This is a genomic window from Streptomyces sp. UC4497 (assembly GCF_054871485.1).
In genome coordinates, this window is sequence record NZ_JBTYHB010000014.1 from 1 (window position 1) to 57,671 (window position 57,671).

Below are 57,671 nucleotides of genomic sequence, written 5' to 3' on the forward strand. Positions count from 1 at the left end.
CTCGCGAGCCCGGCCTGATCCAAACGACAGACCCTAGGCAGCCGCCTGCGGGTGGGTGAGGCGGGCCAGCAGGTCGTCGAGGGCGACGAGGCCGGTCAGCCGGCCGGCGTCGTCGCGGACGACGGCGAGCGAGGCGCGGCGGTGGCGGAGTTGCTCGATGGCCTGGCCGACCGTGTCGGTCGCCAGCAACTCCGGTACCGGGCGGGCCAGTTCGCCCGCGGTGGTGGCACGCCCCCGGCTGCGGGCGATCAGCGCGTCGCGGGCGTGCACGGAGCCGACGACGCGGTCCCCGGCGCGTACGAGGAGGCGGCTGCGGTCGCGCTCCGCCGCCGTGGCGAGGATCGCGTCGAGGTCCGCGTCCGCGGGGACGGAGGTGATCCGCGCGGCGGGGGTCTGGAGTTCGCCGACGGGGGTGAGCGGTTCGACCAGGGAGCTGGTGATCAGCTCCGAGTCGTCCTTACTGATCAGGCCGAGCCGCTCGGACTCCACGACGAGGTGCGTGAGTTGCTCCCGGTTGTGGACCTCGGCGAGTTCGTCGCGCGGGGTGACACGGCACATGCGTACCAGCGCGTTGCTGACCATGTTGAGGACGCTGATCAGCGGGCGGACCACCTTGACCACGGCGCGGAACGGCGGGGCCAGCAGCATCGCCGAGCGCTCGGGGTGGGCGATCGCCCAGGACTTGGGCGCCATCTCGCCGACGACCATGTGCAGGAACACCACGACGATCATCGCGAAGGCGAAGGAGACACCGTAGCTGAGGCCGCTGGGCAGGCCCCAGCCGTGCAGCAGCGGGTCCAGCTCGTGCGAGATGGCGGGCTTGGAGATCGAGCCGAGGCCCAACGTGCAGATGGTGATGCCGAGTTGGGCGCCCGCGAGCATCAGCGACAGTTCCCGCATGCCGGCGAGCGCCGCCTTGGCGCCGCGGGCGCCGGACGCGACCGCCTGTTCCATGCGATGCCGTTTGGCGGCGACCAGCGCGAACTCGGCGGCCACGAAGAATCCGCTGCCGATCAGCAGCAGGAGCGTGATGAAGAGGGCCATGGGGAAGCTCATGAGCGCGGCTCCTCCTCGGTGTCGGTGGCGGCGGACCCGCTGGCCAGATGGACGAGTTCGGGTACGTGGCGGTCGAGGGTGCGGACGTCGATGACGGCGTGCTCGCCGTCGTCGGCCAGGTCGATCGTGATCCGGTCGCCGATGGCGGGGAAGCGGCCGAGGCGGTCGACGATCAGGCCCGCCACGGTGTCGTAGCTCTCCTCCTCGGGCAGCTCGACGCCCGTGGCCTCGGCGATCTCGTCGATGCGGCGGCCCGCGTCGATCACCCAGCCCGTGCCGTCCGGATCCTGGACCGCCAGTTGTGTCTCGCGGTCGGTCTCGTCCGCGATGTCGCCGACCAGTTCCTCGGCGATGTCCTCGTACGTGACGACGCCCGCGACGCCGCCGTGCTCGTCGAGGACGACCGCGAACTCGTCGTCGGCCTCCCGCATCCGGTCAACGGCCGCGGGGAGCTGAAGTGTGTCCGGCAGCAGGAGGGGTCGGCGGGCCAGGGCCCCGGCCGGGGTGCTCGCGTACGCGGACTGCTGGAGCCGCATCAGTTCGCGTACGCCGAGGACGCCGGTGACGTCGTCGGGGTGGTCGCCCATGACCGGGTAGTTCGAGTGGCCGTGCTTGGCGATCAGCTCGATCGCGTCGTCGGCCGTGGCCTCCTTGCGGACGAAGACCGCGTCGGCGCGCGGCACCATCACCTGGTCCAGGGTCCGCTCGTTGAACTCCAGGGCGTGGTCGAGGAGGGTGGCGGTCTCGCGGGGCAGCTCGCCCTGCTGATGGGACTCGCCGATGAGATGGCTGAGTTCCTCCAGGGTGGCGCCGTGGTGCAGTTCCTCGACGGGTTCGATGCCGACCTTGCGCAGCAGCTTGTTGGCGGCGCTGTCGAAGAGGTGCACGACGGGGCCGACGACCTTCAGGTAGCCGAGCGTGGACCCGGCGAGGGACTTGGCCAGGCGTTCGGGGACGGCGAGGGCGAGGTTCTTCGGGGCCAGCTCACCCAGCACCATCTGGACGACCGTGGCCAGGACAAAGGCCAGCACCACCGAGATGCCTGTCACCGCGGCGGCCGGAATGCCGATGCCGTCCAGGGCCGGGCGCAGCAGGGCCGAGACGGACGGCTCGGCGAGGAAGCCGACGACCAGGCCGGTGACCGTGATGCCGAGCTGGGCACCGGACAGCATGAAGGACAGCCGCTCGAGGACCTTGAGGGCCTTGGCCGCTCTCTTGTCCCCCGCCTCGGCGTCGCGGGCGAGCGCGAGACGGTCCGCCGCGACGTAGGCGAATTCCTGGGCCACGAAGTAGCCGGTCCCGGCGGTCAGGACGAGGACCGCGAGGAGGCCGAGCACGGCACTCAGCACCTGCCACCACCTCGCCGCGTACCGCGCTCATCGATCAAGGGGCGGGGTGGTCGGGGACTGTGCCCCGCTGGGTCCGTCGGTCTGGCGGACAACCGGCTACTCCTTCGAACTTTACTTGCTCTTTGCCTTGCTGTGACAACGCCCGGCCCGGCGCCGTCGTTCCCGACCACTCTCCGTCGGGCCCGTACGCGCCGCCACCGCACCTCCCGCCGGGCTCTCGGGGGCGAACAGGGATGATGGACCGACCCGTACACCCAGCCACCAGGAGGAGCCGGTGACGACGTCCCGCCACAGGACCCCACGACGCGCCCAGGGCGAGCTGGAGGCACAGGTCCTGGCCGCGCTGCGCACGGCCGAGGCCCCGGTGAGCGCCGGGTGGGTGCGCGACCGGATGGACGGCGACCTCGCGTACACCACCGTGGTGACGATCCTGGCGCGGCTCCAGGCCAAGGACGCGGTCACCCGCCGGCGCGAGGGACGCTCGTTCGTGTGGACACCCGTGGCCGACGAGGCCGGGCTCGCCGCATTCAAGATGCGCAAGGTGCTGGACGCCGAGGCGGACCGGGAGGCCGTCCTGGCCAGCTTCGTCACCTCGCTGCCCGAGGGCGACGAGCAACTGCTGCGGGACCTGCTGCGGCGCGCGGAAGCGGACACGGACGCACGCTCGAGAGCAGCCCCGGGCGCGGACTCGGCGGCCGGCGACGAGGAAGGCACGGGCTGAGCCGTGGGCATCTTCGTCTTTCTGCCGCTGGTGCTGCCGCTGACGGCCTGGCCGGTGGCCCGGCTCGCCGCGCACCGGCTGCATCCGCGCACCGCGACCCGGCTCCTGACCTGCGTGGCCGCCGTGATGGCCGTCTGCAGCACGGTGTGCCTCGCCCTGTTGATGGTGGTCGGCACCGCGCAGCTGCCGGGCAATCCACTGCCGGACGGCTGGTCGGATCCCGAGGTGCGGGCCGCCGTGCCGCAGGACGAGATCGCGGGCAAGGCGGCCATTCCGGCGCTGCTCGCCGTCGTCGCGGGCTGCGCCCGCACGCTCTGGCGCCACTTCACGCTGCGCCGCCGCGCGCATGCCGCGCTCGCAGGACTGCCCGCCACCCAGGTCGCGGTGCTGCCCGACCCAGAGGCGTACGCCTACGCGCTGCCCGGTGGCGGTCGCGGTGGTCGCGGTGGTCGCGGCCGGATCGTCGTCAGCACCTCGCTGCTCGACCGGCTCGCGCCCGCGGAGCGGCGGGCCCTGTTCGCCCATGAGCGGGCCCATCTGACGGCCCGGCACCACCGTCAGCTCCTGACCGTGCGGCTGGCCGCCCGCGCCAACCCCTTTCTGCGCCCGCTGAGTTCGGCCGTCGCGTACACGGCCGAGCGGTGGGCCGACGAGGAGGCGGCCGCGCTGGTGGGTGACCGCAAGGTGGTGGCCCGCGCCATCGGCAAGGCGGCCCTGTCCGCGGGCGGGCCGCGCGAGCCGCTCTTCGCGGCGTTCGCCGCTCCCGGCCCATTGCCCCGCCGCGTCGCCGCACTGCTCGCGCCGCCGCCCACCGCGCAGGGCCGGGCCACGGCGTTCACGTCCGTGGGGCTCGCCACGTGGACGGCGGGATTCGGCGCGGCGGCGTCCGCCATGTCGTCCGCCAACTCCGCGCTCACCCTGGCGGCCACGCTCCACGCGGCCACACCGCTCTGACATCGAAGGACCCGGCGCCGTCGCCTACAGGTCGAACTCGGTCGGCGCCAGGCCGAGCATCTGGCACGCCTCGCGCACGACGCCCCGCTCGGTCCGGTCGAAGTCGCCGTCCGCGCCGCCGATGACGATGCCGATCTGGATCACGGCGCGCGCCTCAGCCTCCTTCTTCTTCGCCTTGGCGACCTCCTGCAACACGCTGACCTTGCCGAAGTCGAAGTCGGCCGTCAGCTTGTCGAGGTTCGCCTCGAAGCGCTTCTGAAGGTCCGTGGCGTCGAAGTTCTGCAGCACCTCGTTGCTCATGATGAGCTGCGCGACGCGGCGGCGCTCCGAGGCGTCGATGGTGCCGTCGGCCGCGGCCACCAGCGCGCACATCGCCATGGAGGCGTCCCGGAAGGCCCCGGACTTCAGGTCGTTCTTCTTCGCCACCAACTGCGTCTGCATCGTCGACGCGGATTCCTTGATGCGGTCCCACAGGGCCACGGGTACTCCTCGGATTGAGATCTCGTACGTGCGCTGTTCTCGCGCTCATACTTCTACAGCACTGTAGAAACTGGCGAAGTTCCGGGAAAGTTCCGCCCCACCCCTATACTTCTACACGTCTGTAGAACATCTCCTACGCTCACAAGGGAGTTCACGCCTCGATGGTGTTCAAACGACTGCTCGGCTCGCTCGGCGTGGGCGGGCCCACCGTCGACACGGTCCTCCCCGACTGGACCACCGCCCCCGGCGGCACCGTCTCCGGACGGGTCCACCTCAAGGGCGGCAGCGGCGACTTCGAGATCGAGCACATCACCCTGGAGCTCGTCGCGGGGGTCGAGGCGGAGCACGACGACGGCGAGAGCCAAGGCACCGTGGCGTTCGACCGGTTCGTGGTCGGCGGCGGCTTCCGGCTCGTCGCGGGGGCCGAGCACAGCGTGCCGTTCACGGTGACGCTGCCGTGGGAGACACCGATCACCGAGCTGTATGGGCAGCCGCTCGGCATCGCCCTCGGCGTACGCACCGAGCTCTCGGTGGCCGGCGCCAGGGACAAGGGCGACCTCGACCAGCTCTCGGTCGGACCGCTCCCCGTGCAGGAGGCGATCCTCGAAGCGTTCGGGCAGCTCGGTTTCGGCTTCACGTCCGCGGACCTGGAGTACGGGCACATCGGCGGCACCGGGCAGGAGCTCCCCTTCTATCAGGAGATCGAGCTGGCGCCTTCCCCGCGGTACGCGCACGCCGTCAAGGAGATCGAGCTGACCTTCCTCGCGACGCCGGACGGCACGGAGGTGGTCCTGGAGGCCGACAAGCGCGGCGGCCCCTTCTCCGGCGGCCACGACGCGCTCACCCGCTTCACCGTGGCGCACGCCGACGCGGGACGCCAGGACTGGAACGCGGTCGTCGACGGCTGGGTACGGGAGTTGGTCGAGCACCACGCCGGCCACCACACCGACCACCACTCGGCCTACGACACCCACGCCTCGTACGACACCTCGTACGGGCATGATGGTGGGCACCGCTCCGGGCCCGGCGTGGGCACGGCCGTGGCGGTCGGCGCCGCCGGGCTCGCGGTCGGTGTGGTCGGCGGCATGGTCGCCGCCGAAGTCGTCGACGAGGTCGGGGACTTCTTCGAGGACGAGGACGAGAGCGACGACGAGGGCGGCGAGGACTGACCATGTTCGGACTCAGCGAGATTGCCATCGTCCTGATCGTGATCGCCGTGGTGGTCGGCGTGAAGAAGCTGCCCGAACTGACCCGCAGCGCGGGCAAGTCGGCCCGCATCCTCAAGGCCGAGGCGCGAGCCCTGAAGGAGCAGGACGACCCGGCGGGCGACCGGCCCCGGAATCCGCCACAGGTCATCCGCGGCGAGACGGTGACTCCTCCCCCGCGCGAACCGGGACAGGAGTCACCCCACTCGTAGCCGGGCTCAGGGAGTCGGCTGCAGCTTCTCGAAGAAGAACTCGTGCTTCAGGTACGACGTGTCGTACTCGTGGCCCGGATACGGCGGGAGCAGCTGCGCGGCCTGGAAGAGGCGCCAGCCGTCGAGGAGGGCTTCGAGGCCCGTATCGTACGGCGGGTCGTCGCTGTCGCCCGTGGTGTGGTCGGTGGTCCCGGTGCCGTCGTAGCGGGCCCAGCCGACCACCTTCGCGTCGAGCGCCGAGTTGGCGAGGTAGAGGACGAGTACCTGCTGTCTCATGCGTGGCTCCCGAGGGTGGGACGGTTGGAGACCCGGGTCACCCAGTGGTCGAGGTCGAAGGTGTCGTCGCCGGTCAGTGCGCGCCACAGCCGGATCCGGTTGTGGATCTCCAGGCGGCCGGTGGCGGGCTCGTACCAGGGGAAGACGTGGCGGAGTTCGTCGCCGACCGCCGGGTCGTCGAGGTCGGAGGTGTCCCAGAGGCGCACCTGCGGCACGGTCGGATTGAACCGGATCTTGAACATGTAGCGCCGGATGTCACTGTCGTTGCGGCGTCCGCCGTGCCAGATGCCGTGGTGCATCAGCAGGACGGTGCCGGCCGGGCAGGTGAGCCGGTTCTGGCCGCGCAGGTTCTGGTAGCGGCCGGTGTCGGTCTCGTTGGTGTGCCGCAGATGGCTGCCCGGCACGCTGAGGGTGCCGCCCATGTCGAGCGTCACGTCCTGCGGGTAGTACATGAGTTGGACGTCGAAGGCGTCCGGCCGCACATCGATGATGGCGTCCCCGTGCAGCGGCTGCGCGGTGCCCTCACGGGCCTCGCGCACATGCACGGCGTGATGGTCGACGGTCGGATCCGGGCCGACCAGACTCTCCAACGCACCCGCCACAGCGGGCAGTTCGAGGAGTCGGCGGGCGAAGGAGCCGTCCGGGTAGGCCTTCGGGACGGGGGTGCCGTACGGCGCGGCCGGGATCCCGGCCTCGAACACGTCGACGGCCTGGTCGTTCAGCTCCGGTGGGACGACCGCGTCGAGGCGGAGCGAACCGTGGGCGACGAAGCGCGCCATCTGTACGGAGCTCAGCAGCTGCTCACTGGTTGGCATGAGGCAAACGTAGGCAGCCAAGGTCTGTTCGTCGTGGGCCCTATCGGGCCTCTGCTGGTAATTTTCCGGCATGGCCGAGAGCGTCGCGTTGCAGCTGGACCAGCCGCCCGAGGTGGTCAGCGCGGGCGTCGGCGTCCATGGCGGGCAGGGGCTGCGCGAGTCCTTCCGGCTGCCCGACCTGTGGCAGCTGCATCTCTACAGCTACGCGGGCGAGTTGACGGTCGACGGCCTGCGGCATCCGATCCGGCCGGGGCACATCAGCCTGATCCGGCCGGACACCGAGGCCCATTTCCGTTACGCGTCGCGGCGCAGCGAGCATCTGTACGCGCACTTCCGGCTGCCGGGCCGCGATCCGCAGGGGCTGCGCCGGGTGCCGGTCATGCGGGACGCGGGCGCGCAGGCGGCGCTGCTCGGCACGCTGCTCGGGAGCGCGGTGGCGGCCATGCCGCTGTCGCGAGCCCGGGCCTCCGCCGAGCTGTGGACGGTGCTGTGGCACACCACCCAATTGGGCCCGCCCGAACGGACCGGCAGCCCCCATCCGGCGCTCGCGGCGGCGACGGAGTACATCGAGCGGTCCCTCGCGACGCCGCTGACGGTGCCGGGGATCGCCGCCGCGGCGGGCGTCTCCCCCGGCCATCTGACGCGTCTCTTCCGCGCCGACACGGGAGACACCGTGGTGGCCTGGATCCGCAGACGCCGGATGGAGCGCGCCCGGCACCTGCTGCAGTCCTCCACACTCGCGATCACCGCGGTCGCCGCCACGGTGGGCATCCCGGACCTCCAGGCGTTCAACAAAGCCTGCCGCAGGGAGCTCGGTGCGTCGCCGCGGGAGGTGCGGGGGCGGCGGGTGGTGTGAGCGGTGGCCTCATCGCACCCGCATGTGCGCCGCTGCGAACCGGTGCTTGGTCATGCCGAGGCGTTCATACGTGGCGATGGCCGGCGCGTTGCCGGTGAGCACCATGAGCGCGGCACGGCCGTAACGGCGGACGAGGTCGTCCAAGACGTAGCCGGACACGGCGCGGGCCAGCCCACGCCCGCGGGCGGAGGGGTGGGTGATGACACCGCCCATGAACCCGCACCCGGCCGCGGACCACGCGTCCGCCGCGACCGCCAGCGGCTCCGCCCCGACGCTGCCGACCTCCGCCCCGACGCTGCCGTCCACTTCGCCGACGACGCCGGCCCAGCGGTGCACGCCCGCGCGCCCCGGCTGCGCGTAGGAGTCGGGGAAGAAGCGGTCGAAGAGGGATGCCGCCTCCTTCTCCTCGCGCGCGTCCAGCCACCGGACGCCCGCGGTGGCGGCGCCGGAAGTAGTCGTGGTCTCCATCCAGAAGAACTCGTGGACGGGCACCAGTCCGGGCAGCCGCCGCACCAACTCATCGATCAGGGCCGCCTCCCCGAGGACTCGGTAGGTCGGGCCGACCTCCTCCAGGACCCGCCGCACCAGGACGGCGGCGTCGGCGCTGTCGCCCTGGACCATGAGCCGGTCCTGCTGCTGGTTCGGACTGGCCACTGCCCACGCCTCGCCGTGCCGCCAGGCCCGCACCCCCGGCCCCGGGCGCCCGCCGCCCTGCCCCTGGGCGGCCCAGATCAACTGCCCGTGACCGGCCGCGGCTTGCTCAATTTCGCCGAGTCTCTCAAGTTCCTCCATACGACGTGTCTACCAGTGGCCCCTGGAACCGCACGCCTGGACCCTCGCGGCGGACCTGCTACCTGCTATCCGGCCGCCTCAAGACGCTCGCGGGTGGGGCGCAGGATGGTCACCACGGGTCGTCCGGTGACGAGTCGGCCATCCTCGACGAAGCCCTCCTCCCGCCCGGTCAGCGCCTGGATCAGGTGCCCGCGCCAGGTGTGCAGCAGGTCCTCCGCGGCCGGGTCGTCCGCCAGGTTGTGCTGTTCGTGCGGGTCGGCGGCGAGGTCGAAGAGCTGCTCGTGCCCGTCGCCCGACATCCACAGGTACTTGGTGCGCCCGTCGGTCACCCATTGCAAGGACTGGCCGAGCAGCACGTGCTCGCCGTGCAGCAACGGCCGCCAGTCGTCCGGCTGTTCGCCGCGCAGGAGCGGTACGAGGCTGCGTCCGTCGCACGTGTCAGGGACCGGCAGCCCGGCCAGGTCGAGGAGGGTCGGCATGATGTCGCGCAGCTCGACCACGTCGTCCGCGACGTTCCCGGCCGCGTACCCGTCGGGCAGTCCGCCGAAGAGCAGGGGGACGCGGGCCGAGCCCTCGTAGCCGAATCCCTTGCGGAACAGGTGGTGTTCGCCGAGCATCTCGCCGTGGTCCGAGGTGAAGGCGATGACCGTGTTGTCGCGCAGGCCGAAGTCCTCGAGGGCCATGCGGATCCGGCTGATCTGGAGGTCGATGTGGGCCATGTGCCCGTAGTAGCCGGCCCGCGCGCGGTGCATGGTCCGGGCGTCCATGCGGCCGGCGAACGCCTCGTGGTCGCCGTCCTTGCGGTGCGCCGCGAAGTCGTCCGTCCAGTCGCCCACCACGGTCTCGTACGGAGGGAGTTGGAGGTATTCGTCGAAGGCCCACTGCGGCGGATCGTACGGCGGGTGCGGCCGGTGGAAGGAGAGGTAGAGGAAGAACGGGCGTGAGGGGTCGCGCCGGTACAGCCACTCCGTGGTCTGCGTGGCGACCCAGTTCGTCGGATGGAGGTGTTCCGGCCTGTCCCAGGGGCGCGCGACGACGGAGTTGCAGCCCGCCCCGTGGTCGCTGTACTCGGCGTCGGGACCGACGCCGGGCTGGCGACGCAGCCACGGCACGTAGTCGTCGAAGAAGGCGAAGTTGCGGCGCTCCTCGCGGCGGGCGTAGTGCAGGAAGCCGTCGTGCAGGACGACGTCGTCGAACCCGGCGCGGGCCCGCTCGGGCCACACGTGCATCTTGCCGATGGCCTGCGTCTGGTACCCGCCGCGCCGCAACTCGCCCGCCAGGGTGGTGGGGTGCGCGGTCTCGAACGGCACCCCTTCGACGTATCCGACGCGGCCGTGGCGCTCCTGGGACTGGCCGGTGAACAAGGCGGCGCGGGCCGGGATGCAGGTGGGGGTGGCGGAGTAGGCCGACGTGAAATGCGTTCCGGAGGCGGCGAGTTGGTCGAGGTGCGGGGTGCGTACGTGGGGGTGGCCCGCGGCGGAGAGGCAGTCGCCGCGCCACTGGTCGACACAGATGAGGACGATGTTCGGTGCGGACACGGACGTCACCTTTCTCGGACTTCTCTCAGAGGGGCGGCCGCGGTCACGACCGCCCGCCGAACTCCCAGTTGTGCACCTCGATGTCGGCGTACGGGCCCGGGGTGAGGACTACGCGGGCCGCGTCCGCGTCGGGCGCCCGGAGCAGCGCCGCCGTTCCCAGCCAGGCGGCGCCGTCGTCGGACAACAGCGGCCCGTAGGCGACCAGTTCGTCCCGATCGACGGAAAGGCCTGGGTCAGCGGGTACATCTCGCTCGGCGGCCGGACCCGCGCCGAGTCCGAGCACGAGGTACCGATTGCCCCCGTCCCGGCCGCCGGGGAAGTCCCACATGGTGCGCCCCAACTCGTTGCGCCAGCGCCGCAGCAGCACGTCCCGGTAGGCGCCCGCCTGGTAACCCGGCTCGTCGAAGGCGAACGCGCGGGCCGCCGCGGCGTCGGGCAGGTCGACGATGTGCACGCTCCCCGTGAGCGTCTCCCCGTCGTCGGCGAACGTCGGTCCGCGGGCGATCATCTCCTTCGCGTACCGGTCCATGTAGGACCAGTGCTTCTCCGCGAGTTCATGACGCAACGTCAGAGAGCCCTTGCGGTCCCGGTGGTAGCAGAGGAATTCCATGCGCACAGGATCTCTCCCCGCACGATGCCGGCGCGAGAGGGGGCGCACGAGGGGCTCACGACGGGGTGGCGGCCGGGGCACGCGACGGGACGATGCCGCCGTACGCCCGCGGACCGCGCTTCCACACGGGCCGGTGCCCGAGACAATCTGGACGCCGGTCGTGTCGTTCGCCATCGTCGATCGTGTGGGTTGACGACACCGAAGCGGGGACATTCATGATCACAGGAAAAGCCGGAGGCAGGAGGCACCGCTCCATACCGGTGACGTATGTCGCGGCAGGCGTACAGACCGCGGGAGTGCTGCTGGCGGCCTGCCGCGTCCATGTCGCCCTGCGCCGGCTCGAAGCCGTGGCCGCGCAGGAGCAACGGCGGAAGGCGCTCACCGATTACCGGCGGGACCATCAACAGCTCATCGCCCGGGCCACGGCGGACCCCACCCTGCTCCCCGTGCTCGACGCGTACGAGGAAGCGGAGCTACCCGACGACCTCAAGCGAAGGCACCTGTACGCGAACGAGCTGTACCAGCACGCCCTGCACGGGTACCACGTCGGGATCCTGAGCCTCACCGAGCTGCACGGCCACCTGCGTTACATATTCCGGAGCCGCTCCATGCGCGATTACTGGGAGGCGACCCGGCATCACCGGGCGAGCCTGCCGGAGGCCTCGGACGAGGCCCGCCTCGGCCGGGTGGTCGACGCTCTCGTTGCGGATCTCGACGCCAACGAAGCGGAGCGCGAGGGCGAGTCCTGGTGGGTGGTCGGGCAGCCGCCCGAGGACGTGTAGGCCGCCCGCCGGGCATCACTTCGCCGCCCTTTCGACCTACGGCGTCAACACGGTGAAGCAGCAAGCCCTTACGTCCACTTCGGCCGGCCCAGGTTTGCGCTAGGTTGGTGCGCCGTGGCTAATTCCCTTCACGGTGACGACCGTTCCGACCTGCACATTGTGCGCCGTATCGGCGTAGCCCCCGTCGAGCGCGGAAGCGTCGGCGGCCAGGCGTGCCCCGACATCTTCGAACTGGGAGACGGCAGCTTCGCGGTCATCGGGACGGACAGGACCGACCTGCTCGGTGACAGACTGCCCGCCGACGCCGCGTGCGCCGACCACGAGAAGATCGTCGTCATCACCCGCGAAACACTTCTGCGCGCCCGGACGGACATCCTCGCCCTCAAGGGCTGACAGCAGACTCCCCCGCATCTTCCCGGCCTCCGGCCGGCCGAACGCCTGTTGCGGCAGGCCGTGAGGCCGACCGGAGGCCGCCTTCTGCGTCCGCAGCAGTGACCGGGACTACTCCGTGAGCGAAGGCCCCATGTACTGCTCCGCGAAGGACCGTACGTACGCGGGGTCGTCGCGCAGCCGCTGCCACCGGGCGCGACGCAGCCGTTCGCGGTAGGCGGCGGCCGGGGTGCCGGGCTCGTCGGCGTGCAGGAGTTCCAGCATGGTGTGGCTGAACTCCTGCACCTGCCATACGTCGGCCAGGCGCCGCCGGGAGTACGCGGCCAGCACCGTTTCAAGGGGCTCCTCGCCGTCGAAGTGGTCCGGAAGGGATGCCGCGAGATCGGCGGCGTCGGCCACCGCGAGGTTCATGCCCTTGCCTCCGGAGGGCGGCACGATGTGCGCGGCGTCGCCGAGCAGCACGACGCGCCCGTGGTGCATGGGTTCCACGACCTTGGTGTGCATGTCGACGATGGCACGGTCCAGGACGGGGCCCTCGTTGAGCGTCCAGTCCGGCAGGTCGAGCCGCGTGTGCAGCTCCTTCCAGATCCGTTCGTCCGGCCACTGCTCGATGGTGTCTCCGGCGGGTATCTGGAGGTACATGCGTGTGACATCGCGGGAGCGCAGCATGTGTCCCGCGAAGCCGTCGGGGTGCTGCGCGTACACGGTGTGCCCTGCGGACGGCGGTGCCTCGACGAGCGCGCCAAGGAGTCGGGCGTCGTGCGGGACGTCGTACCGGGTGAAGGCCAGGTCCGGCAGTGCGGCCCGGGTCGGCCCGTGCCACCCGTCCGCGCCGGCGACGAGGTCCGCGCGAATCACGGTGCCGTCTCCGCACACGACCCGCGGCGCCTCGTCCGCCACGACGTCGGTGACCGGGCTGCCGAGCAGCAGAGTGCCGCCCTCACCGACGTACGCGTCCAACAGGTCGGCCACGACGTCCTGTTGGGGGTACACATAGCTGGGCGCGTCGCCGCACCACGCCTCGTAGTCCACGGTGACCCGCTCGCCCTCGGCGTGTATCTCGCAGCGCGTGTGCGCGAGGCCCTCCGCGCGCAGCCGGTCGGACAGGCCGTGCCGGTCGAGCAGTTGCACGGTCCGCCGTTCCAGGAACCCGGCCCGCGAACGCGCCAGCAACTGCTCCCGCGTGAACTTGTCGACCACCACGCAGTCGACCCCGCGCCGCCGCAACAACACACCGAGCGTCAGCCCGGCAGGACCGGCTCCGACAATCACCACACTCGTGTCGAGAGTACGCACCAGCTCTCACTCCTTCTGTGAGGCCGGGAGGGGGAGGTCGGCCCCGTCGGCGCACGTTACGGGAGTGGTCTGGTCGGCTGTACGGCAGGTCGCCCCACCTTCCGTGGCCGGGATCACACCGCAGTGTGGCCCGCTCACGGAATGCGCGCGGGAGGTGCCGCGGTTGCCACCGAAGATCGCCGTTTGTGCAGCGCCGCACAGCCGACCGGTTCCGATACCCCGTATGCCCATACTCCTGAGGAGCCCCCGTGGCCGACCCCACGTCCCGCGCCGCCGAGATACTCTCCCGCCCCGTCGCGCTGAACGGCCTGACCGTGCCGAACCGCATCGCGATGGCCCCGATGACCCGCATGTTCTCGCCGGACGGTATTCCCGGTGAGGATGTGCGCTCGTACTACGCGCGGCGGGCCGCCGCGGGTGTCGGCCTGATCATCACCGAGGGCACCTACGTGGGTCACGACTCGGCCGGTGACAGCGACCGGGTGCCACGGTTCCACGGCGAGGAGCAGCTGGCCGGGTGGGCGAAGGTCGCCGAGGACGTGCACGCGGCGGGCGGCACGATCGTTCCGCAGCTGTGGCACATCGGCATGGTGCGCAAGGCGGGCCAGCCGCCCTTCGCCGAGGCTCCGGCCGTCGGCCCCTCCGGCATCCGCGTGGACGGCACCGAGGGCGAGGGCAAGGAGATGACGCAGTCCGACCTGGACGACGTCATCGGTGCCTTCGCGCAGGCCGCCGCGGACGCGGAGCGGATCGGTCTCGACGGTGTCGAGGTGCACGGCGCGCACGGCTATCTGCTGGACCAGTTCCTGTGGGCGGGCACCAACCGCCGTGGCGACGCCTACGGCGGTGACGCCGTGGCCCGTACGAAGTTCGCCGCCGAGGTCGTCGCCGCGATCCGCGAGCGTGTCTCCGCCGAGTTCCCGATCATCTTCCGCTACTCGCAGTGGAAGCAGGAGGCGTACAGCGCGCGGCTCGCCGAGACCCCGGAGGAGCTGGAGGCGATTCTCGCCCCGCTCTCGGCGGCCGGTGTCGATGTCTTCCACGCCTCCACCCGCCGTTACTGGCGTCCGGAGTTCGACGGCTCGGACCTGAACCTCGCGGGCTGGACCAAGAAGCTCACCGGGAAGCCGACCATCACCGTCGGCTCCGTCGGTCTCGACGGCGACTTCATCCGCGGCTTCGCGGGCGAGGGCTCCCCCGTCAAGGGCATCGACGACCTTCTCGACAGCCTGGAGCGCGACGAGTTCGACATGGTCGCGGTCGGCCGTGCCCTGCTCCAGGACCCGGACTGGGCGGCGAAGGTCCTCGCGGGCCGCTTCGACGAGCTGAAGCCGTACGACGCGGCGGCGCTGAAGACGCTGAGCTAGTAGACCGAAACCCGACGAAGGGGCGTTCGCCCTCCCGCCACACGGCCGGAGGGCGGACGCCCCTTCGTCATGCACGGAGCCATGCACAGAGCCGTGCACCGAGCCACGCACCGAGTCATGCGCATCGTCATGCACACAGCCGGCGCCCGCGCAAAGGTGAGCAACTTCTTGCAACTGCCTGGCCGGAAGTGCATGGTATCGATCATCGTTGCGCTTAATCGGCCGACGTTCGCGAACAGGGAGGATACGACGGTGAGTCCGAGCAGGGCGGTGTGCGACTGCATCGATCCGCTGGCGGGGGTGCGTGCCGCCGGCGATCCCGAACACGACGTGTTCCTCACGGGAACCGTCTTCATGGACCTGGTCTTCACCGGGCTCGCCGGCGCCCCGCGCATCGGCACCGAGAACTGGGCCAGCGGCATGGGCTCCAGCCCCGGTGGCATCGCCAACATGGCCACCGCGCTCGCCCGCCTGGGCCTGCGCACCACGCTGGCGGCCACGTTCGGCACCGATCTGTACGGCGACTACTGCTGGGAGTCGCTCGCCGACGTCGAGCACGTCGACCTCACCCACTCGCAGCGCCTCCCCGGCTGGCACTCGCCGCTGACGGTCTCCATGGCGTACGACGGCGAGCGCACCATGGTGACGCACGAGCACCCGGCGCCCCCGCTGGAGCACACCGTGCCGCGCGCCCGCGCCGGCGTGGCCTCGTTCGAACCCGACCGTGAGGACGCCTGGCTGCGGCAGGCGCACGAGCAGGGCGCCCGGATCTTCGCCGATGTCGGCTGGGACGAGTCGGGCCGCTGGGACACCGCGACGCTGACCGGGCTCCCGTACGCCCACGCCTTCCTGCCCAACGCCACCGAGGCGCTGCACTACACGCGCACCGACTCCCCGCAGGACGCGGTGGCCAGGCTGGCCGAGCTCGTGCCCATCGCCGTGGTCACCAAGGGCCCGGAGGGCGCCGTCGCCGTCGACTCGCTCACCGGGGAGCACGCCGACGTGCCGGGCCTGAGCGTGGAGGCACTCGACCCGACAGGCGCCGGCGATGTGTTCATGGCCGGATTCGTGACCGGCACCCTCGCCGGGTGGCCGCTCGCCGACCGCCTCGCCTTCGCCAACCTCACGGCCGCCCTGTCCGTGCAGCACTTCGGCGGTTCGCTGTCCGCGCCGGGCTGGGTCGAAGTGGCCGCCTGGTGGGGCGAGTTGACCGCGCGGGCCGCCAAGGCGGGTGACGCCGCCACCACGGAGCTCGTGCGGCGCTACGGCTTCCTTGCCGATGTCGTGCCCGCCCGCCTGCACGAGGTGGCCCGCCACCGGGCGACACCGACCCTCGGCTTCCGGGCCGCGTAGGAGACACGGAGACACCACCATGAGCTCAAGATTCACGCGGCGGTCGGTGCTCGCGGCCGCCCTCGCCGTCGGCGCCGCGAGCTGCACACCGGGCACCGACGGTTCGGGCGCGGTGACCGGTGACACCGCGCCGGGCGGCGGGGGCGGCATACCCGATCCCAAAAAGGCCGGGAACGTGACGCTGCACGTGTGGGACCAGGAGGTCCGCGGCGGCACCAACGCCGAGATCGAGCAGCTCAACAAGGAGTTCCAGCACACGTACCCGAACGTCACGATCAAGCGGGTCTCGCGGAGCTTCGACGACCTCAAGACGACGCTCAAGCTGGCCCTTTCCGGCAACAACCCGCCCGATGTCGTCCAGGCCAACCAGGGCTACCCGGACATGGTGGCGTTCGTCGAGGCGGGCCTGCTCACACCGCTCGACAACTACGCGGGCATCTACGAGTGGAACACCCGCTACCCGGCGACGCTCCTCAACCTCAACCGGGTCTCCGTGGCGGAGCCGGGCGCGTCCCGCCGCTTCGGCACAGGACGCCTGTACGGGATCTCGCAGACCGGCGAGTTCGTGGGCCTCTACTACAACAAGAAGATCCTGAAGCAGGCGGGCGTCCAACCACCGCGCACCTGGGCCGAGTTCACGGACAGCCTGGCGAAGCTGAAGAAGGCGGGTGAGCTCCCGATCCAGTTCGGCAACCTCGACAAGTGGCCCGCGATCCACACCTTCGGCATGCTCCAGGACCAGCAGGGCGCCGAGCAGGCCCGCGACACCGTCCTCGGCCGCGGCGACGGCTTCGCCACGTCCCGTACGACGAAGGCGGCCACCACGCTGACCGACTGGCTGGACCGCGGCTACCTCCCCAAGGACGCCAACGGGCTCGGCTACGACGACGCCAACAAGAAGTTCATGGCCGGGCAGGGCGCGTACACCATCACCGGTACGTGGATGCTGGCCGACCTGAAGAAGCGACTCGGCGACGACCTCGGCATCATGCCCCCGCCACCCGCCACCGAGGGCGGCAAGCCGGCCACCACCGGCGGCCAGGGCCTGGCGTGGTCGGTCACCTCGCGCTCCGCACACCCCGAAGTCGCGGCCGCGTACCTGGACTTCATCACCAGCGAGCACGCGGCGGACGTGATGACGCGGAACGGCGTGCTGCCCGCGGTCCCCGGGAAGGCGGCGGACGCCCTCGACCCGAAGTCCCCCGACGGCCAAATGGTCGACGGCTGGCGGAAGTTGACGTCGGCGGACGGTCTGGTCCCGTACCTGGACTACGCGACGCCCACGTTCTACGACACGAGCTCGGCGGCCCTGCAGGACCTCATCGCGGGCAAGACGTCACCGCGGAACTTCGCCCGCAAGCTCCAGTCCGACTACGCCCCCTTCATCAAGAAGCAGCAGGGCAAAGCCAGTTCGGGAGCGTCGGACTCATGACCGGAAAGCCCACATCCACGAGCCGGGCCCCCGGCGAACCCCGCTCCATCGGCTACCTCTACGTCCTGCCCGCGCTGGCGGTCTACGGCCTGTTCCTCCTCTACCCCTTCGGCCAGGCGGTGGGCCTGTCCTTCCTCCACTGGGACGGCCTGACCCGGGCCACGTCCGCCGGCCTGGACAACTACACGGCGCTCTTCACGGACCCGAGCTTGCGCGCCCCCTTCGGCCACGCACTGCTCCTGCTGGTGTTCTACGCGGCGCTGCCGGTGGCCATCGGCCTGCTGCTCGCCGCGACGATGTCCCGCATCCGGGTCCGCGGCCTGACCTTCTTCCGTACGGTGCTGTTCCTGCCTCAGGTGCTTGCCATGGTCGTCGTCGGTGTGGCCTGGCGCTCGATCCTGGCCCCCGACGGCCTGCTCAACGACGTGCTGCGGGGCGTCGGCCTCGACGGCCTGGCCCGCCCGTGGCTGGGCGACGACACATGGGCGCTGCCCGCCGTGGGCGTCGTCGGCACCTGGGTCATGACCGGCCTGTGCATGGTCCTCTTCCTCGCCGGAGCGCAACGCATCCCGCGCGAGCTGTACGAGGCGGCGCGACTCGACGGAGCGGGCGCGGTACGGGAGTTCTTCGCGGTGACACTGCCCGGGCTACGGGGCGAGATCTCCGTCGCTCTGACCCTCACGATCATCGCGGGCCTCCGCAACTTCGACCTCATCTACATCACCACCGGCGGCGGCCCCGGCAACGCCACGTCCGTCCCGGCCTACGAGGTCTACCACCGCGCCTTCGAACTCAACGAGGTCGGCTCGGCAGCCGCGATCGGCGTGGCACTCACCGTCCTCATCTTCGCCCTGACCGTCACGGTCTCCCGTCTCGTCGAAGGGCGCCGCGCATGACCTCGCGCATCGAACGCACGGCTACGTACGCGATCCTGGCGCTCTTCGCGGTCCTGGCGCTGACCCCGGTCATCGGCATCCTCTCCACGGCCCTCTCCTCCCCGGACTCCGTGGGCGGCGGCTTCGCCCTCCCGGACACCCTCCACTGGTCCAACTTCCAACAGGCTTGGCAGCGCGGCCACTTCGGCACGTACCTCGGCAACTCGGTCCTGGTGACGGTGGTCGTGGTGACAGCCTCGACGGTGCTGTCCATCCTCGCCGCGTACGCCTTCGGCACGATGCGCTTCCGCGGCTCGACGCTGCTCTTCTACCTGTTCGTCCTGGGCCTCACGCTCCCCCAGGAGGCGCTGGTCGTCCCGCTCTACTTCGACCTCCGCCACTTCCACCTCACGGACACCTACTGGGCGCTGATCCTCCCGCAGACCGCGCAGTCCCTGGCCTTCGGCGTGTTCTGGATGCGCACGTACTTCATGAACAGCACCCGCTCGGTCATTGAGGCCGCACGCGTCGACGGCGCGAACACTTGGACCACGCTCTGGCGCATCCTCGTCCCGATGGGCCGCCCGGCCATCACCACGCTCATCGTGATCACGTTCATGTGGACGTGGAACGAGTTCCTGATGGCCCTGGTCATGATCAGCGACGAGACCCTCAGAACGGTCCCCCTCGGCCTCGCCTTCTTCCAGGGCCAGCAGAGCGCGGACACGACGCTGCTGGCGGCGGCGTCCGTGCTGATCGCGTTGCCGGTGGTGGTCGTGTATGTGGCGTTGCAGCGGAAGTTCATCGAGGGGATGTTGAGTGGGGCGGTGAAGGAGTAGGAGGGCGCCGTGTCACACACGTTCGATCCCTTCGACCTCTTCGACCTCGAAGCGGTCCTGCGGCTCGTCGACGAGCTGGCCGAGTCCGACGCGGACCTGGGCGTTCTTCTGGACCGCACCGCCGACGCCCTCGGACGCGCCGTCGGAATCCGGACCGTGCAGGGCGAGGTCCGGACGGCGGTTCCCGGTCGCCCGGCCGGCGGTGCGGAGGAGGCCGCTCCCCGTCGGGTGGTGACGCGCGAGCTGCCCGGCACCGGACACGTCTGGATCGACACCGACGGCCTCCCGGTGACCGAAGCCGAGACCGCGTTGCTGCTGCGCCGCCTCGGAATCGCCGCGAAGGTCGCTCTCCTGGCGCAGGGCTCCCCGGCCCAGGAGGGTGACACCGCGCTGCGGTCGGTCGTCGACCCCACCGTCGACGCGGAGACCCGGGCCCGGACGTGGCTGCGTCTCGGGCTCAGCGAGGCGTCGACGATCACGGTGTTCGCGCTGGCGGGGCCGCCCGGCGCGGCCGGGGCGTTCGTCGACGGGCTGCGGGGGCTTACGCCCGTCGTGCTCCACGCCCCCGTCGGCACCGTCCACTTGGTGGTCGCGAAGGAGCTCGACCCCTGCGACGTACCTGGTGTGCCGGTCGGGGCGCGTGCCGCGTTCGCCGGGCCCTGTCCCGCCGCGGAGGCGCCACAGGCATGGCAACTGGCCCGGACTGCGCTGCGGTTCGCCCGGCCCAGCACGCGGGCGCGTGGACCGTACGCCGTCGAGGAGGCGATGCTCGTGGACGCGGCCGGGCTCGGCGGGTACGCGCTGCTCGCCGAGACGTTGAGCGCCGAGCAGATCGCCCCCGTGCCCGATGTACGGCAGCTCGGCCGGCTGGTCGACGACCACGGGGACGACATGCTGGTCTGCCTCGAAGCGGTCGCCGCCACCGACTCCGTCCGCAAGGCCGCCCGCCTGCTGCACCGGCACCACAACTCGGTCGCGTACCGGGTGGAGCGCGCCCAGCGCTACCTCGGGTTCAGCTTCACCGAACCGTACGGGCGCACCCGGCTCTTCCTCGCCCTGGTGCTGCGGCGGTTGCAGGAGTCCGGCGACCTGTATCGGGCGGATCCCACGGCGGGCGGGACAGATGGCTCGTCAACCGAGCCACCTGCCCAATGACGTGCGTCACAGGTTCTGCCGATCCTGCTGGTGATCGGCCCAACCGAGCCCGGCCGTGTCGCCGGGGAGGGAGTGGTGACGCCCATGCAGCAGAGGCCCACGCAGCAGACGCCCGACATCGATCGGACCCCTCGGACCACTCAGTACGACGCCGTCGTCATCGGTGCCGGGTTCGCCGGCATGTATCTCCTGCACCGGCTCCGCGACGATCTCGGCCTGCGGGTGCGGGTCTACGAGCGCGGTGGCGGCGTGGGCGGCACCTGGTACTGGAACCGGTATCCCGGCGCCCGGTGCGACGTCGAGTCGATGTACTACTCGTACTCCTTCTCCGAGGAACTGGAGCAGGAGTGGGAGTGGACCGAGCGCTACCCGTCCCAGCCCGAGATCCTCCGCTACGCCGACCATGTGGCCGACCGTTTCGATCTGCGCGGGGACATCGAGTTCAACACCTCGGTGCGGGGCGCCGATTACGACGCGGAGGCCGATGCCTGGACCGTGACGCTGGAGGACGGGCGCCGGGTGACCGCGTCGTACCTCGTCACCGCCGTCGGCTGTCTGTCCGCCTCCCGTGTGCCGGACTTCGCGGGCCTCGACTCCTTCACCGGACCCACGTTCCACACCGGCCGCTGGCCGCACGAGGGCGTCGACTTCAGCGGACGGCACGTCGCCGTCATCGGCACGGGGTCCTCCGGCATCCAGGCCATCCCGGTGATCGCCGAGCAGGCCGCGCACGTCACCGTCTTCCAGCGCACCCCGAACTTCTCCGTCCCGGCGAACAACAGGCCGCTCGATCCCGACGAGCAGCGGCGCGTGAAGGCCGGCTACCGCGAGCTGCGCGCCGAGGCCCGCGCCTCGGCCTCCGGGGTCGTCGTGCCGCCGCCGCTGGGCAACGCGCTCGACCTCGACGAGGCCCGCCGTACCGCCGAACTCGACCAGCGCTGGGCCTTCGGCGGCACGACCTTCATGGGCGCCTTCGAGGACACCGCGATCGACGAGGCGGCCAACCAGGTCTCCGCCGACTACGTGCGCGACCGCATCCGCGCCATCGTCGACGACCCGGCCGTCGCCGAACTCCTCTGCCCGACGAACCACCCCATCGGCACCAAGCGCATCTGCGTCGACACCCGCTACTTCGAGACGTACAACCGCGACAACGTGACCCTGATCGGCCTGGGCGACAAGGCCATCGAGCGCATCACACCCCACGGCCTCCGGGTCGGCGGCGTCGATCACACCGTGGACGCCATCGTCTTCGCCACCGGGTACGACGCCATGACCGGGCCGCTCGACACGATCGACATCCGCGGCCTCGACGGCGTCCCATTGCGCGAGGAGTGGGCCGCCGGGCCGCGCACGTATCTCGGGGTCGCCTCGGCCGGGTTCCCGAACCTGTTCATGATCACCGCGCCGGGCAGTCCTTCCGTCCTCAGCAACATGATCGTCTCCATCGAGCAGCACGTGGACTGGATCACCGACGCGATCGACCACGCGCGCCGCACCGGCGTCGTCCGCATCGAGGCCGAGCGCGACGCCCAGGACAAGTGGGTCGACCACGTCAACGAGGCGGCGCAGGCGACCCTCTACCCCCGGGCCGCGTCCTGGTACATGGGCGCCAATGTCCCCGGAAAGCCCCGGATCTTCATGCCGTACGTCGGCGGGGTCGGCCCCTACCGGGACATCTGCGACGCCGTCGCCGAGGACGGCTACCGGGGCTTCACCCTCACCCGCCGCGCACCCACCCGTCCGCCCGGCACCCGCCACCTGGTCGACCCCGAGATCGCGCCGATCCTGGACGTCTTTCCGCCGCTGCAACTGAGCCCGGAGACACTGCCGTTGGTCCGTGAGGCTCCCCGGGCGCCGGACGCCCCCGACCCGCAGGCCCTCTTCCCGGACATCACCACAACCGAGCGGCGGGTACCGGGCTTCGAGGACGGCGACCCCGAGGTCCGCGTCCTCCACTACGAACCCGAGTCCCGTACCACGTCGGCCACTTCCGCACTCGTATGGATCCATGGCGGTGGCTACGTACTCGGCTCCGCCGACGCCGACGAGATCCTGTGCCGCCGGATCGCCACCGAGACCGGCGTCCAGATCGTCTCGGTCGACTACCGGCTCGCCCCCGAGACCCGGGCGCCCGGGCAGGTGCACGACTGCTACGCCGCCCTGCGCTGGGTGCACGAGCAGGCCGCCGACCTCGGTGTCGACCGCGAACGGATCGTGATCGGGGGTGCGAGCGCCGGCGGCGGGCTCGCCGCGGCCCTCACGGTCCTGGCCCGCGACCGGGGCGAGATACCCGTCTCGTTCCAGCTCCTCATCTACCCGATGCTCGACGACCGCACCTCCAGCACGGTCGACGCCCACCCGCACGCGGGCGAGTTCATCTGGACCCCGGCCGACAACCGCTTCGGCTGGACATCCCTCCTTGGCCGCGAGCCCGGCGGGCCCGACGTCTCCCCCTACGCCGCCGCGGCCCGCGCCGAATCGGTCGCGGGCCTGCCACCCACCTACCTCAGCGTCGGCGCGCTCGACCTCTTCCTGGAGGAGGACGTCGCGTACGCCACGCGCCTTGTCCGCGCCGGGGTACCGACCGAACTGCACGTGTATCCAGGGGCGTTCCACGCGTACGACATGGTGCCGGACGCGCGGGTGACGCAGGCGTACTTCCGGGACTTCATCGGGGCGCTCGGGCGGCATGTGAACGGGTGAGGGTGCCGGTGGCACACCAGTGGGGCAGTCGGTGGAGTTCGCCGGCTGCCCCCGCTCGTGTGCGGTCCCCGCCCGCGTCGGGGCGGCAACTCGATTGGCCGAACCACGTCAACAGCGACCGCCGTCAACTACCTCTTCCGACAAGGTGTCTTCCTCGGCCCCGGACCGGGCCGATTCCTCCACTCCCGCCGCTGACCTGCGCATTCATCACGAACAGCCGCGCTCAACAAGGTGGCCTCCACACGCAGGACACCCTTCGCGCAACGGCCTCTGCGACGATCACGCAATAGCGGATGTTCACCTTCCGCTTACCGCATGCACACACCGTCACCATTGCTCCTCTCGGAGGACCCACACCGATGAACGCCGACCTTCTCGGCCGACGCTCCACCGCGCCCTCCCGCCCCTGGCACCTCACCGCCTTCCGGGTGCCCACCGACGGCGCCCGTCGCCCCAGCGGCGCCGCACTCGTGGACCGGGTGCGCGAACTGCGGGCCCGGATCCTGTACGACAACGGCCGCCGTCCGGACTTCCGCACCGCCTCCGGCGACCATGTGGACGACCAGCACCTGGACTTCGGCGCCTGGCACTTCGTCGGGCGGCGCACCGCCGACGGCCCGCCGCTCGGGTACGTCCGGCTGTCCACACCCGACACCGGGGAGCACTTCCAGTCCCGCGAGTACCTGGGCGCGGAGGCGTACACGCAGCTGCTCCTGGACAGCGGTCTCGGCACGGGCGAGACGTACGAGCACAGCCGGCTCGTCGTCGAGCACCACGCCCGCAAGCTGGGCCTGGGCGTCCAGCTCAACGCGCTCGCGCTGGCCGCCGCGCGGCACCTGGGCGCGAAGGCGATGGTGGGCACGTCCGGGACGAAGGACGGGCAGGACGCCTTCCATGCCCGGTTCGGTTTCCGTCCGGTGGCCGGAACGCGGCGGTACGTCGAGCACTACACCGAGGACGTGGTGCTGCTCATGTGCCGGATCGGGGATGCGGCCGGTGACTACTCCGACCTGGTCGCCGAGTACACCGACCTCTTCCCGCAGCTGGTCGTGGACGCCGAAACGGTACGTCTGGACCTGCCGGCGATGCGCGAGGAGGCGCCCGCGACCCTGGCGGCCGCCCTCGCCTCGGCCCGCACGGAACACGCGCCCGACCGCCGGTCCTGGCGGCCCGAACCGGTCGAAGGGCCCGGGGAGTTGCGTGCCCTGCTCGCCTCCGGCCGGGTCCGTGAGGTGCACGACACCATCGAGCAGCAGATCGCCGAGCTGGTGCGCAGCCGTGAGCCCGGCCCCCGCTACGACGACCCGGCCGAGCTGGCCGCCGCCCGCGAGCGGCAGCTGGACGGTGCAGAGCCGTGGGAGTACGGGAGCTGGTTCTTCCATCCGTGGTCCGGACGCCTGGTGCATGTGCTGCCCGCGCCCGAGTTCCGCATGGTGCGCACCGACCGCAACAGGGGCAAGATCGACCGGCCCGAGCAGCGGCGCCTCCTCGACCGCCGGATCGGCGTGATCGGCCTCTCGGTCGGCTCGGCGAGCGCGCTGACGCTCGCCATGGAGGGCATCGGCGGCGCGTACCGCCTCGCCGACTTCGACACACTCAGCCTCTCCAACCTCAATCGGCTGCGGGCCGCCGCGCACGACGTCGGCGTCAACAAGTGTGTGCTCGCGGCCCGTCAGATGTACGAGATCGATCCCTACCTCGACATCGAGATCTTCCCGGGCGGACTCACCGACGAGGTGATGGAGGAGTTCTTCACCGCGGACGGCGGCATCGACCTGCTGGTGGAGGAGTGCGACACCCCGTACGTGAAACTCGCCGCGCGCGAGCGGGCGCGGGCGCTCGGCGTCCCCGTCCTGATGGACGCCAACGACCGTGGCCTGCTCGACGTCGAGCGCTTCGACCATGAGCCCGAACGGCCGCTGCTGCACGGCCGGTTGGGCCGGACGTGCGCCGCCGACGTGGCCGGAGAGCTCTCCTTCGAGGAGACCGTCGACCTCATTCTCGCGATGGTCGACGCCGACCGGATCAGCCCCGAACTCGCCGCGGCCATCCCGCTGATCGGCACCGCGTACAGCTCCTGGCCCCAGCTGGCCAGCGGGGTCGCGCTCGGCGGAGCGCTCACCGCCGACGCCGCCCGGCGCATCCTCCTCGACCGGCCGCTCGCCTCCGGCCGCTACTACACCGACTTCGACGCCCTGCTCGCTCCGGATCGGAACACCGCCTGATGACCACTCTCGCCCGCGTGGAACAGCCGCAGCTGTGCCATCAGACCGGGGGCGGCCTGCCCGTCCCCTTCTCCGTGGCCGGGACCGGCCTGCACCTCCCGCCGACGGTGATCACCAACGCCATGCTGGCCGAGGTCCTGGACACCTCCGACGAATGGATCACGACCCGCACCGGCATCCGTGAACGGCGGCGCCTGGCACCGGAGTTGGCCACCTCCGACATGGCGCTCTCGGCCGCCCGCCCGGCGCTGTCCGCGGCCGGCGTCGAGGCGTCCGCGATCGACGTCGTGATCGTCGCCAGCTACACCGGCGACATGCCGTTCCCGTCCACCGCGCTGATCGTCAAGGACGCGCTCGGCGCCCACCGCGCACTCCCGCTGGACTTCTCCCAGGCCGCCTGCGCCTCCGGCGTACAAGCCCTGCTCACCGCGGCGCACCTGCTACAGAACCGTTCCATCCGTACGGTGCTGCTCGTCGCCGCCGACTGCGCCTCCCGGATCACCCATCCCCAGGACCGCACCGCCGGCGTCTTCTTCGGGGACGCGGCCGCGGCCGCCGTCCTCACCCGGACCGACACCCCGGGCGCCGGACTTCTCTCGTACGACCTGGGCTCCCAGCTCACCTACGACGTCCAGGTCCGGGCCGGCGGGTCCCGTATGCCCACCTCCCCTGCCACCCTCGCCGAGGGCGCCCACTACGTCGAGATGGACGGCCGCGCGGTGTGGGAGACGGCCACCACCCGCATCCCGGAGTGCATCGACGCATCGGTCCGCCGCGCCGGCCTCACCGTGGACTCCGTCGACCACTTCTTCCTCCACCAGGCCAACCTGAACATCCTGCGCGAGGCGACGACCGCCCTCGGCATCGATCCGTCCAAGGCCCCGGTCACCCTGGACCGGCTCGGCAACACCGGCGCCGCCGGCATGTTCACCGCCCTGCACCACACGGTCTCCGCGGGCCGCCTCAAGCCCGGGGACACCTTCGTGATGTCGGCGATCGGCGCCGGATTCCAGTGGGGAGCGCTCTGCCTGCGCCAGTCCTGACCGGCACACCCGCGCTTCCCGTCACGTCGGTGACGGGAAGCGCGGGTGTCCGGAACCGTCAGTCGTGGAAGAACTCGTTCCGCGTATGCACGGAAACCTCGTCCTCCCCGGGCAGCCGGGCCCCCTCCCGCTCCGGCCGCAGCACGACCGTCCCGCTCTCCCCCGGCAGCAGCGTGAGGAGCGCCGTGTCCGCGCGCATGCCGGGTGCCTCGACGATCACGTCACCGAGGGCGACTCCCGCCGTGAGGTGGACGAGCGCGTGGTCCTCCTTCCGCTCGACGGAGCACTTGACGTCGGGGGCCGGCCAGCGGACGCCGTCGTCGCGTACGAAGACGTGTACGGCGCGGTCGACTCCGGGGGTGTCCGCGACCACCATTTCCTCGCGACGCCGGCCCGCCTGGGTGATCCGGGGGCCCACGGGGAAGGCGAGGACCGTGCGCGCGGGAACGGTGAACTCCCGCTCCGTGCGCGCTACTTCGCCATCCACGACGTGGACGCGGCGGAGCGCCAGCGAACCCGTCCACGGCTCGTCCGTGTCGTTGACGAGGACGGCGCTGAGGCCCGCCTCCCTCGGCTGGAGTGTGACGAGGCGGTCGGCGAAGGCGCCGCGCACCGCGTACCAGGCGGGTTTGGGGCGGCCGCCGTGGTCGACCAGGGACCAGGACAGCGCGGGCCACACGTCGTTGAGCTGCCAGATCAGGGAGCCGGCCGTGCGCGGCCACCACGAGCGGTGGTGTTCGACGGCGGTGCGCAGGGCGTGGGCCTGGTTGAGGCTGGTGGCCAGGTGCCAGCGGTCGGTGTCCGTGGCGATGCCGGCCGGGTCGGGGAAGCGGCCCTTCAAGCGGTCCACGAGGTTGCGCTCGCCGCCGGGTTGCTTCTGGTGCGCCAGGAGGGCCGGGTCGTCGGGGCGGTCGGGCAGTGCGCCGAGGGCCTCGGTCAGCGTGGACCGGGTCGCCGGGGCCTGCCAGCCGAACTCGGCGGCGAAGCGCGGGATTTGATCCCGGTAGTGGGCGTAGTCGAGGAGGTTCCAGGTGTCCCAGAGGTGGCTCGGGCCGTCGCCGGGCACCTGCGGGTGGACGCCGGGCTCGCTCGCCACGGGGCTGTTCACGACGTACACGGCACCGGGCGCGTGGGCCTCGACGGCGGCCGGGAGCAGCTCGCGGTAGTAGCCCTCGCCCCAGGTGCGGTCCCGGATCTGCGAGCGCCACCCCCAGTCCTCGTGGCCCAGCAGGTTCTCGTTGGCGCCGTTCCAGACGACGACGCTCGGGTGGGCGGCGAGGCGTCGGACGACGTCGTCGGCCTCGGCCACGATCTCGGAGCGCAGCGGCTCCTCCTCGGGGTAGGCGGCGCACGCGAACATGAAGTCCTGCCAGACCAGGACGCCGCGCTCGTCGCACGCCGCGTAGAAGGCCTCGTCCTCGTAGATGCCTCCGCCCCAGACCCGCAGGGTGTTCATGTTCGCCGCGCACGCCTGGTCGAGACGTTCCTCGTACCGGGCGGGCGTCATCCGTGAGACGAAGAGGTCGTCGGGGATCCAGTTGGCGCCCTTGCAGAACACCGGGCGGCCGTTGACCCGCAGGGTGAACGCGCGGCCGTGCTCGTCGGGCGTGGTGTCGATGGCGATGTGCCGGAAGCCGACGCGGTGGTGGGTCTCCTGGAGGATCCCGCCGGTCGCGTCCAGCAGTCGTACGGTCGCGTCGTACTGCGTGGGAGCGCCGTAGCCGCGCGGCCACCAGACGTCGGGGCTCGGGACGTCAACAGCCATCTTTTGGCGTCCTGTTGAGGCGATCGGGAAGCGCTCCGTGCGGCCCGCGACGACCACCTCGGCCTCGCACGGGCCGCCCTCCACGTCGAGGCCCACGACGAGCGTGCCGCGCCGCAGGTCCCCGTCCAGGGTCGTGGTGACATCGACGTCGGCGCGGGCCGTGTCCCACACCTCAAGGCGTACGTTCCGCCAGATCCCCGCCGTGACGAGCGTCGGGCCCCAGTCCCAGCCGCCCTCGCAGGCCATCGTGCGCAGTTCGTTGTAGGGGTACGTCCAGTCGTACGGCAGCGGGTCGTCGCCGGCCGCGTCCATCATGGCCTGCGCCGAGGAGGCGAAGCGGACGGCCAGCTCGTTCGTCCCGGGCCGTACGGCGTCGGTCACGTCGAAGCGGTAACGGCGGTGCATGTTGCGGGTGTTGCCGACCTCCGTGCCATTGACGAGGATCGTCGCGACCGTCTGGAGCCCGTCGAGGACGAGGTGCACGCGTGAGCCGTCGGGCCGGGCGGCCAGGTGGAACTCTCTGCTGTACTCCCAGTCGGCGAGCCCGACCCACTGCACCTCCGCCTCGTTCGTGCCGAGGAACGGGTCCGGGATGATCCCGGCCCGCATCAGGTCGGTGTGTGCGCATCCCGGAACGACCGCCGGCACCTCGATGTCACCGATTTCACCGGTGCCACCGTTGCTACGGAGCGTCCAGCCCTCACCCGTCAGTTCCACGTTCCCGTGCCCTCTCATTCGTCCGGCCGATCCGTCGGCGCCCGGTATCCCTCGGGAACCTGCGACAGCTCCCGTACTCCCGTCTCGAAGACCTCGACGGACTCCAACACCGCGCTGTCGCCGACGAGTTCGACGGTCAGCTCGGCGGCCGTCACCGGCTCGGTGAGGTGGATGCGTCCGACGCCCACGGTGAGCCCCTCGGCGAGGACACGGTCACCGGCCCGCACCACATGACGTACGACGCGCTGCCCGTCGGTGAGGTCCTCGCGCAACCGGACGTGGTCGAAGGTGACCAGGCCTCCGAAGGAAGCCGTCCAGGTGTCCCCATGGGTCAGCTCGGCGGTGGCGGCCGGTGTCCCGAAGCGGCGCGCGACCTCCGCGCCGAACTCCGCCACCCGCGCGGCATCGGCGTCCGGGATCCGGCCGCGTGTGTCGGGCGGCAGGTTGAGCAGGAGGTTCGCGCCGAGGCCGACCGAGCGGTAGTGGATGGCGAGCAGGTGCTCCAGGGACTTGGGCTCGTCGTCCGGGTGCCAGAACCAGCCGCGCCTGATCGACACGTCGCACTCCGGCGGCAGATACAGCGCCTCGGCGAACTCGGCGGTGACGACCGTGTAGTTGCTCATCTGGGTGTGGTCGACGACGTACTCGACGGGGTCCGCCGCGAGCCCGTCCTCGTTGCCCACCCAGCGGATCGTCGGGTCACCCATGTTGAACACCATGGCGTCCGGCTGGTGCTTGCGGGCGACGGCCATGATGGCGGTCCAGTCGTACTCGTAGCCGTCCGAGCCTGCGCCGTCGAACCACAGCTCCATCAACGGCCCGTACCAGGTGCACAGTTCGCGGATCTGCTCGGTGTAGAGCTTGGTGTACGCGGCCGGGTCGGCGTACTCCGGCGCGTGGCGGTCCCACGGGGAGAGGTACACCCCGAAGCCGAGGCCTGCCGCCCGGCAGGCCGCCGCCAGTTCGCCGACCACATCACCCTCGCCGTCCTTCCACGGCGAGGAGGCGACGGAGTAGTCGGTGGTCTTCGTGGGCCACAGGCAGAAGCCGTCGTGGTGTTTCGCCGTGATGATCGCGTAGCGGGCCCCGGCGGCGCGGGCGGTCTCGACCCACTGTTCGGCGTCGAGGTCGGTGGGGTCGAAGGACGACGCCGGGAGGGTGCCGTCGCTCCACTCCTGGCCGTGAAAGGTGTTGATGCCGAAGTGGAAGAAGGCGCCGGTGTTGCTGCGCTGCCAGGCGAGTTGGTGCGGTGTCGGGGCGATCGGGGCGATCGCCCCGATGGGGGCGTCAGGTTGCAACGCGGGTCCTTTCGGGGTGGTACGGGTCGGGCTCAGGCGTACTGCTCGTCCTGCGCCCAGCAGTGCACCCAGTGGCTCTCGTCGACCTGGGTCCTGGCCGGGAAGGCCGTGGCACAGACGGGCTTGGCCAGCGGGCAGCGGGTGCGGAAGCGGCAGCCGGAGGGCGGGTCGACGAGGCTCGGGGGTTCGCCGAGGGTCTCCTCGTCGTCGGCGACGTCCGGTTCGTCGAGAAAGCCGCCGCGGTCGGGGTCGGGGGCCGAGTCCAACAGGAGCTTGGTGTAGGGGTGTTGGGGATTGGCCACGATCTCGTCGCCGGGTCCGGACTCGACGAGCTGACCCGCGTACAGGACCTTGATCTCGTCGGCGAAGTAGCGGGCGCTGGCGATGTCGTGGGTGATGTAGAGGATCGCCAGGCCCTCGTCGTCACGGAGCTTGCCGAGCAGGTTGAGGATGTCCAGGCGGATCGAGACGTCCAGCATGGAGATCGGCTCGTCACCGAGGAGCACCTTGGGGCGGGCGGCGAGCGCGCGGGCGATGGCGATGCGCTGGCGCTGGCCGCCGGAGAGCTCGTAGGGGAACTTGTCGATGAATTGGTCGGCGGGTGTGAGGTTGACGCGTTCGAGGAGCTGGAGGATCTGCTGCTCCATGTCCTCGGCGCCCGACGCGAGTCCGTGCAGTTTCAAGGGGCGGCTGAGGATGTAGCGGATCTTGTGGACCGGGCTGAGCGAGGAGAACGGGTCCTGGAAGATCATCTGGACCTGGCGGTAGTACGCGCGCTTCGCCTTCGCCGTGCGGGCCTTCTTGACGACGTCGCCGTCGAGCCGGATCTCGCCCTCGGTGGGCGGGTAGGCGAGCGCGAGCATCCGGGCGAGCGTCGACTTTCCGCTGCCGGACTCGCCGACGAGCGCGGTGATGCGGCCCTTGTGCAGGGCGAGCGAGGTCGGCTCGACGGCCTTGACCTCCTTGCCGTGGCCGCCCGGCCCGTGCATCGGGAAGCGCTTGACGACCTCGCGGGCCTCCAACACCGGTGCCGGGAGGGTGGTTTCAGGTGCGGGCATGGCGGTCCTCGGCTTCCGGGGTCGTCGTGGCGGGGTGCCGGTGGAGATGGCAGGCGACATCGCCGGCGTCACCGAGCTGCAGCAGGACCGGCTCCTCGCGGTCGCAGGCGTCCATCCGGTGCGCGCAGCGCGGGTGGAAGGAGCATCCGGGCGGCGGGGTGCGCAGTCCGGGCGGCGAGCCGGGGATGCCGGTGATCTCGCGGCGTTCGCCGTGGAGCGGAGGGAAGGCGCCGCGCAGTGCGGTGGTGTACGGGTGTTGCGGGTCCTCGTAGAGGCGGCGAGGTGGCCCGGTCTCCACGATCTTGCCCGCGTACATGACGGCGATCCGGTCGGCGATCTCGATGAGCAGCGACAGGTCGTGGGTGATGAAGACGACCGAGAAGCCCAATTCGCGCTTCAGGCGTGCCACTTGGCGCAGGATCTGGCGCTGCATGACGACGTCGACAGCGGTCGTCGGCTCGTCCATGACGACGAGGTCGGGTTCGCAGGCGAGCGCGAGGGCGATGGTGGCGCGCTGGCGCATGCCGCCGGACAGCTCGTGGGCGTAGGAGCGCAGCCGGTCGGCGGGGATGCCGACCATGCCGAGCAGCTCCCCCGCCCGCTCCCAGGCCTCCTTCTTCGACAGGCCGCGGTGCTTGCGGAGGACGTCGGCGAACTGGGTGCCGAGCCGGAGTACGGGGTTGAGGGCGTTCATCGCGCTCTGGAAGACGATCGCTACCTTTTCCCAGCGCAGCGCGGCCAGTTGACGCTCGGTCAGGCGCAGGATGTCGGTGTTGTCGGCGCCGTCGTGGCCGTGCAGGATCACCGAGCCCGCGGTGGTCACGGCCGGCGGCCGCTCCAGGCGGGTCATGGCGGTGACCAGGGTGGACTTTCCGCAGCCGCTCTCGCCGACGATGCCGAGCGTCTCGCCGCGGCGCAGCGTGAGGTCGACGCCGCGGACGGCGTGCACGGGGTCGTCCTGGTCGAAGTAGTCGACGTGCAGATCGCGGACGGTGAGCAGCGGGGCCCCGGTGGTCGGGCTCATGACGTGGCCTCCTTCACGGGCGTGGCCTGGGCGGGCACGGCGGCGTCGGCCGCGCCGAGGCGGGCGGCGCGGGCCCGCATCCGTACCTGCTTGGAGGGCTTGCGCAGACGGGGGTTGGACACCTCGTCGATGCCGAAGTTGATGAGCCCCGCGGCGACGCCGACCAGGGCGATGCACGCGCCCGGCGGGACGAACCACCACCAGGCGCCGCGGGTGAGCGCCGAGCCGTTCTGCGCCCAGTACAGCATCGAGCCCCAGCTGGTGATGTTGATGTTGCCGAGGCCCATGAAGGACAGGCCCGCGTCCGCGAACATCGAGCCGACGACCGCGCCGAGGAAGCTCACGGAGATCAGCGGCGCGAGGGACGGGATGAGCTCGCGGGTGATGACACCCCAGCGGCTCTCACCGGTCATCTCGGCTGCGGCCACGAAGTCACGGTGCCGCAGCGACAGTGTCTGCGCCCGCTTCTGCCGCGCTGCCCACGGCCACGCGGTGAGGCCGATGACGAGGGCCACGGTGAGCCAGCCGCCGCGCCCCTGCACATAGCTCGCCACGATGATGAGCAGCGGCATGCCGGGGATGACGAGGAAGATGTTGGTGGCGACGGTGAGGAACGAGTCCGCCCGCCCGCCGAGGTAGCCGCCCGCGACCCCGACCAGGACCGAGAGCACCGTGGTGACGACGCCCGCGACGAGCCCGACGAGCAGCGAGACACGGCTGCCGACGACGAGCTGCGCGAAGACGTCCTCGCCGTTGGCCGTGGTACCCAGCAGGTGTGCCCCGGAGGGCGGTTGCATCGAGCCGCTGGTGTCGACGGCGTCGGGCTGGAGCCCCATCAGGTTCTCCACGACGAACGGGCCGAACACCGCGACCAGGGTGAAGAACACGATGATCGTGATCCCGACACGGACCTTGATGTTCCCGGGCAGCTTCGGCAGCCGCCGCCCGGCGCGTGCGGGCTTGCCGGGTCGCGCACCGCGTACCGACGTCGTCATGAGCGGGTCTCCCTCGCGCGCGGGTCGATCAGTCCGTACACCGAGTCCGCGATGAAGTTCGCGGCGAGCACGGTGAGCGAGACGATCAGGAACAGGGCCTGCATCAGCGGGTAGTCGACGCTGGAGACGGCCTGGTAGAGCAGATAGCCGACGCCGGGGTACGAGAAGACGATCTCGACGAGGATCTGGCCGCTGACGGCGGAGCCGATGGTGAGGGCGAAGCCGGCGACGCTGGGCAGCACCGCGTTGCGGGCGGCGTACTGGAACATCACGCGGGCCTTGGACAGGCCCTTGGCGCGGGCCAGGAGCACGTAGTCCTCGGAGACGGTGGTCACCATCATGTTGCGCATGCCGACGAGCCAGCCGCCGAACGAGGCGACGACCATCGTGATGGCGGGCAGGATGCCGTGTGTCACGACGCTCATGAGGAACGGGCCGTTGAAGGCGACCGCCATGTCACCGTCGTACGCGCCGCTGATCGGCAGCCAGTTGAGCTGCACGCCGAACGCCATGACCAGCAACAGCGCGACCCAGAAGAACGGCAGCGCGCCGAGGAACATCGAGGCGGGCGTGATGAAGGAGTCGAAGCGCGAGCCGACGCGGGAGCCCGCGATGACACCCATCGAGGTGCCGATGACGAACGCGAGCACGGCGGTCAGGCCGACGAGCCCGATCGTCCAGGGCAGCCCGGAGCGGATCACTTCCCACACGGGCGTCGGGTAGTACGCGACGGACGCGCCGAAGTCGAAGTGGGCGATCTGGCCGAGGTAGGTGACGTACTGGTCCCACAGCGGAGCTCCGGGCGCGCCGAACAGCCGGTAGATGCTGGTGACTTGGTCGGCGGACAGGTTCTGCTTCTGCTGCATCTGCGAGATGAGCGCGGAGGCGGGGTCGCCCGGCATCAGGCGCGGGATGAGGAAGTTGAGGGTGACGGCGACGGCGGCGGCTCCGAGGTAGAAGCCGAGGCGCCGCAGGAAGTAGCGGGCGGCGCCGAACCGTGCGGCCGCGGAGCGACGGTTGGGTGGCGGGGCCTCCGCGGCGGCGGGGGTGAGGACGGGAGCAGTGGCCATGTCCATCAGCCCTTCGCCGGGCGGAGGTTGAGCAGGATGCTCATGGCGTCGACGCCACCGCCCCAGGGGGCGGGCTGGGCGTAGGGGTTCTTCGCGCTCGGCCAGCCGGTCCAGTTCTTGCTGTTGTACTCGGAGGAGACGCCGATCGTGATCAGCGGTGCGGCGGGCACGTCGTCGACCATGATCTTCTCGAACTCGGCCGAGTACTTCTTCACCGTCGCGTCGTCGTTGGCGCTCGCCATGTCCTTGAGCAGCGCGTCGGCCTTCTTGCTCTTGTAGTGACCGTAGTTGGTCCAGATGCCGGCGTTCTCGCTGTAGAGCATGTCCTTGAAGAAGTTGTACGGCGTGGAGTAGTAGATCCCGCCGCCGATCGTGACGTCGAAGTCACCGGACTTGCGTTTGGCGTCGATCTGCGCGGCCGCGATCGGCTTCACATTGACGTCGATGCCCGCCTTCTTCAGCTGCGAGGCGACGACCTTGTCGAACTGGACGGCGTCGCCCCACTCCTGCACCTCCATGATGGAGAAGCTGAGCTGCTTGCCGCCGCCGTCGACCAGCTTGCCGTTCTTCTTCGTGTAGCCGGCCTTCTTGAACTCGGCGAGTGCCTTGATGAGTTCGGCCTTGGGCTGCTCGGCGTCCTTGTACTCGTCGGCGATCCACTTGCCCTGGGTCTTCGAGTCGAGGCCCGTGAGGTTGAGGGTGTTGAACATCCCCGGATTGGTCACGTTCAGGAGCTGGCTGCGGTCGACGGCCAGCGAGAGGCCCTTGCGGACGTGGACGTCGTCGAAGGGCTTCTTGGTGTGGTTGAAGAACAGGAACTGGCCGCCGTAGGTGGGGTACCAGGCGTGGTGGTTCTTCGGGTCCCTGTCGATGTACTGCTTCTTGACGTCGGGCACGACGCCGCCGCTCCAGTCGAGCTCCCCGCTGAGCAGCTTGGGCACCTCGGACGCCTGCGTGACGATGGGCGCCTTCACGGTCTTGACCGGGACGTTCTTCTGCTTCCAGTAGTTGTCGCGGGCCTCGAAGGTGAGCTGCTGCGGTGTGTACTGCTTGAGCTTGTACGGGCCCGAGCCGACCGGGTTCGGATTGGTGTCCTTCGCGCCGTCCTTCTTCTTCCAGATCTTCTCGGGCACCGGGGTGGTCCCGCCGATGCTGTCGATCTTGGAGTAGGCGGGTGAGTCGAAGGTGATCTCTACGGTGTGGTCATCCGGCGCGGAGGCCTTGGTGAAGTCGAAGGCCCAGGTCGGGGGCAGCTTGTTCTTCTTCACGTAGTTCAGGGTGAACACCACGTCGTTGGCGGTGAGCTTGGAGCCGTCGCTCCAGTTGGCCCGCTCGTCGAGGTGGATGGTGATCTTCTTGCCGCCGTCGGCCCACTCGTACTTCTTCGCCAGCCAGGGGGTGAACTTGCCGCCCTGAAGAATGTTGAAGTCGAAGAGTGCCTCGTACTGGAAACCGAACGTGCCCTGGGTGGGCTTGAGGGCGAACGGGTTGAAGTTGCGGTTGATGGTGGTGCCCGCGAAGCCGAGGTTCGTGGTGAGCGCGCCGCCACCGGCGGAGCCGCCCGCCGGGGTCGGCGCGGCCGAACAGCCGGCCAGGGCGAGCGAGAACACCGCGGCGCCGACGGCGGCGACGCGGACACCGGTACGCGCGGTGGCGGGTCGGGACATGGGGGTCACGCGGAGCTTCGGGTTCATCGGAGGCTCTCCGGAGGGGTGTTGGGGGCGGGGGACATCGCGCGGGGGGTGGGGTGGAGCGGCACACGTTGGACATCGTTGTCAGAGCAAGGCGGTGGGGCGCCGTGGTGCGTGGATCAGCCGGGGGTGGGGCCTTGGTGGGTGGGGGCGCCTCCTGTGGTGGAGGCGCGGCCGGTGGGAGTACGTCCCGTGGGGGCACGACCGGCGGGGACACGCCCCGTGGGGGCACGACCGGTCGGGGCGTGACCGCGGTCCGCGGGGGCCGGGCCGCTGCTGCCGCGCGGGACGAGGCGCGGGGTCTCGTCCTCGACGGTGCGCGCGGGCCCGCCGTCGATCAGCGCGAGCAGCTCCTCGGCGGCGTGCCGCCCGAAGGCCGGGGTGTCACGCACCAGGGCGGACAGCGGCGGGTGGGTGGAGCCCGTGAGCACGGACTCGTCCCAGGCGACGAGCGTCAGCGCGTCCGGCACCGGTATGCCGAGCGAGGCGGCGACGCCGAGCCCGGCGACGGCCAGCACATCGGTGTCGTAGACGAGGGCAGTGGGCCGCCGCGGCGCAGGTGTGTCGAGCACCTGCCGGGTGGCGTCGACGCCCTGCTGCCGGGAGTAGTCGGTGGGGATGCTGCGTACGTCGGCGGGGTCGAGCCCGAGCCGCTCCGCCTCGTCCCGCAGGGAGCGGATCCGCCGCTGGGTGTGGGCGAGATGGGGCAGCCCCGCGATGTGCACGATGCGGCGGTGCCCGAGGCCGTGCAGGTGCTGGACGATGCCGGCCATCGCCAGGGTGTCCGAGGCCCACACGCTGGAGATGCCCGGGTGCACCGTGCCGTCCTCGCTCCGCGGCACGGGGCCGACGAAGACGGCGGGCAGGCCGAGTTCGTCGAGCAGCGCCGGGCGCGGGTCGCCGTCCCTCGGGTCGACGACCAGCACACCGTCGACCCGGCGCTCGGCCCACCAGCGGCGGTAGGCGGCACACTCGGCGTCCAGGTCGGGGACCACCTGAAAGAGCAGTCCGATGCTCCGTACGGCGAGCGCCTCCTGGATCCCGGACACCAGCTGCAGGAAGAAGAACTCCGCGCCCAGGGCATGCGCGGGGCGGGCCAGGACGAGGCCGACCGTGGCGGTGCTGTCCCCGGTCAACGCCCGTGCCGCCGCGCTCGGTTGCCACCCGAGCCGGTCCGCGACCTCGCGCACCCGTCGGCGGGTGGCCGGTGAGACACCGGGCCGTCCGTTGAGCGCCAGGGAGACGGCGGACTCGGACACGCGCGCCTCTTCGGCGATGTCTTTCAGGGTCGAGCGTCTGGAGGGAGTACGGCGCATGGAATTCTCCTGCCACGCCTACCGGCAAGCCGCCCCCGAACGGGACGGCCCGAAACCCAACTGCCCTGAACTCAAGCGGTTGAGTGCGAGAACGCTAAAGCGCTTGAGCCTCTGGGGCAACAGGTCGCGCACCAATTGCCGCTATGAGGCCCGTATTTGCCGTGCCGATCGATGCAACAAGCCGCCATGAAGCGTGATTTGACGTGGCTCAGCGGTGAATACGGTGGCATGGTCGGGCGAGACACCCCAAGACACGAGTCCGCCGGCCGCCGACGCCTGCTCGACATCACCCGCCCCTCCCCTGATCTACTGGGCGGATGGAGGAGCTCCCGCCCACCGGCCATCAGCAACCCGCACATCCCACCGCCGACCCCTGGCCCCGCCGCCTCGCCGAGCGCGGACACCCCGGCGCACGCCGTATCGGCGCCGGTGTCGAGGGTGTCGTCTACGCACTCGGGAACGGCCGGGTCGCCAAGGTGTGGACCGGGCGCCCACCGGCAGGCCTCGCCCTGACTCGCCAGGTGTACGCGGACATCGCGGCGCACCGCCTGCCGTTCGTCACGCCGGAGATCTTCGAGGTCTCGGAGTACGAGGGCGTGGTGGTGACGTACGAGCGCGATCTGCCGGGCACGTCGGTGCACGGCGACTCCGCGCACGAACCGTTCGACCGCGAACTGCCGGCACACCATCGGGATGTGTTGCTGGCGGTCCTGCGGGGCCTGGCCTCCGTGCCCGCGACGGACGCGATGCGCACGCTCACCGTCCAGGGCGACGACCGTCCCCTGTGGCAGGGACAGCACCGGTTCCCGTCCGCGCTCGCGGGCCTCGTCTCGCGCGCCGTCGCCCGCCATCGCGACGCGCTGGCACGCCTCGTGCCCGGCCTCGACGCGGGTGTCGAGCGCGCGCTCGACGCGCTGCGTTCGCTCCCCGACGTTCCGGACACCGCGATCCACGGCGACCTCGTCCCGCCCAACATCCATGTGGACGCCTCCGGCCACCCCGTGGCCGTACTCGACTTCGGCTTCTGCACCACCGCCGGCGACCCGGCCTTCGAAGCCGCCGTCACCGCGGCCGTCTGGGACATGTACGGCCCGCACGCGGCGGCCCACACCGAGGAACTCACCCGGCTGTTCGCCGACGAACTCGGCTACGCGCCCGCCACCTTGAGCGCCTACCAAGCGGCGTACGCCCTCACCACCTACGACCTGTTCGGCATGGGCGACGACGACGGCCACTTCCGCTGGTGCGCCGAACAGCTGCTGCGCAATGACGTGTTCAACGGCCGGGAGCCCTGACCCGTCACGACGGGGTGGGCGTCCTGACCGGGCGCCCTCATGTGCAGTTTCTGTGCGCGCGTGCACGTGAAATGTGCCCCCAATGGGGGTTTTTCATGGATTTCGTCATCGGGCGCATCCGAATTGTCTGCCCTGCGGGTACGCCTGCGCCCCCACGCACTACCGGGGCGCGCCACCCGCGTTGAAGCTGCCGGGAGTCGCCGACAGTAACGATTCTGCTGATCTTCGCTCACCACCCTTCGTTCCATTCATCGAAGCCCCAAAGGACACAAGGTGCGCAAGCAAGCCGGCGAGGTCGGCACGCTTCTCAGGCTCGTCGCGGACAGCAGGGCCGACGACTCCCTCATCGGGCGAGAGGCGGAACTGACCCAACTGCGGAGTCTGTTGGCGGTCCACCGACTGGTCACCGTCACCGGCCCGGTCGGGGTCGGCAAGAGTCTGCTGAGCGACATCGCCGCGCAGCGGTCCCGGCCGCCCCGACGGCAGGTCGTGCGGGTGTCCTGGCCCGAGGCGTCCGGCCGACCGGGGGACTTTCGCAACGCCGTACGGCAGGCGCTGCTCAGCACCCCGCTCCCGCCGGACGGCCCGACCACCGGACGGCGGGCGACGCCTCGGGTCCTGCTGTTCCTGGACGACATCGACCCGGTGCATGACGAGTGTGTCGGCGTGGTCCAGCGGCAGCTGCTCCACCACCCCACGCTCCAGGTCCTGATCACCGCCCGCAGCCCCCTCGGTCTCGGCGACGAAGCGGTGCTGCGGCTCGGCCCGCTCCCCACCGAGCCCGAGGACGACGGCTCCCCCTCGCCCGCCGCGCGCCTGTTCCTGGCCACGGCCGGTGGCGCGCTGCGGCACCGCGACCCGGCCACCCTCGAACGCGTCCACGCCGTCTGCCACACCCTCGACGGACTGCCCCTGGCCATCGAACTCGCCGCCGCCCAGCTGAGGTCGTACTCCCTGCACGACCTGGCCGAGCTCGTGGAGCACGGGCAGTCCTGGCTGCACAGCCCCCGCCAGCGTCTGCCGCGGCACCGTTCCGTCGAGGCGGCCATCGGGGCGGTGCACACGCTGTGCTCCCCCTGGATGCGGATGGTGTGGAGCCGGGCCAGCATTCTGGCCGGGTCGTTCGGCGAGGCGGCGGCCGTGCTGCTGTGCACCGGCGGCGAGATCGCCCCGCATCAAGTGCCGGGCCTGCTCACCCAGTTGGCCTCGCTCGGTCTGCTCCAGCACGAGAACGATCCGCACGGCCCCGGCGAGCCGCGCTATCGCATGCCCCCGGCCGTAAGGGAGTTCGGCGAGCGCCGGCTCACCGAGGCGGGCGAGCTGGACATCGCCGTCGAACGCCGGGCCGGACACTGCCGAAGGATCGTGCACCTCGCGGAACACCTGTGGGAGCACGGTCATCAGACGCAGGCCGTACGCCTGGTGGCCGACGAGCAGCACAACATCAACGCCATCCTGCGCTACGCGCTGACCGACCCCCGGCCCGAGGTCACCGTCGCCGCCCTGGAGACCGCGACCCGTCTGTGGTTCTGGTGGGTCACGGGCCACGCCGCGGCCGGGCTGCGCTATCTCCTCCAGCTGCTGGCCCGCTGCCCCGAGGACCACCCGTCGGCGGCCCCCGCGGCCTGGCTCGCCGCCTGGCTCGCCGCGCGCACCGACCCGGACACGGCCCTCACCCTGCTCGACCGGATCTGGCCCGGTGCCGTCCTCGACGGCGACGACACCCTGCTGGCCCGCATCGCCCATGTCCACGGACTCATCGCCCTCACCCTCGGCGACCCCCTCCAGGCCGGGGACCTCTTCGAGCAGGCCTGCGTCCTCACCCCCGACCGTGCCACCGGCGGACCGGGCCGCGCCGTCTACCTCGCGGCCCTCGCCGTCGCCCGGCGCGACACCGAGCCGCGCGCCGCACACCGCGCGGCGCTCGCCGCGCTCGCCCAGCCCGGACTGCGCGACGACGTGTGGTCGAGCATGCGCGCCCGCTACGCCCTGGCCCTCGTCGACCACCACAACGGCCGCGCCGCCAGAGCCTGGACGCGCGCACACCGCGCGGTGTCCGACGCCGACTCCGCCACCTGCGCGCCCCAGGCCCACGCCGCACTGCGCTCCCTCCTCACGGTCCTGCGCACGGGGCAGGCCGCCCCGGCGCCGGTCATCCCGGGGTTGTCCGGGTGACGCGACACCATGGGCCGCGGCAGCAGCGGCGTACTCGGCACCGAGACGGCGGCAAGCGCCTGGGCGTGCGCCGCTACAGGGCCTCGGTCGTCACCAGGCGCTCTGGGCCGGTCCGGTGGCGCGGCCGCTGAGGCCGGTCGACGGCCCGGGGACCGCGGCGGCCGGGGTCTCGGCCGGGCACAGCGCGATGATCGCGATGTCGTCGGCCAGGTGGTGGGTCCAGTCGCGGACGCCGGCGTCGAGGTGGCCGACGAGGTGCTCGGGGGTGCCGTACGGCGCCCGGGTCAGGCCCTCGGTGAGGGGGTAGAACTCGCCTGTCGGGTTCCGGGCCTCGCTCAGGCCGTCCGTGTGGGCCACGAGCGTCGCGCCGGCGCCCAGGCGCACCGTGTGCGGGGAGGGCGGGGCGCCGGAGCCGAGCGTGCCGAAGCCCAGCGGCAGCAGGGTCGGGACGTCGATCTCCGTGACGCCCCCGGAGGTGACCTCCAGCGGCGTGAGGTGGCCGCAGTTGACGACGTGCAGGTCGTAGGCCTCCTGCCCCGGGCCGTCGTGCTGGAGCAGCAGCGCCGTCGCGAACAGCTCCTCGTCCTCGCGTGTGGCGGCGGCGCGCTGCACCTGCCGGTCGAGGCGCGCGGCGAGCTCCCCGAGCTCCTCCGTCTCGAAGGCCTGGCTGCGGAAACAGCCCAGCAGGTCGGTGACGGTCTGCACCGCCTGCAGCCCCTTGCCTCGTACGTCGCCGATGAGGATGCGGGTGCCGAACGGGGTGTGCAGGGCCTCGATGAAGTCGCCGCCTATGCCGGTGTCCGCGGTGGCGGGCCGGTACAGGCTCGCGAGGTGAAGCCGACCCAGGTCCTCGGGTATGGGGTGCAGCACGGCGTGCTGCAGGGTGCTCGCGGTCTGGCTGATCCGGGTCAGCCGGTCGCGCTGCTCCCGCCGTGACCAGACGACGGCGCCGGCTGCGGCCCCGAAGGCGAGCGCGACGATCAGGGTGCCGGCGTCGCCGATGCCCGTACGCGTCAACAGGTACTGCAGTCCCGCGGCGCAGGCCACCGCCACGGAGACCGCTACACGGCCGAGCAGCAGCGCGGCCACGGCGAGCACGATCGTGCCGACGCGCAGCAGCTGGCGCGCCTCGGAGGGCAGCGGGGCGCTGTCGATGGCGGACGTGTACGGCAGGGCCTGCGCGGCGGCGGTGCCGAGGAGGATGGAGCCGGGCAACAGCGCCGCGCTGGTGCCGAGGTGGGTACGGGGAAGGGCGGCGAGGTAGCGCGCCATCTGCGGTGCGGCGGCCAGCATGACGCCGAAGCCGATCAACGCCACGACGGCGAAGTCGCCCGCCACCGGGTAGGCGTGCACGCTCAGTCCGGCGTGCAGCAGGACCAGGCCGAGCGCGGCCAGCGGGAGGCCGAGCGAGGACCCCGTCACCGGTGCGATCGCGCGGCGCCGCACCAGCAGACAGCTCGCCGCGCCGCCGACGCCGAAGGCCGACAGGACGAACGCCGCGGACTCCGGGCCGCCGCCCCTCTCGGCAGCCAGCGACGGGAGGGCCATGGAGAGCACGACCTGGGTGAAGCCGAGCGCGAGGCCCGCGATCAGCGCGCCCGCTCGCAGCGCTCCCGGCATCAGCGCCGGGCGACCGCGGGACGCCATCGACAGGCCGGGGCAGCGCAGCCGCGCGAGGACGAGGGCGACCGTGGCGGCGAGCAGCAGCAGGCCCACGCGCGGGTCCGCCCACCCCCACACGGGGGCGAGCTGGAGCGCGGCGGGGGCGAGGACGCCGAAGGCGATCAGGCAGGCAGCACGCGGCCGGTCCGGCATCGGATGCCGCGTCGCCGCGGAGGGTTCGGGTACATAGCGGTGCACCAGTAAGAGCGCGGCGATGGCCGCGACGGTCATCACGGCCATGGCCACGCGCCACCCGGTGGTGGAAGCCGCCCGCGGCGCCAGGTTCACGGCGATCACGAAGCCCACGGACATCGCGGCCAGCCAGCCGCCCATCACCTTGCGCATGCGGCCGGGCAGGAACACGGTCGGCAGAAAGGCGAGGCAGCTGACGAAGACCGCTGCGAGGGCCACGGCGACGACGATCCGCCCGAGCACGTACGACCAGCCGTCGAAGGCGACGGCGAGCAGCGCGCAGCCGGCGGCGAGCCCCGCCAGGGACACGATCAGTACCGAGCGCCGGCCCCGCAGGTCACCGGCCCGTCCCGCGACGAACAGGGTGAGCAGTGCCAGGGACGAGCCCACGACGCGGGCGACCACCTCTTGGCCGGTGCCGAGGCCGAGCTCGGTGTGGACCAGGGGGACGGCGGCGGAATGCACCGCGGGCGCCACCACGTACAGGGCCGCCACGGCGGCGAGCAGCAGTCCGACCACGCGTGCCGGGCTCCGTGTGCCGTCCGCCGCATACCCGGCAGCGGGTCTCGCGCCGCCGCCGGGCGCACCGGTGCCGACCATGTACTGACCTCCCTGGGTTTCCCCCTTCCGCGTGGTCCTCCAGGGACAATCGTCGGGGATTACATATGACGTTTGTAAGGACCGAAAGTCCCTAAAGGAACTTTACAGACAACCAGGAGGTAACCGGACAGGTCAGCGTCGGGTCAAGGAGATGGGCAGACCGTCCTTGGGGAACGGCAGGGAGTGGTAGTCCATCGGCGGCTCGTAGGCGGGGTCGACCGTCCAGCGGTGGGTGCGCAGCAGGCGGTGCATGATCGCCTTGATCTCCAGGCCGGCGAAGTACAGGCCGATGCACTTGTGCACGCCGCCGCCGAAGGGCTCCCAGGCGTACCGGTGCGAGCGGTCCTCCCGGCGGTCGGGGCCGAAGCGGTCCGGGTCGAAGGCCGTGGGGTTCGTCCAGTACTCGTCCATGAGGTGGCTGAACTGGACGCCCACGAGGACGTCCGTCCCTGCGGGGATGCGCACGCCCTGGATCGTCGTGTCCTTGACCGCGTACCGGACCAGCGTCGGGACCGGCGCCCGCAGCCGCAGCGCCTCGCGCATCACCAGGTCCATCGACTCCATGCCCTCGAGCTCGGCCATCGACGGCGCGGGGCCCAGGGCGAGCGCCTCCGCGCGGCAGCGTTCCTGCCAGTGGGGGTGCTGGCCGAGGTGCTGGAGGATCGTGGAGGTGGTGACGGTCGAGGTGTCGTGCGCCGCCATCATGAGGAAGATCATGTGGTTGACGACGTCGTCGTCGGTGAACCGCTCGCCGTCCTCCGTCTCGATGTGGCACAGGACCGAGAAGATGTCGTCGGTCTGCTCGGCGCGCTTCGCCGGGAGGTAGTGGCGCAGGAACTGCTCCAGCACCTTGCGTCCGCGGTAGGCCTTGCCCCACCGGGTGAACGGCACGTCGGCGCGTACGACGCCCGCGGCGGCCTGCACGCAGGCGATGAACGCCTTGTTGACCCGGTCCATCTCCGCCTGGCCGGTGTCCTTCGCGCCGCCCATGAACAGGTCGGCCGCGATGTCGAGCGTGAGCTGCTTCAGCTTCCAGTACGAGGGGAACTCCGCGCTCTCCTCCCAGCCCGCCATGCCGTGCTCGATGGCGGGGTGGAGGCGCCGGGTGTACGCCGCCAACCGCTCGCGGGTGAAGGCCTGTTGCATGATCCGGCGGTGCGCCTTGTGCTCGTCGAAGTCGATGAGCATCAGCCCGCGGTGGAAGAAGGGCCCGACGAGCTGCGCCCACGCCGGCTCGTTGGCGAACGCCTTGTCCTTGTTCAGCAGCGCCTCGCCGCAGGCGTCGGGACCGAGCAGCATCGCCGAGTTCTTGCCCAGCACATGGAACGGGGCGACCGGCCCGTACCGCTCCCAGCCCCGCCGGTAGAACGCGACCGGATCCTTCGAGTACGCGAAGAGCTGCCCGACCCAGGGCAGACCGCGATCATCACGCCGCTGAGCCGGAATGGCCCGCGCCTCGACCCCTTCGACCGTCACGTCACTCCGCCTTCCCGCGCCGCCCCGACCGGGACTTCGCCGCCGCGCGCAGCATCCTGCTCCCGGCGACGCCGACCAGCAGCGTGGCGAGCGGCAGGGCCACGTCCACCCACGGGTCACGGATCGGCTTGTAGGTGGCGGTCCCGTCCTTGATCTCGATGAAGCCGAGCGGCTTGGCCCCGGCGCCGCCTCCGCCTCCGCCGCCCTCCCCGTCCTTGTCCCCCGCCTTCTCGCGCCCGGCGCCACCACCGAAGCCGAAGCCGACCTGGGCGACCGGGACGACGGTGATGCCCTCCCGGAAGACCGGCTCACCGAAGACCGCGGCGACGGAGGCCCGGCCGCCGAGCTTGTCGGCCAGCTGTTCCAGCAGTGCGGCGGATGCGTGGGCGGCGCCGAGCTCGGCCGACGAGCCGGGCACGGTCTGTCGGTCCTGACTGGTCATGCGGTGCCTCCCTGGCGGGTGTTCCGGGGCGGAGCACTTCACGCTAGGCCGGAGGCATCGGATCCGCCACCGCCGTACCGGACCAACTGGCCGCGCACTGGCCTCACTCCGGCCGCACAGGGAAAAGGGTGGGGCGGCACGCGCCGCCCCACCCTCTACAACTCACCGCCGCTCGGGCTCAGATGACGCCCTGCGCCAGCATCGCGTCGGCGACGCGTTCGAAGCCCGCGATGTTCGCTCCCGTCACGTAGTCGCCGGGGGCGCCGTAGCGTTCGGCGGTCTCGTGGCAGGTGTCGTGGATGTCCTTCATGATGTGGGCCAGCTCGTCCTCGACCCGCTGCGCGGACCACTTCGTACGGGCGTGGTTCTGGGCCATCTCCAGCGCGCTGACGGCGACGCCGCCCGCGTTGGCCGCCTTGCCGGGGCCGAAGGCGACGCCCGCCTTCTGGAGCAGGTGTACGGCCTCGGGCGTCGTCGGCATGTTCGCGCCCTCGGAGACCGCCTTGACGCCGTTGCGGATGAGGGCGGCGGCGTCGTTCTCGTCCAGCTCGTTCTGCGTGGCCGACGGCAGCGCCACGTCACCGGGGACGTCCCAGACGCGCCCGCCTGGCACGAACCGGGCGGAGGAGCCGCGGCGTTCGGCGTACGCGTCGACGCGGCCGCGCTCAACCTCCTTGATCTGCTTGAGCAGTTCGAGGTCGATGCCCTTCTCGTCCACGACGTAGCCAGAGGAGTCGGAGCAGGTGATCGGGTTGGCACCGAGGGCGTGCAGCTTCTCGATGCTGTAGATCGCGACGTTGCCGGAGCCGGAGACGACTGCCGTCTGCCCCTCCAGGTCCTCCCCGCGCTCGCGCAGCATCGCCTCGGCGAACAGGACGTTGCCGTAGCCGGTCGCCTCCGGGCGGATCAGGGAACCGCCCCAGCCCTGGCCCTTGCCGGTGAGGACCGACTCCCAGCGGTTGGTGATGCGCCGGTACTGGCCGAAGAGGTAGCCGATCTCGCGGCCGCCCACGCCGATGTCACCGGCCGGGACGTCGGTGTGCTCGCCGATGTGGCGGTACAGCTCCGTCATGAACGACTGGCAGAACCGCATGACTTCGGCGTCGCTGCGCCCGTGCGGGTCGAAGTCGCTGCCGCCCTTGCCGCCGCCGATCCCGAGACCGGTCAGCGCGTTCTTGAAGATCTGCTCGAAGCCCAGGAACTTGATGACACCGAGGTTGACCGACGAGTGGAAGCGCAGGCCGCCCTTGTACGGGCCGAGCGCGCTGTTGAACTCGACGCGGAACCCGCGGTTGACGTGGACCCGGCCGCGGTCGTCCTGCCACGGCACCCGGAACATGACCTGCCGCTCGGGCTCGCACAGCCGCTCCACGAGGCCGGCCTCGGCGTACTCGGGACGGGCCTGGATCACCGGCGCGAGAGTCTCGAGGACCTCGTGCACGGCCTGGTGGAACTCGGGCTGCGCGGGGTTTCGCTTTTCGATCTCGGCAAGGAGGTTGCCGAGGATGTCCTGCGTGTTGGATCGCGTCGTCACTGAAAGCCTTTCGGGCTCGGCAGTCGCCATCTCCCTGCGGGTGCGGCTCGCTCGGGTCCGGTCGTTCGATGAGCGCCCGGCGCCATTGCCGTGCGTGGGACAGGGGTAAGTGTTACGCGCACGTAAACGCCTTGACCAGTGGCCATCCGAATTCCGGACGCCGGGGGCCGGTGCACACGCCCAAACTACCGGCACAAATTGCATGGAACGCATGATTCCGACCAACCGGACCGGGACTTCCGACCGCGCGGAGCGGTGGGAGAGAATACGACCCTGGCGTCCGAACCCGGCCGGAAGGAACCGTGCGCGTGATCAAGTGGGTGTCCATCGAGAGCACCGGACCGCGTCCCGTTCCCCGCCCCGTGGCCACACCGCTGGTGTGGGCGGTAACCGGCGGCACCGCCCTCCTGCTTGTGGCACTCATCAACACGTTCCTCGGACCGGGCCGCCCCTGGCTCGCGCTCACCGCGCTCGCCCTGCTCGCCGCGGGCCTCGGCTTCTGCGCCAGGTTCACCGCGGCGCCCGGCACCGCCGTGCTGTGCTGGCTGTTCCTCAACGGCTTCGCGATACCACCCGCGGGCACCCTCAACTGGATCGGCCACCGCGACACCCTCTGGCTGACCTGCCTCCTGACCGCCACCCTCGTCGGCACCCTGTGGGCCCGCGTCACCCACGCCCGCGCCGCCTACCGCACGATCACCCCGGCCCCGCCCCCTCGGACCACGCTGGGCGACGATCCGTTGACCCGCTGAAAGGGAGCAGCCGGCCCCGCTGGTTCGAGGAAGCGGGGCCGGCCGGAGGGGAAGAGGCCGGCTGCGGGGTGTGCACTCCCCCGTGCGCTCATCAGGCGACAGGTTCCGCAGCCGGTCTCAGTGGGCGTAACGAGCCGCGATCCGCCATGTTCTGCCAGTCGGCACCGGGTTGACGAACTGCACCGGACTCCCCGGCCGCCTTCACACGGTGGGCACGTTGTTCGGCGAGTTGTCGGGAGCGAGCCCGGCCTCACGTGAGTTCGCCGCCCGGGTGTCTCACACCACGGGCAGTCGATCCACCAGCAACTCCAGCCGCTGCTCGGCGTACTCCGCCGGCAGCCGACCCGATCTCGACAGGGTCGCGAGGCCGTGCAGGCAGGCCCAGAACACCTCGGTGAAGAGTCCCGGGTGGACCCCCTCCCCCGCGACCGCGTCGAGGGTCTCCATCAGTGCGGCGAAGCCCTCCTTCAACGGTTCCGGGGTGTCCTCGCGCGCGAACGCCAGGCCTCCGTCGAGCCGGAACACGGCGTCGTAGACCGCGGGGTTCTTCTCGGCGAAGTCGAGATAGGCGCGGGCGAGGGCGGTGACCCGGGCGCGCGGGTCCTCCACCGCGGCGGTCGCGGCGCGCAGCGCCGTGGCCAGCTCGGTGGCACCTTCGAGGGCCACGGCGCCGATGATCTCGCGCTTGCCCCGGAAGTGGCTGTAGAGGACGGGCTGGCTGTACTCGATGCGCTCGGCCAACTTGCGGGTGGTGACCGCGTCCCAGCCCTGCTGCTCGGCGAGTTCGCGGGCCGTCGCGACGATGAGGCGCTCGCGGCTCGCGCGTTCGCGCTCCTTGCGTTCCTGTACCGACATGGCCCGATCCTAGCATCGCTAGACAACCGAGCGGCAGTAGCGCTAGCGTTGCCTCATCATCTAGCGCCGCTAGATATCTCAGGAGGGGTCACCATGCTCGACGCACTTGAGGTCATCACCACCGTGGTTCTCGGCGTGATGGTGGGGGTGGAGTTCTCCGTCGCCTTCGTCATGAACCGCACCTTCAGCGGTCTCCCCGATGACGCCAATCAGCAGGCCCGCTCCCACGGCGGCCGGATGCTCGGCGCCGTGATGCCGTTCTGGTACTTCGGATCGCTCGTCCTCATCGCGATCTGGACGGCCGCCACGTGGGGCGACGGCGGCACGGGCCTGCTCGTCACCGCCGCCGCACTGCTCGTCGTCAGCATCCTCATGTCCATCCTGCTGCTCGTCCCGATCAACAACCGGGGCAAGACGTGGACCGCCGAGACCCGGCCCGCGGACTGGAAGGAGCAGACGAGCCGCTGGGACCGCTACCACTACGTCCGCGTCGCCGTCATCATCGCCGCGTTCGCCGTGCTGGTCACGGCGCTGGTCTGAGTTCGTGGGCGCCGAGAGCCTCCCTCTGTGCTGCGTCTCTACGCGGCGCGGAAGCGGCCAGTCGCCACTTCCTCGACCCGTCCCTGCCCCAGCAGACGGTCCAAGTGCCTCCGCGCCGTGCGCAGTTCAACGGGCCGGATGTGCGCCCCCTCGACATGCGGCCGGTACACCAGCCGGTGGTCGGCGATCTCGTCCGGTGTGTGCGGTTCGCTCAGGAAGGCGAGCAGTGCGGCGTCCCGCTTCTCCACCACTCCGGCGTAGGCGTCGAGCCGACTGCGGAACTCGGCCGCTCCCTCGATCACACCCTTCTGGTGGGCGGTGCCGTACCAGCGGGCGTCGATCTCCGCGCACCGCCGCATCGACGCCTCGAAGTCGACGAGGCTGCTGCCCACGTCGCCGTAGTACGGGCCGAAGGAGGTGAGGTCGATGTCCGCGACGAACAGGAAGCCGTCCGGTTCGATCAGGAATCCGCTGTGGCCCGCGGTGTGTCCGGGCAGGTGGACGACGGTCACCGTCCGCCCTCCCAGGTCGAACACGGTGCCGTCCTTGAAGGCCTGCGCATCCGGGCGGCCCTCCACGTGGAACTCGTCCCGCATCGCCGCGTCGACGGCGTCGACCGTGTCCGGGGGCAGTCCGAGCGCGGAGACGAGGGCCGCGCGCGAGCGCAGCGCGTCGAGGTCGCCGCGGTGCACATGCACCGGCACCTCGTAGCGTCCGAGGCCGGCGATGTGGTCCTCATGGGCGTGACTCACCAGGACCAGGTCCGCGGGCGGCGCGTCGTCGACGAGGGACAGCGAAGGGTCGACGACGAGCGAGGCACTCGTACCGCGTACGAGCAGTGAATTGGCGCCCGGGTAGGCGCCGTTGCGGGCACCGACGAGCACGGTGACCGCGCCGTATGCCTCGGGGGTGTATCCGGTGGGGCGGGGTTCCATGGTTACCGTTTCTATCGAACCGCGGACGGGACCGCCATAAGGCACCTCCCCACCGCTCCCCTGCCCGCCCGGTCAGCCCGGTCAGCCACGCAGGAAATACAGCACGGTCGTGGTCACGGCCGTCGCCAGCAGAACGCCCCGCAGCAGCCGGGCGGAGAGGCGGCGCGCCAGGTGGGCCCCTGCGAAACCGCCCGCCACCGCGCCGACCAGCATGGCCACCAGGAGCAGCGGAGCGGACAGCGCGTCCGAGGCCAGCAGGAAGAGCACGGTCGCGCTGAGGTACATGGCGGCGAGCTGGGTCACCCGCATCGGATTGCCGGCCGCGGCGTCGAGACCGAAGCCGATGCCCCACAGCGCCAGCATCAGGATGCCTACGGCTCCGCCGAAGTAACCGCCGTACACACCGAGGACGAACTGTCCGATCAGAGCGGCACGCCCGCTCATGCCGACCGGGCGCCCCAGCACCCGGGTCAGCGCACTCGAAAGGTGCCGCCCGAAGGCCAGGACCAGCGTCGCGAACGCGAGCAGCCACGGCACCGCGGCGGCGAAAGAGGCCGCCGGAAGCACCAGCAGGAGACCCGCGCCGACGGCGCCGCCCGCCACACTCGTCGCCGTCAGCGCGGTGGTGGACGTGGGCCCTACGGGGGCGAGTTCGCGCCGGTAGACCCACGCGCTGGTGACCGCGCCGGGCACGAGGGCGACGCGCGACACCGCGTTCGCGACCACCGGCGGCAGTCCGACGGCGACGAGCGCGGGCAGCGCCACAAAGGTCCCGCCGCCTCCGACGGCGTTCAGGGCTCCGGCGGCGACACCGGCCAACAGGACAAGAAAGGGCTCCATCACCCGCAGAGCATCACCCGCCGACGATCGGCGCCACAATGCGGAATCGACGTTCCCTGCCTAAGGCTGACCCTAAGGCTGTTCCCTGAGGTGTGCCCTACGCTGGGCCGGTGCGCTACGACCTGGACGACCTGCGACTCTTCCTCCACATCGTCACGGAGGGCTCGATCACGGCGGGCGCCCGGCGCATGCACCTGAGCCTGCCCTCGGCCAGCGCCCGGGTGCGCTCGCTGGAACACCACGCCGGGGTGGCGCTGTTGATCCGCGGCCGCCGGGGCGTACGGCCCACTCCCGCGGGAGCGACGCTGTCCCGCCACGCACGCGACGTACTCGACCGGACCGCCCGCCTCGACAGCGCCGTCGCGAGCTACACCCGGTCCCCGAACGCCCAACTCACCCTGCTGGGCGGCGGATCCGCGATGCACCGGCTCGTACCGGCCGCCCTGATCCCGTTCCTGCGCGCCCATCCGGACACCGACGTCACCGTGTCCGAGAGCCGCACACCACGGACCGTACGCAGGCTCGCCGACGGCGACGCGGACCTGGGGGTCGTCATCGACGACGAGGCCGGTGACAGCGGACTGCGCACGGAACCGCTGGGCGACGACTCCCTCGTCGTGATCGGCCAGGCGGGAGGGGTCCTCGGCGGGCGGACCTCACTGACGTACAGCGAGGTCGCCGAGCATCCGCTCGTCGGCCTCGACGCCGGCTCCTCGCTGCGCCGCTGGATCGAGAAGCGGCTCGGGCCGAACGCCCCGGTGGTGCGCCATCGCACCACCGTCGCAGACCTGAACGTCCTCGTCTCCCTCGCCGCAGCGGGCGCCGGGCTCGCCGTCGTGCCGCGCCGCGCGATCGACCCCCGACACCCCCTCGACGTATGCGAGTTGCAGGATCCGTGGGCCCGGCGGCGCCATCTGCTGGCCTGGGGCGCGAAGGACGGCGCCGCGTCCCCGGCGGCCGAGGCGCTGGCCGAGCATCTGCGCCGAGCGGCGTTGGAGTCATAATCCGTAGTCCGTAATCGGCAATCCGCAGATCCGCAGAACCGTAGATCCGTAGTGAGCTATCAGTTGTCCGTCATCAGGCACGGCCGCCCGGGAGGCAGCGCAGTGAGCGAGCAGTATGTGGTGGGGCTTCAGGAGGTCGACGAGACGGACCTCGCGCTCGTCGGCGGCAAGGGCGCGCACCTGGGCGGGCTCGCGCGGATCGAGGGTGTCCGGGTTCCGGCCGGCTTCTGCGTGACGACGAGTGCCTTCCGGCGGGTGATGGCACACGCGCCGTCGCTCGACGAGCGGCTGGAGCAGCTGTCGCGCACGGATCCGGACGACCGGGAGGCGATCCGCACGCTCAGCGCGGAGCTCCGCGGGATCGTCGAGGGGATCGAGGTTCCGGAGGACCTCGCGGCCGGGATCAGCCGCGCGCTCTCGGACCTGGGTGCGGGAGCCGCCTGCGCCGTCCGTTCCAGCGCGACGGCCGAGGACCTGCCGACGGCCTCCTTCGCAGGACAGCAGGACACGTACCTGAACATCGTCGGGCCGCAGGCGATCCTGGAGCACATCAGCCGGTGCTGGGCCTCGCTGTTCTCCGAGCGGGCCGTGACCTACCGTCAGCGGGCCGGCATCGATCACCGCACGGTCGACATGGCCGTGGTCGTGCAGCGGATGGTCCGCCCGGAATCGTCCGGCATCCTGTTCACGGCGGACCCGGTCACGGGCAACCGCAAGGTGGCCACCGTGGACGCCGGCTTCGGCCTCGGCGAGGCCCTGGTCTCAGGACTGGTGAACCCGGACGTGTTCCGGGTGCGGGACGGCGAGGTCGTCGAGCGGACCATCGCCGCCAAGCAGCGTGCCGTGTACGCGCTCCCGGGCGGCGGCACGGAGGAAGTGACGGTCGACGCGCGGCGCCAGGAGCAGCCGGCGCTGACCGATGCGCAGGTCGTACGACTCGTCGCGCTCGGGCGCCGCATCGAGGCACACTTCGGCCGGCCGCAGGACATCGAATGGTGCCTGGCCGACACCGATGCCGACACCGATACCGGCACCGATACCGGCACTGATACCGGCACCGACGCCGAGTTCCAGATCGTGCAGAGCCGGCCGATCACGACGCTGTTCCCGGTCCCCGAGCGCGACGACCAGGAGAATCACGTCTACCTCTCCGTCGGCCATCAGCAGATGATGACCGACGCGATGAGGCCGCTGGGCATCTCCGTATGGCAGCACACGGCGATGGCGCCGATGCACGAGGCCGGCGGGCGGCTGTTCGTCGACGCCACCCGGCGCCTGGCCGCGCCCACGAGCCGCGCGGGCCTCCTCGACCTCGTGGGCAGAGGCGACCCGCTGATCCGGGACGCCCTCGAAACCGTCCTCGACCGCGGCGACTTCGTCCCGACGCTCCCCGACCCGGCCCCCGCCACACCACCGGCCGGCGGCGGCCCGCCCGCCCCCATCGAGACCGACCCGGCCGTCGTCACCGGACTGATCGGGCGCAGCCAGGAGTCCATCGCCGCCCTGGAGCGCGACATCCGGACGAAGACCGGTCCCGCCCTGTTCGACTTCCTGCTCGACGCCTTCGAGGAGCACAAGCGGGCCCTCGGTGACCGGCTGAGCATGCAGGCGATCATGGCGGGCATGGAGGCCACGTGGTGGCTCAACGACAAGCTGTACGAGTGGCTCGGCGAGAAGAACGCCGCTGACACGCTCACGCTGTCCGCCCCCGGCAACATCACGTCGGAGATGGGTCTCGCCCTGCTCGACGTCGCGGATGTCATCCGCCCGCTTCCGGAGGTGCTGGCCTTCCTCCAGGACGCCGGGCAGCTCGCGGACGACACCTTCCTCGACGAGCTGACGAAGCGCACCGGCGGACCCGAGGCGCGCGCCGCCATCGAGGCCTACCTGGACCGGTACGGCATGCGCTGCGTCGGCGAGATCGACATCACCCGGCCGCGCTGGCGCGAACGCCCCACCACGCTCGTGCCGGTGATCCTCGACAATGTACGGAACTTCGAACCGGGCGCCGCGGCGCGGCGGTTCGAGGAGGGTCTGGAGAAGGCACGCCAGAAGGAAGCGGACGTACTGTCACGCCTGCGCGCCCTTCCTGCGGACGGGGACGGTGACGGGGAGGCGAAGGCCGACGAGACCCGGCGGATGATCGAGCGCGTCCGCACCTTCATCGGATACCGCGAGTACCCCAAGTACGGCATCATCCGCCGCTACTTCGTCTACAAGCGGGCGCTGTTGGAGGAGGCGGGGCGCCTGGTGCGGGCAGGTGTGCTCGATGACACCGAAGACATCTACTACCTGACGTTCCAGGAACTCCACGACGTCGTGCGCACGAACCGGGCGGACCGCCGGCTCATCCAGCAGCGCAGGGACGACTTCCGTACGTACCAGTCGCTCACCCCGCCGCGCGTGCTCACCTCGGACGGAGAGGCCGTACGCGGAACCTACCGGCGCGAGGACGTGCCGGACGGCGCGCTGATCGGTCTGCCGGTGTCCGCCGGGACGGTGGAGGGGCGGGCGCGCGTCGTCCTCGACATGGCGGAGGCCGATCTCGAGGCCGGTGACATCCTGGTCACGGCGTACACGGACCCGAGTTGGTCGCCGCTGTTCGTCGCCGTCAAGGGCCTTGTCACGGAGGTGGGCGGGCTGATGACGCACGGCGCGGTGATCGCCCGGGAGTACGGTCTGCCGGCGGTCGTGGGCGTGGACGGGGCCACGCGGCTGATCAGGGACGGCCGGCGGATCCGTGTGCACGGGGCGGACGGGTACGTCGAGATCCTGGAGTGACTCGGGAGCGATCGGGCCCCGCAGACCATCGACCGAGACCGACACGAAGGCACACGTGACCGAACCGCCCGAGCCCGCCGCGACCCTGCGCGCGTTCATCGCCCTCGCCCCGCCCGACGACGCGAAGGATGAACTGGCGCTCGCTCTGCGCCCGGTCTACGCCGCCCACCCTCGTCTGCGGCAGAACCGCATCGAGGACTGGCACATCACACTGGCGTTCCTCGGCGAGCAGTCCCTGACGACCGTCCAACGGCTCCGGCAGCCGCTCGCCGGCCTCGCAGCCACCCAGCACTCCCCCGAGCTGGCGCTGCGGGGCGGCGGCCACTTCGACGCCCGCGTGTTGTGGGGCGGCCTGGAGGGTGACCTGGACGGCCTGCACCTGCTGTCCGAAGCGGTCCGGAAGCAGGTCAGGGCCTGCGGAGTCGAGTTTCCGGAGCGTCCGCTGCGCCCCCACCTGACGCTGGCGCGCGCCCGCCGCCACGACACGACGACCGTCCCGGAGGCGGCCGCGGCCCTCGACACCTTCACCGGCCGCCGCTGGCGCTCCCTTGGCCTCCACCTGGTCGGCAGCACCGCCGGCAACGCGCCGGCGCCGAGGCGCTATCAGGACATCGCTGCGTGGGAACTCACCGGCGGTGCCGAGGAGCCCACCAGGACCTGACGGCTACACCTTCTCGATGGCGAACAGTTCGAGGTGCCCGCACTGAGGGCAGCGCAGCGCCTCGATCCGTCGGCGGGGCCGGCCGAGCCGCTTGGCGCCGCCGAAGATGCCCTTCTCCAGGGCGCCTTCGATCCAGCGCGCGTAGCCACGCGAGTGCTCCCCCGCGTCCTCGATGAATCCGTCTTCCAGGCCGCCGGTGCCGCAGTGGGTGCAGGTGTTGTCCGTCACCGGGTCAGTCTATGAGGCGGGATGGGACGAGGGTTTCACGAGGGTCATGGCGGGCCCTCGGGAGTCGGAAGGGATCGCGACAGAGTGGGACACCATCCGGTCAGTCGCGGCTGTTTGCGGTCCACACCGGACAACCGTGCGGCGGATACGGACAGTTGACGCCGTCGGGCATGTGCCGGCGCGCGGTGGGGCACGCTGCCGTTCTCAGCACACGCTGCGGGGCGTAGGGCCGGGCCGAGGGGAAGACGTGGTGGGGGCGGAGCGGCGACGCGAAGGGCCGTATGAACCGCGGCGGGTGGGGAATGTGGCCGGGCCGCGCACGGAGACGGTCGGCCGCCGGGCGGAAGTGGCGGAGATCGAGCGGATCTTCCTCGGCCCCACGCTCGACGAGCCGACGCGGTTGGTGACCCTGACCGGGGTCGGCGGCGTCGGGAAGACCAGGGTGGCGCTGGAGGCCGCCGCCGCACTCCAGCCGCGTTTCCGCGACGGGGCATGGCTGGTGGAGCTCTCGCCGCTGCGCGAACAGGGCGCTCTGCTCGCGCATGTCATCGCGGAGGTCCTGCCCCTGACCGACCAGAGCAACCGCCCGATGATCGACGTACTGGCGGAGTACCTGGCCGACCGGGAGCTGCTGCTGGCCCTCGACACCTGCGAGCACCTGACCGATCACTGCGCGCTCGTCATCGAGGCCTTGCTGAGCGCCGCGCCGGACCTGCGGATCCTGGCGACGAGCCGCCGGGTGCTGAACGTGGCGGGCGAACGGGTCCTCACGATCGAACCGCTGCGCGTGCCCGGGGCCGACGACGCTCAGGCAGACGCAACGGGGGCGACGGACGCGATGGCTCTGCTGACGCTGCGCGCCGAGGAGGCCGTGCCCGGCTTCACGGTCACCGCTGCCAATCGCCCGGAGCTGGTGCGGCTGTGCCGCCGGCTCGACGGGTTGCCGCTGGCGATCGAGCTGGCCGCGGCCCGCCTGCGCGAACTGCCTGTGCGGGAACTGACGGACCGACTCGACGACCGCTTCGCCGTCCTCGGCGACACCGACGGCATCGACACCGAGGCCGATCCGCCCTGGCATCAGGCCCTGCGCACCGCGATCGGCTGGAGCCACCAGCTGTGCACCCCCGCCGAACGGCTCCTGTGGGCGCGGCTCTCGGTGTTCGCCGGCAGCTTCGACGGCGAAACGGCACGCCAGGTCTGCGCGGACGACCATCTCCCCGCCCCGCTGGTACCGGCCGTGCTCGCCGCGCTGCGGGAGAAGTCGATCCTGACGTGGCAGCCCACCGGGGGCGGCGAGCGCTACCGGATGCTGGACACCATCCGTGAGTTCGGGGCGCACTGGCTGAGCGCTCTCGACGAGGAAGAGACGCTGCGCGGCCGCCACCGCGACCACTATCTGGCCCTGGCCCGCGCGGGCGACACCGCCTGGATCGGGCCCGACCAGTTCGCCTGGTACGACCGGATGACCGCCGAACACGACGACCTCCGCGCCGCGCTGGAGCACAGCCTGACCGATTCCGAGGGGCACGGCGCGCTGGAGATGGCGGCGTCGCTGTGGTTCTTCTGGTACGGCTGCGGGTTCGTGAAGGAGGGCCGGCACTTCCTCGACCTGGCGCTCGCCGCCGACACCTCCCCCTCCCCGGCCCGGGTCAAGGCGCTTTACGTGTGCGGTCCCGTGCTGGTGTACCTGGGCGACCTCCCCGCTCTTGAGGAACGGGCGGCCGAGTGCACGGCGCTGGCCGCGCGCTTCGGTGACACGGAGCGGCGTCGCGCGGCCGCCAGCGAGCTGCGGGTATGGGTCTTGCGCGGCGACGCCGAGCAGGTGCTGTCCCGGGTCGAATCCCTGCTCGCGACCGACTGGCGCGTGCAGCCGCTCACCTTGGAGCCCCTGGCCGCCCTGGTCTTCGGTACCCACACGCTCGTCGCCGTGGGCCGCTTCGAGGAGGCCGTGGCCTGGCTCGACGAGCTGAACGTCGCCTGTCACCTGAACGGCGAGCGCTCCATGCGCGCCTGGGGCGACTTCGTCCGCTCGCAGGCCGAGCTGGCCCTGGGCCACTACGAAAAGGCCGACGGGCACGCCCGGGACGCGTTGCTTGTCAAGCACCGCCTGAGGGACGGTGTCGGCACCGGCATGGCTCTGGAAACGCTCGCCCGCGCAGCCACGGCCACGGGCCGGCACGGGGACGCCGCATGGCTGCTCGGCCTGGCCGCCCAGTTGTGGGCGACGCTCGGCCGGGCACAGTCGGGCATCCCCGCGGTGGTGGCCGCCCACCAGGTGTGCGCACGCCGGACCCGCGAAGCCCTCGGGACCGACGCCTACCGCCGCGCCTTCGATGCCGGTCTCACCACGGACCTGAACACCGGCATCACCCAGGTCCTCAACGCGGCCGCCGTGCCGCCCTCCTAGTCCAGCGCTCGAACGTGCCCCGTCCAGGCAT

Annotated in this window: 49 protein-coding genes; 24 read left to right on the top strand and 25 right to left on the bottom strand. The window is 71.2% G+C overall.

The window, feature by feature from the left end:
- Positions 1-33 precede the first annotated feature (33 nt).
- Together ACYSUO_RS20830 and ACYSUO_RS20835 are read right to left on the bottom strand one after the other, a co-directional pair.
- The gene (locus tag ACYSUO_RS20830; protein WP_461777695.1) at positions 34-1,056 is read right to left on the bottom strand and encodes a hemolysin family protein; all 1,023 of its coding nucleotides are present in this window, start codon (positions 1,054-1,056) and stop codon (positions 34-36) included.
- The gene (locus ACYSUO_RS20835; RefSeq protein ID WP_461777871.1) at positions 1,053-2,402 is read right to left on the bottom strand and encodes a hemolysin family protein; all 1,350 of its coding nucleotides are present in this window, start codon (positions 2,400-2,402) and stop codon (positions 1,053-1,055) included. Before ACYSUO_RS20835 ends, ACYSUO_RS20830 begins: the two co-directional genes overlap by 4 nt.
- A gap of 277 nt (positions 2,403-2,679) precedes the next feature.
- On the opposite strand from ACYSUO_RS20835, the gene ACYSUO_RS20840 reads away from it, so the two are divergent.
- Both ACYSUO_RS20840 and ACYSUO_RS20845 read left to right on the top strand, forming a co-directional pair.
- Positions 2,680-3,126 (top strand): BlaI/MecI/CopY family transcriptional regulator, encoded by a 447-nt coding sequence (locus ACYSUO_RS20840; RefSeq protein WP_461777696.1) that lies wholly within the window; start codon positions 2,680-2,682, stop codon positions 3,124-3,126.
- A 3-nt stretch (positions 3,127-3,129) separates the two neighbouring features.
- A complete protein-coding gene (locus ACYSUO_RS20845) occupies positions 3,130-4,080 on the top strand; it encodes a M56 family metallopeptidase (protein ID WP_461777697.1) in 951 nt (316 codons plus the stop codon).
- A gap of 24 nt (positions 4,081-4,104) precedes the next feature.
- Here the strand turns inward: ACYSUO_RS20845 and ACYSUO_RS20850 are convergent, their stop codons facing one another.
- Positions 4,105-4,560 carry a tellurite resistance TerB family protein gene (locus tag ACYSUO_RS20850; protein WP_461777698.1) on the bottom strand — a complete coding sequence of 152 codons (456 nt, stop codon included), beginning with the start codon at positions 4,558-4,560 and terminating at the stop codon, positions 4,105-4,107.
- Positions 4,561-4,721: 161 nt separating this feature from the next.
- Here ACYSUO_RS20850 and ACYSUO_RS20855 point away from each other — a divergent pair, with 161 nt between their 5' ends.
- Both ACYSUO_RS20855 and ACYSUO_RS20860 read left to right on the top strand, forming a co-directional pair.
- Positions 4,722-5,729 carry a sporulation protein gene (locus tag ACYSUO_RS20855; protein WP_461777699.1) on the top strand — a complete coding sequence of 336 codons (1,008 nt, stop codon included), beginning with the start codon at positions 4,722-4,724 and terminating at the stop codon, positions 5,727-5,729.
- A gap of 2 nt (positions 5,730-5,731) precedes the next feature.
- Positions 5,732-5,977 (top strand): twin-arginine translocase TatA/TatE family subunit, encoded by a 246-nt coding sequence (locus ACYSUO_RS20860; protein ID WP_461777700.1) that lies wholly within the window; start codon positions 5,732-5,734, stop codon positions 5,975-5,977.
- Positions 5,978-5,983: 6 nt separating this feature from the next.
- On the opposite strand, the gene ACYSUO_RS20865 is transcribed toward ACYSUO_RS20860, so the two are convergent.
- Positions 5,984-6,253, bottom strand: a complete 270-nt coding sequence (locus ACYSUO_RS20865; protein WP_461777701.1) for a hypothetical protein — start codon at positions 6,251-6,253, stop codon at positions 5,984-5,986.
- Positions 6,250-7,068 (bottom strand): phytanoyl-CoA dioxygenase family protein, encoded by an 819-nt coding sequence (locus ACYSUO_RS20870; protein WP_461777702.1) that lies wholly within the window; start codon positions 7,066-7,068, stop codon positions 6,250-6,252. The genes ACYSUO_RS20865 and ACYSUO_RS20870 overlap by 4 nt, the downstream gene beginning before the upstream one ends.
- Positions 7,069-7,138: 70 nt before the next feature.
- Between ACYSUO_RS20870 and ACYSUO_RS20875 the strand changes: the two genes are divergently transcribed.
- Positions 7,139-7,924: an AraC family transcriptional regulator gene (locus tag ACYSUO_RS20875; protein ID WP_461777703.1), complete on the top strand. Its 786-nt coding sequence runs from the start codon at positions 7,139-7,141 to the stop codon at positions 7,922-7,924.
- A 9-nt stretch (positions 7,925-7,933) separates the two neighbouring features.
- On the opposite strand, the gene ACYSUO_RS20880 is transcribed toward ACYSUO_RS20875, so the two are convergent.
- From ACYSUO_RS20880 to ACYSUO_RS20890, 3 genes are all read right to left on the bottom strand, one after another.
- The gene (locus ACYSUO_RS20880; RefSeq protein ID WP_461777704.1) at positions 7,934-8,716 is read right to left on the bottom strand and encodes a GNAT family N-acetyltransferase; all 783 of its coding nucleotides are present in this window, start codon (positions 8,714-8,716) and stop codon (positions 7,934-7,936) included.
- 65 nt (positions 8,717-8,781) lie between these two features.
- A complete protein-coding gene (locus tag ACYSUO_RS20885) occupies positions 8,782-10,254 on the bottom strand; it encodes an arylsulfatase (RefSeq protein WP_461777705.1) in 1,473 nt (490 codons plus the stop codon).
- 43 nt (positions 10,255-10,297) lie between these two features.
- A complete protein-coding gene (locus ACYSUO_RS20890) occupies positions 10,298-10,864 on the bottom strand; it encodes a YciI family protein (protein ID WP_461777706.1) in 567 nt (188 codons plus the stop codon).
- A 215-nt stretch (positions 10,865-11,079) separates the two neighbouring features.
- Between ACYSUO_RS20890 and ACYSUO_RS20895 the strand changes: the two genes are divergently transcribed.
- Both ACYSUO_RS20895 and ACYSUO_RS20900 read left to right on the top strand, forming a co-directional pair.
- Positions 11,080-11,646, top strand: coding sequence for a DUF6082 family protein (locus ACYSUO_RS20895; protein ID WP_461777707.1), 567 nt, complete (start codon positions 11,080-11,082; stop codon positions 11,644-11,646).
- 150 nt (positions 11,647-11,796) lie between these two features.
- Positions 11,797-12,039, top strand: a complete 243-nt coding sequence (locus ACYSUO_RS20900) for a hypothetical protein (protein WP_461777872.1) — start codon at positions 11,797-11,799, stop codon at positions 12,037-12,039.
- Between the two features lie 108 nt (positions 12,040-12,147).
- Here the strand turns inward: ACYSUO_RS20900 and ACYSUO_RS20905 are convergent, their stop codons facing one another.
- Entirely contained in the window at positions 12,148-13,332 is a 1,185-nt protein-coding gene (locus ACYSUO_RS20905) for a 4-hydroxybenzoate 3-monooxygenase (protein WP_461777708.1), read from the bottom strand.
- A gap of 248 nt (positions 13,333-13,580) precedes the next feature.
- Here ACYSUO_RS20905 and ACYSUO_RS20910 point away from each other — a divergent pair, with 248 nt between their 5' ends.
- From ACYSUO_RS20910 to ACYSUO_RS20950, 9 genes are all read left to right on the top strand, one after another.
- The gene (locus ACYSUO_RS20910; protein WP_461777709.1) at positions 13,581-14,699 is read left to right on the top strand and encodes an NADH:flavin oxidoreductase; all 1,119 of its coding nucleotides are present in this window, start codon (positions 13,581-13,583) and stop codon (positions 14,697-14,699) included.
- Positions 14,700-14,951: 252 nt separating this feature from the next.
- Positions 14,952-16,052 carry a carbohydrate kinase family protein gene (locus ACYSUO_RS20915; RefSeq protein ID WP_461777710.1) on the top strand — a complete coding sequence of 367 codons (1,101 nt, stop codon included), beginning with the start codon at positions 14,952-14,954 and terminating at the stop codon, positions 16,050-16,052.
- A 19-nt stretch (positions 16,053-16,071) separates the two neighbouring features.
- Positions 16,072-17,484 carry an extracellular solute-binding protein gene (locus ACYSUO_RS20920; RefSeq protein ID WP_461777711.1) on the top strand — a complete coding sequence of 471 codons (1,413 nt, stop codon included), beginning with the start codon at positions 16,072-16,074 and terminating at the stop codon, positions 17,482-17,484.
- Positions 17,481-18,380 (top strand): carbohydrate ABC transporter permease, encoded by a 900-nt coding sequence (locus ACYSUO_RS20925; protein WP_461777712.1) that lies wholly within the window; start codon positions 17,481-17,483, stop codon positions 18,378-18,380. Before ACYSUO_RS20920 ends, ACYSUO_RS20925 begins: the two co-directional genes overlap by 4 nt.
- Positions 18,377-19,198, top strand: a complete 822-nt coding sequence (locus ACYSUO_RS20930) for a carbohydrate ABC transporter permease (RefSeq protein WP_461777713.1) — start codon at positions 18,377-18,379, stop codon at positions 19,196-19,198. The genes ACYSUO_RS20925 and ACYSUO_RS20930 overlap by 4 nt, the downstream gene beginning before the upstream one ends.
- Before the next feature lie 9 nt (positions 19,199-19,207).
- Positions 19,208-20,353, top strand: a complete 1,146-nt coding sequence (locus ACYSUO_RS20935; RefSeq protein WP_461777714.1) for a helix-turn-helix domain-containing protein — start codon at positions 19,208-19,210, stop codon at positions 20,351-20,353.
- Between the two features lie 84 nt (positions 20,354-20,437).
- Positions 20,438-23,059: a flavin-containing monooxygenase gene (locus ACYSUO_RS20940; protein WP_461777715.1), complete on the top strand. Its 2,622-nt coding sequence runs from the start codon at positions 20,438-20,440 to the stop codon at positions 23,057-23,059.
- 359 nt (positions 23,060-23,418) lie between these two features.
- On the top strand, positions 23,419-25,284 hold the full coding sequence (locus ACYSUO_RS20945; RefSeq protein ID WP_461777716.1) for a ThiF family adenylyltransferase: 1,866 nt from the start codon (positions 23,419-23,421) through the stop codon (positions 25,282-25,284).
- A complete protein-coding gene (locus ACYSUO_RS20950) occupies positions 25,284-26,327 on the top strand; it encodes a 3-oxoacyl-ACP synthase III family protein (protein ID WP_461777717.1) in 1,044 nt (347 codons plus the stop codon). Before ACYSUO_RS20945 ends, ACYSUO_RS20950 begins: the two co-directional genes overlap by 1 nt.
- A gap of 58 nt (positions 26,328-26,385) precedes the next feature.
- Here ACYSUO_RS20950 and ACYSUO_RS20955 read toward each other — a convergent pair whose 3' ends face one another.
- The 8 genes from ACYSUO_RS20955 to ACYSUO_RS20990 all read right to left on the bottom strand — a co-directional run bounded on the left by ACYSUO_RS20955 (position 26,386) and on the right by ACYSUO_RS20990 (position 37,261).
- Positions 26,386-28,809, bottom strand: a complete 2,424-nt coding sequence (locus ACYSUO_RS20955; RefSeq protein ID WP_461777718.1) for a glycoside hydrolase family 2 protein — start codon at positions 28,807-28,809, stop codon at positions 26,386-26,388.
- A gap of 14 nt (positions 28,810-28,823) precedes the next feature.
- Positions 28,824-30,107, bottom strand: a complete 1,284-nt coding sequence (locus ACYSUO_RS20960) for an alpha-L-fucosidase (protein ID WP_461777719.1) — start codon at positions 30,105-30,107, stop codon at positions 28,824-28,826.
- 32 nt (positions 30,108-30,139) lie between these two features.
- Positions 30,140-31,165, bottom strand: coding sequence for an ABC transporter ATP-binding protein (locus ACYSUO_RS20965; RefSeq protein WP_461777720.1), 1,026 nt, complete (start codon positions 31,163-31,165; stop codon positions 30,140-30,142).
- Complete coding sequence (locus ACYSUO_RS20970; RefSeq protein WP_461777721.1) at positions 31,152-32,189, bottom strand: ABC transporter ATP-binding protein; 1,038 nt, start codon at positions 32,187-32,189, stop codon at positions 31,152-31,154. The genes ACYSUO_RS20965 and ACYSUO_RS20970 overlap by 14 nt, the downstream gene beginning before the upstream one ends.
- Positions 32,186-33,184: an ABC transporter permease gene (locus tag ACYSUO_RS20975; RefSeq protein WP_461777722.1), complete on the bottom strand. Its 999-nt coding sequence runs from the start codon at positions 33,182-33,184 to the stop codon at positions 32,186-32,188. Before ACYSUO_RS20975 ends, ACYSUO_RS20970 begins: the two co-directional genes overlap by 4 nt.
- The gene (locus tag ACYSUO_RS20980) at positions 33,181-34,254 is read right to left on the bottom strand and encodes an ABC transporter permease (RefSeq protein ID WP_461777723.1); all 1,074 of its coding nucleotides are present in this window, start codon (positions 34,252-34,254) and stop codon (positions 33,181-33,183) included. The genes ACYSUO_RS20975 and ACYSUO_RS20980 overlap by 4 nt, the downstream gene beginning before the upstream one ends.
- A gap of 5 nt (positions 34,255-34,259) precedes the next feature.
- Complete coding sequence (locus ACYSUO_RS20985) at positions 34,260-35,948, bottom strand: ABC transporter substrate-binding protein (RefSeq protein ID WP_461777724.1); 1,689 nt, start codon at positions 35,946-35,948, stop codon at positions 34,260-34,262.
- Between the two features lie 116 nt (positions 35,949-36,064).
- Complete coding sequence (locus ACYSUO_RS20990) at positions 36,065-37,261, bottom strand: LacI family DNA-binding transcriptional regulator (protein ID WP_461777725.1); 1,197 nt, start codon at positions 37,259-37,261, stop codon at positions 36,065-36,067.
- Between the two features lie 317 nt (positions 37,262-37,578).
- Here ACYSUO_RS20990 and ACYSUO_RS20995 point away from each other — a divergent pair, with 317 nt between their 5' ends.
- Entirely contained in the window at positions 37,579-38,556 is a 978-nt protein-coding gene (locus ACYSUO_RS20995; RefSeq protein ID WP_461777726.1) for a phosphotransferase family protein, read from the top strand.
- A gap of 273 nt (positions 38,557-38,829) precedes the next feature.
- Positions 38,830-40,731 carry an ATP-binding protein gene (locus tag ACYSUO_RS21000; RefSeq protein WP_461777727.1) on the top strand — a complete coding sequence of 634 codons (1,902 nt, stop codon included), beginning with the start codon at positions 38,830-38,832 and terminating at the stop codon, positions 40,729-40,731.
- A 90-nt stretch (positions 40,732-40,821) separates the two neighbouring features.
- Here the strand turns inward: ACYSUO_RS21000 and ACYSUO_RS21005 are convergent, their stop codons facing one another.
- The 4 genes from ACYSUO_RS21005 to gdhA all read right to left on the bottom strand — a co-directional run bounded on the left by ACYSUO_RS21005 (position 40,822) and on the right by gdhA (position 46,637).
- On the bottom strand, positions 40,822-43,185 hold the full coding sequence (locus tag ACYSUO_RS21005) for an MFS transporter (RefSeq protein WP_461777728.1): 2,364 nt from the start codon (positions 43,183-43,185) through the stop codon (positions 40,822-40,824).
- A gap of 132 nt (positions 43,186-43,317) precedes the next feature.
- Positions 43,318-44,661, bottom strand: coding sequence for a cytochrome P450 (locus ACYSUO_RS21010; protein WP_461777729.1), 1,344 nt, complete (start codon positions 44,659-44,661; stop codon positions 43,318-43,320).
- 1 nt (position 44,662) lies between these two features.
- Positions 44,663-45,103, bottom strand: a complete 441-nt coding sequence (locus tag ACYSUO_RS21015; RefSeq protein ID WP_461777730.1) for a spore germination protein GerW family protein — start codon at positions 45,101-45,103, stop codon at positions 44,663-44,665.
- A 178-nt stretch (positions 45,104-45,281) separates the two neighbouring features.
- Positions 45,282-46,637, bottom strand: coding sequence for an NADP-specific glutamate dehydrogenase (gene gdhA, locus ACYSUO_RS21020; RefSeq protein WP_461777731.1), 1,356 nt, complete (start codon positions 46,635-46,637; stop codon positions 45,282-45,284).
- A 308-nt stretch (positions 46,638-46,945) separates the two neighbouring features.
- Between gdhA and ACYSUO_RS21025 the strand changes: the two genes are divergently transcribed.
- Positions 46,946-47,389: a hypothetical protein gene (locus tag ACYSUO_RS21025; protein WP_461777732.1), complete on the top strand. Its 444-nt coding sequence runs from the start codon at positions 46,946-46,948 to the stop codon at positions 47,387-47,389.
- A gap of 276 nt (positions 47,390-47,665) precedes the next feature.
- On the opposite strand, the gene ACYSUO_RS21030 is transcribed toward ACYSUO_RS21025, so the two are convergent.
- On the bottom strand, positions 47,666-48,244 hold the full coding sequence (locus ACYSUO_RS21030; RefSeq protein WP_461777733.1) for a TetR/AcrR family transcriptional regulator: 579 nt from the start codon (positions 48,242-48,244) through the stop codon (positions 47,666-47,668).
- A 93-nt stretch (positions 48,245-48,337) separates the two neighbouring features.
- Between ACYSUO_RS21030 and ACYSUO_RS21035 the strand changes: the two genes are divergently transcribed.
- Complete coding sequence (locus tag ACYSUO_RS21035) at positions 48,338-48,784, top strand: anthrone oxygenase family protein (RefSeq protein ID WP_461777734.1); 447 nt, start codon at positions 48,338-48,340, stop codon at positions 48,782-48,784.
- A 38-nt stretch (positions 48,785-48,822) separates the two neighbouring features.
- On the opposite strand, the gene ACYSUO_RS21040 is transcribed toward ACYSUO_RS21035, so the two are convergent.
- Positions 48,823-49,719 (bottom strand): MBL fold metallo-hydrolase, encoded by an 897-nt coding sequence (locus ACYSUO_RS21040; RefSeq protein WP_461777735.1) that lies wholly within the window; start codon positions 49,717-49,719, stop codon positions 48,823-48,825.
- Positions 49,720-49,800: 81 nt separating this feature from the next.
- Positions 49,801-50,559 carry a sulfite exporter TauE/SafE family protein gene (locus ACYSUO_RS21045; RefSeq protein ID WP_461777736.1) on the bottom strand — a complete coding sequence of 253 codons (759 nt, stop codon included), beginning with the start codon at positions 50,557-50,559 and terminating at the stop codon, positions 49,801-49,803.
- A gap of 110 nt (positions 50,560-50,669) precedes the next feature.
- Here ACYSUO_RS21045 and ACYSUO_RS21050 point away from each other — a divergent pair, with 110 nt between their 5' ends.
- From ACYSUO_RS21050 to thpR, 3 genes are all read left to right on the top strand, one after another.
- Positions 50,670-51,563 carry a LysR family transcriptional regulator gene (locus ACYSUO_RS21050; RefSeq protein WP_461777737.1) on the top strand — a complete coding sequence of 298 codons (894 nt, stop codon included), beginning with the start codon at positions 50,670-50,672 and terminating at the stop codon, positions 51,561-51,563.
- A 102-nt stretch (positions 51,564-51,665) separates the two neighbouring features.
- Entirely contained in the window at positions 51,666-54,344 is a 2,679-nt protein-coding gene (gene rph / locus ACYSUO_RS21055) for a rifamycin-inactivating phosphotransferase (RefSeq protein WP_461777738.1), read from the top strand.
- A 55-nt stretch (positions 54,345-54,399) separates the two neighbouring features.
- On the top strand, positions 54,400-55,005 hold the full coding sequence (gene thpR, locus ACYSUO_RS21060; RefSeq protein WP_461777739.1) for an RNA 2',3'-cyclic phosphodiesterase: 606 nt from the start codon (positions 54,400-54,402) through the stop codon (positions 55,003-55,005).
- A 3-nt stretch (positions 55,006-55,008) separates the two neighbouring features.
- Here the strand turns inward: thpR and ACYSUO_RS21065 are convergent, their stop codons facing one another.
- Positions 55,009-55,233, bottom strand: coding sequence for a hypothetical protein (locus ACYSUO_RS21065; RefSeq protein WP_461777740.1), 225 nt, complete (start codon positions 55,231-55,233; stop codon positions 55,009-55,011).
- Between the two features lie 304 nt (positions 55,234-55,537).
- Here ACYSUO_RS21065 and ACYSUO_RS21070 point away from each other — a divergent pair, with 304 nt between their 5' ends.
- Complete coding sequence (locus ACYSUO_RS21070; RefSeq protein ID WP_461777741.1) at positions 55,538-57,640, top strand: ATP-binding protein; 2,103 nt, start codon at positions 55,538-55,540, stop codon at positions 57,638-57,640.
- Positions 57,641-57,671: the final 31 nt, after the last annotated feature.

Excerpts from the sequence above, each read along its gene's own strand:
- ACYSUO_RS20975 (WP_461777722.1), bottom strand. The coding sequence starts at position 33,184 with ATGACGACGTCGGTACGCGGTGCGCGACCCGGCAAGCCCGCACGCGCC.
- ACYSUO_RS20995 (WP_461777726.1), top strand. The coding sequence starts at position 37,579 with ATGGAGGAGCTCCCGCCCACCGGCCATCAGCAACCCGCACATCCCACC.
- ACYSUO_RS20860 (WP_461777700.1), top strand. The coding sequence starts at position 5,732 with ATGTTCGGACTCAGCGAGATTGCCATCGTCCTGATCGTGATCGCCGTG.
- ACYSUO_RS20940 (WP_461777715.1), top strand. The coding sequence starts at position 20,438 with ATGCAGCAGAGGCCCACGCAGCAGACGCCCGACATCGATCGGACCCCT.
- ACYSUO_RS20870 (WP_461777702.1), bottom strand. The coding sequence starts at position 7,068 with ATGCCAACCAGTGAGCAGCTGCTGAGCTCCGTACAGATGGCGCGCTTC.
- ACYSUO_RS21035 (WP_461777734.1), top strand. The coding sequence starts at position 48,338 with ATGCTCGACGCACTTGAGGTCATCACCACCGTGGTTCTCGGCGTGATG.
- ACYSUO_RS20920 (WP_461777711.1), top strand. The coding sequence starts at position 16,072 with ATGAGCTCAAGATTCACGCGGCGGTCGGTGCTCGCGGCCGCCCTCGCC.
- ACYSUO_RS20865 (WP_461777701.1), bottom strand. The coding sequence starts at position 6,253 with ATGAGACAGCAGGTACTCGTCCTCTACCTCGCCAACTCGGCGCTCGAC.
- ACYSUO_RS20925 (WP_461777712.1), top strand. The coding sequence starts at position 17,481 with ATGACCGGAAAGCCCACATCCACGAGCCGGGCCCCCGGCGAACCCCGC.
- ACYSUO_RS20895 (WP_461777707.1), top strand. The coding sequence starts at position 11,080 with ATGATCACAGGAAAAGCCGGAGGCAGGAGGCACCGCTCCATACCGGTG.
- ACYSUO_RS20990 (WP_461777725.1), bottom strand. The coding sequence starts at position 37,261 with ATGCGCCGTACTCCCTCCAGACGCTCGACCCTGAAAGACATCGCCGAA.
- ACYSUO_RS21005 (WP_461777728.1), bottom strand. The coding sequence starts at position 43,185 with ATGGTCGGCACCGGTGCGCCCGGCGGCGGCGCGAGACCCGCTGCCGGG.
- ACYSUO_RS21030 (WP_461777733.1), bottom strand. The coding sequence starts at position 48,244 with ATGTCGGTACAGGAACGCAAGGAGCGCGAACGCGCGAGCCGCGAGCGC.
- ACYSUO_RS21045 (WP_461777736.1), bottom strand. The coding sequence starts at position 50,559 with ATGGAGCCCTTTCTTGTCCTGTTGGCCGGTGTCGCCGCCGGAGCCCTG.
- ACYSUO_RS20970 (WP_461777721.1), bottom strand. The coding sequence starts at position 32,189 with ATGAGCCCGACCACCGGGGCCCCGCTGCTCACCGTCCGCGATCTGCAC.
- ACYSUO_RS21040 (WP_461777735.1), bottom strand. The coding sequence starts at position 49,719 with ATGGAACCCCGCCCCACCGGATACACCCCCGAGGCATACGGCGCGGTC.
- ACYSUO_RS20950 (WP_461777717.1), top strand. The coding sequence starts at position 25,284 with ATGACCACTCTCGCCCGCGTGGAACAGCCGCAGCTGTGCCATCAGACC.
- ACYSUO_RS20890 (WP_461777706.1), bottom strand. The coding sequence starts at position 10,864 with ATGGAATTCCTCTGCTACCACCGGGACCGCAAGGGCTCTCTGACGTTG.
- ACYSUO_RS20985 (WP_461777724.1), bottom strand. The coding sequence starts at position 35,948 with ATGAACCCGAAGCTCCGCGTGACCCCCATGTCCCGACCCGCCACCGCG.
- ACYSUO_RS20945 (WP_461777716.1), top strand. The coding sequence starts at position 23,419 with ATGAACGCCGACCTTCTCGGCCGACGCTCCACCGCGCCCTCCCGCCCC.
- ACYSUO_RS20830 (WP_461777695.1), bottom strand. The coding sequence starts at position 1,056 with ATGAGCTTCCCCATGGCCCTCTTCATCACGCTCCTGCTGCTGATCGGC.
- ACYSUO_RS20930 (WP_461777713.1), top strand. The coding sequence starts at position 18,377 with ATGACCTCGCGCATCGAACGCACGGCTACGTACGCGATCCTGGCGCTC.
- ACYSUO_RS20880 (WP_461777704.1), bottom strand. The coding sequence starts at position 8,716 with ATGGAGGAACTTGAGAGACTCGGCGAAATTGAGCAAGCCGCGGCCGGT.
- ACYSUO_RS21015 (WP_461777730.1), bottom strand. The coding sequence starts at position 45,103 with ATGACCAGTCAGGACCGACAGACCGTGCCCGGCTCGTCGGCCGAGCTC.
- ACYSUO_RS20855 (WP_461777699.1), top strand. The coding sequence starts at position 4,722 with ATGGTGTTCAAACGACTGCTCGGCTCGCTCGGCGTGGGCGGGCCCACC.
- ACYSUO_RS20965 (WP_461777720.1), bottom strand. The coding sequence starts at position 31,165 with ATGCCCGCACCTGAAACCACCCTCCCGGCACCGGTGTTGGAGGCCCGC.
- ACYSUO_RS20875 (WP_461777703.1), top strand. The coding sequence starts at position 7,139 with ATGGCCGAGAGCGTCGCGTTGCAGCTGGACCAGCCGCCCGAGGTGGTC.
- ACYSUO_RS20980 (WP_461777723.1), bottom strand. The coding sequence starts at position 34,254 with ATGGCCACTGCTCCCGTCCTCACCCCCGCCGCCGCGGAGGCCCCGCCA.